The 55,815-nt window shown below is 65.7% G+C and carries 57 protein-coding genes and 3 pseudogenes (2 of these 60 running past the window's edge); 41 read left to right on the top strand and 19 right to left on the bottom strand.

Features of this window, described 5'->3' with window-relative positions; genetic code table 11:
* The 4 genes from HT579_19315 to ribD form a co-directional block, all read left to right on the top strand.
* Positions 1 to 15 carry the 3' portion of a DUF4212 domain-containing protein gene (locus tag HT579_19315; protein QKS30876.1) on the top strand. The gene continues 255 nt to the left of window position 1, outside the view, so 15 of the gene's 270 nt are visible here — the last part of the coding sequence; its start codon lies beyond the left edge, outside the window; its stop codon occupies positions 13 to 15.
* Positions 16 to 187: 172 nt separating this feature from the next.
* Entirely contained in the window at positions 188 to 1,438 is a 1,251-nt protein-coding gene (locus HT579_19310) for a serine hydroxymethyltransferase (protein QKS30875.1), read from the top strand.
* A gap of 5 nt (positions 1,439 to 1,443) precedes the next feature.
* Entirely contained in the window at positions 1,444 to 1,914 is a 471-nt protein-coding gene (nrdR, locus tag HT579_19305; protein ID QKS30874.1) for a transcriptional repressor NrdR, read from the top strand.
* Positions 1,915 to 1,949: 35 nt separating this feature from the next.
* Complete coding sequence (ribD, locus tag HT579_19300) at positions 1,950 to 3,020, top strand: bifunctional diaminohydroxyphosphoribosylaminopyrimidine deaminase/5-amino-6-(5-phosphoribosylamino)uracil reductase RibD (GenBank protein QKS30873.1); 1,071 nt, start codon at positions 1,950 to 1,952, stop codon at positions 3,018 to 3,020.
* Here the strand turns inward: ribD and moeB are convergent.
* From moeB to HT579_19280, 4 genes are all read right to left on the bottom strand, one after another.
* Entirely contained in the window at positions 2,962 to 3,771 is an 810-nt protein-coding gene (gene moeB, locus HT579_19295) for a molybdopterin-synthase adenylyltransferase MoeB (GenBank protein ID QKS30872.1), read from the bottom strand. The two genes, ribD and moeB, sit on opposite strands and share 59 nt — an antisense overlap.
* A gap of 9 nt (positions 3,772 to 3,780) precedes the next feature.
* Positions 3,781 to 4,200: a hypothetical protein gene (locus HT579_19290; GenBank protein QKS30871.1), complete on the bottom strand. Its 420-nt coding sequence runs from the start codon at positions 4,198 to 4,200 to the stop codon at positions 3,781 to 3,783.
* Positions 4,201 to 4,222: 22 nt separating this feature from the next.
* A complete protein-coding gene (locus HT579_19285) occupies positions 4,223 to 5,638 on the bottom strand; it encodes a S41 family peptidase (GenBank protein ID QKS30870.1) in 1,416 nt (471 codons plus the stop codon).
* A 147-nt stretch (positions 5,639 to 5,785) separates the two neighbouring features.
* Entirely contained in the window at positions 5,786 to 7,060 is a 1,275-nt protein-coding gene (locus HT579_19280; GenBank protein ID QKS31726.1) for a peptidoglycan DD-metalloendopeptidase family protein, read from the bottom strand.
* 383 nt (positions 7,061 to 7,443) lie between these two features.
* Here HT579_19280 and HT579_19275 point away from each other — a divergent pair, with 383 nt between their 5' ends.
* From HT579_19275 to HT579_19235, 9 genes are all read left to right on the top strand, one after another.
* The gene (locus HT579_19275) at positions 7,444 to 7,752 is read left to right on the top strand and encodes a winged helix-turn-helix transcriptional regulator (protein QKS30869.1); all 309 of its coding nucleotides are present in this window, start codon (positions 7,444 to 7,446) and stop codon (positions 7,750 to 7,752) included.
* Positions 7,753 to 7,892: 140 nt separating this feature from the next.
* Positions 7,893 to 8,255 (top strand): rhodanese-like domain-containing protein, encoded by a 363-nt coding sequence (locus tag HT579_19270; GenBank protein QKS31725.1) that lies wholly within the window; start codon positions 7,893 to 7,895, stop codon positions 8,253 to 8,255.
* Positions 8,252 to 8,527, top strand: a complete 276-nt coding sequence (gene grxC, locus HT579_19265) for a glutaredoxin 3 (GenBank protein QKS30868.1) — start codon at positions 8,252 to 8,254, stop codon at positions 8,525 to 8,527. Before HT579_19270 ends, grxC begins: the two co-directional genes overlap by 4 nt.
* A gap of 54 nt (positions 8,528 to 8,581) precedes the next feature.
* The gene (secB, locus tag HT579_19260; protein QKS30867.1) at positions 8,582 to 9,052 is read left to right on the top strand and encodes a protein-export chaperone SecB; all 471 of its coding nucleotides are present in this window, start codon (positions 8,582 to 8,584) and stop codon (positions 9,050 to 9,052) included.
* 3 nt (positions 9,053 to 9,055) lie between these two features.
* Positions 9,056 to 9,490 carry a hypothetical protein gene (locus HT579_19255; GenBank protein QKS30866.1) on the top strand — a complete coding sequence of 145 codons (435 nt, stop codon included), beginning with the start codon at positions 9,056 to 9,058 and terminating at the stop codon, positions 9,488 to 9,490.
* A 451-nt stretch (positions 9,491 to 9,941) separates the two neighbouring features.
* On the top strand, positions 9,942 to 11,063 hold the full coding sequence (locus tag HT579_19250; GenBank protein QKS30865.1) for an alkene reductase: 1,122 nt from the start codon (positions 9,942 to 9,944) through the stop codon (positions 11,061 to 11,063).
* Between the two features lie 267 nt (positions 11,064 to 11,330).
* Positions 11,331 to 13,313, top strand: coding sequence for an acyl CoA:acetate/3-ketoacid CoA transferase (locus HT579_19245; GenBank protein ID QKS31724.1), 1,983 nt, complete (start codon positions 11,331 to 11,333; stop codon positions 13,311 to 13,313).
* A gap of 37 nt (positions 13,314 to 13,350) precedes the next feature.
* Positions 13,351 to 14,079, top strand: coding sequence for a hypothetical protein (locus tag HT579_19240; GenBank protein ID QKS30864.1), 729 nt, complete (start codon positions 13,351 to 13,353; stop codon positions 14,077 to 14,079).
* A gap of 3 nt (positions 14,080 to 14,082) precedes the next feature.
* On the top strand, positions 14,083 to 14,703 hold the full coding sequence (locus HT579_19235; protein ID QKS30863.1) for a hypothetical protein: 621 nt from the start codon (positions 14,083 to 14,085) through the stop codon (positions 14,701 to 14,703).
* Here the strand turns inward: HT579_19235 and HT579_19230 are convergent.
* The 6 genes and pseudogenes from HT579_19230 to HT579_19205 all read right to left on the bottom strand — a co-directional run bounded on the left by HT579_19230 (position 14,700) and on the right by HT579_19205 (position 20,399).
* Complete coding sequence (locus HT579_19230) at positions 14,700 to 15,263, bottom strand: pyridoxal-phosphate dependent enzyme (GenBank protein ID QKS30862.1); 564 nt, start codon at positions 15,261 to 15,263, stop codon at positions 14,700 to 14,702. The two genes, HT579_19235 and HT579_19230, sit on opposite strands and share 4 nt — an antisense overlap.
* A gap of 468 nt (positions 15,264 to 15,731) precedes the next feature.
* Complete coding sequence (locus HT579_19225; GenBank protein QKS31723.1) at positions 15,732 to 16,850, bottom strand: glutamate--cysteine ligase; 1,119 nt, start codon at positions 16,848 to 16,850, stop codon at positions 15,732 to 15,734.
* A gap of 16 nt (positions 16,851 to 16,866) precedes the next feature.
* Positions 16,867 to 18,072, bottom strand: a complete 1,206-nt coding sequence (locus HT579_19220) for a cation:proton antiporter (protein QKS30861.1) — start codon at positions 18,070 to 18,072, stop codon at positions 16,867 to 16,869.
* 175 nt (positions 18,073 to 18,247) lie between these two features.
* Positions 18,248 to 19,401 (bottom strand): annotated as a pseudogene (locus HT579_19215) (IS3 family transposase).
* A gap of 67 nt (positions 19,402 to 19,468) precedes the next feature.
* Positions 19,469 to 19,759 (bottom strand): annotated as a pseudogene (locus HT579_19210) (IS1634 family transposase).
* Positions 19,760 to 20,138: 379 nt separating this feature from the next.
* Positions 20,139 to 20,399: pseudogene (locus HT579_19205) on the bottom strand (pyridoxal-phosphate dependent enzyme).
* A gap of 304 nt (positions 20,400 to 20,703) precedes the next feature.
* On the opposite strand from HT579_19205, the gene dksA reads away from it, so the two are divergent.
* The 15 genes from dksA (at position 20,704) to HT579_19130 (ending at position 37,214) form a co-directional block, all read left to right on the top strand.
* The gene (dksA, locus tag HT579_19200) at positions 20,704 to 21,129 is read left to right on the top strand and encodes an RNA polymerase-binding protein DksA (GenBank protein ID QKS30860.1); all 426 of its coding nucleotides are present in this window, start codon (positions 20,704 to 20,706) and stop codon (positions 21,127 to 21,129) included.
* A 333-nt stretch (positions 21,130 to 21,462) separates the two neighbouring features.
* Positions 21,463 to 23,412 (top strand): type IIA DNA topoisomerase subunit B, encoded by a 1,950-nt coding sequence (locus HT579_19195; protein QKS30859.1) that lies wholly within the window; start codon positions 21,463 to 21,465, stop codon positions 23,410 to 23,412.
* Positions 23,413 to 23,437: 25 nt separating this feature from the next.
* Entirely contained in the window at positions 23,438 to 25,780 is a 2,343-nt protein-coding gene (gene parC, locus HT579_19190) for a DNA topoisomerase IV subunit A (GenBank protein QKS30858.1), read from the top strand.
* 39 nt (positions 25,781 to 25,819) lie between these two features.
* Positions 25,820 to 26,299 (top strand): CreA family protein, encoded by a 480-nt coding sequence (locus HT579_19185; protein ID QKS30857.1) that lies wholly within the window; start codon positions 25,820 to 25,822, stop codon positions 26,297 to 26,299.
* A gap of 31 nt (positions 26,300 to 26,330) precedes the next feature.
* Positions 26,331 to 27,611: a class I SAM-dependent methyltransferase gene (locus HT579_19180; GenBank protein ID QKS30856.1), complete on the top strand. Its 1,281-nt coding sequence runs from the start codon at positions 26,331 to 26,333 to the stop codon at positions 27,609 to 27,611.
* Between the two features lie 96 nt (positions 27,612 to 27,707).
* Positions 27,708 to 29,018 carry a glutamate--cysteine ligase gene (gene gshA, locus HT579_19175; GenBank protein ID QKS30855.1) on the top strand — a complete coding sequence of 437 codons (1,311 nt, stop codon included), beginning with the start codon at positions 27,708 to 27,710 and terminating at the stop codon, positions 29,016 to 29,018.
* A complete protein-coding gene (gene gshB, locus HT579_19170) occupies positions 29,009 to 29,962 on the top strand; it encodes a glutathione synthase (protein QKS30854.1) in 954 nt (317 codons plus the stop codon). The genes gshA and gshB overlap by 10 nt, the downstream gene beginning before the upstream one ends.
* The gene (locus HT579_19165) at positions 29,944 to 30,984 is read left to right on the top strand and encodes an FAD:protein FMN transferase (protein QKS30853.1); all 1,041 of its coding nucleotides are present in this window, start codon (positions 29,944 to 29,946) and stop codon (positions 30,982 to 30,984) included. The genes gshB and HT579_19165 overlap by 19 nt, the downstream gene beginning before the upstream one ends.
* A 75-nt stretch (positions 30,985 to 31,059) precedes the next feature.
* Positions 31,060 to 31,473, top strand: a complete 414-nt coding sequence (locus HT579_19160; protein ID QKS30852.1) for a PTS fructose transporter subunit IIA — start codon at positions 31,060 to 31,062, stop codon at positions 31,471 to 31,473.
* The gene (locus HT579_19155; GenBank protein ID QKS30851.1) at positions 31,474 to 31,743 is read left to right on the top strand and encodes an HPr family phosphocarrier protein; all 270 of its coding nucleotides are present in this window, start codon (positions 31,474 to 31,476) and stop codon (positions 31,741 to 31,743) included. It begins immediately after the preceding gene.
* A 7-nt stretch (positions 31,744 to 31,750) separates the two neighbouring features.
* Positions 31,751 to 33,493, top strand: a complete 1,743-nt coding sequence (gene ptsP, locus HT579_19150; GenBank protein QKS30850.1) for a phosphoenolpyruvate--protein phosphotransferase — start codon at positions 31,751 to 31,753, stop codon at positions 33,491 to 33,493.
* A 7-nt stretch (positions 33,494 to 33,500) separates the two neighbouring features.
* Entirely contained in the window at positions 33,501 to 34,634 is a 1,134-nt protein-coding gene (locus HT579_19145; GenBank protein ID QKS30849.1) for a homoserine O-acetyltransferase, read from the top strand.
* Positions 34,631 to 35,257, top strand: a complete 627-nt coding sequence (gene metW / locus HT579_19140) for a methionine biosynthesis protein MetW (protein QKS30848.1) — start codon at positions 34,631 to 34,633, stop codon at positions 35,255 to 35,257. The genes HT579_19145 and metW overlap by 4 nt, the downstream gene beginning before the upstream one ends.
* Positions 35,257 to 36,516: an AmpG family muropeptide MFS transporter gene (locus HT579_19135; GenBank protein QKS31722.1), complete on the top strand. Its 1,260-nt coding sequence runs from the start codon at positions 35,257 to 35,259 to the stop codon at positions 36,514 to 36,516. Before metW ends, HT579_19135 begins: the two co-directional genes overlap by 1 nt.
* Positions 36,483 to 37,214, top strand: coding sequence for a single-stranded DNA-binding protein (locus tag HT579_19130; protein QKS30847.1), 732 nt, complete (start codon positions 36,483 to 36,485; stop codon positions 37,212 to 37,214). Before HT579_19135 ends, HT579_19130 begins: the two co-directional genes overlap by 34 nt.
* Positions 37,215 to 37,295: 81 nt before the next feature.
* Here HT579_19130 and HT579_19125 read toward each other — a convergent pair whose 3' ends face one another.
* The 4 genes from HT579_19125 to xth form a co-directional block, all read right to left on the bottom strand.
* Positions 37,296 to 37,616, bottom strand: a complete 321-nt coding sequence (locus HT579_19125; protein ID QKS30846.1) for a hypothetical protein — start codon at positions 37,614 to 37,616, stop codon at positions 37,296 to 37,298.
* Positions 37,597 to 38,007, bottom strand: coding sequence for a phage holin family protein (locus HT579_19120; protein ID QKS30845.1), 411 nt, complete (start codon positions 38,005 to 38,007; stop codon positions 37,597 to 37,599). The genes HT579_19125 and HT579_19120 overlap by 20 nt, the downstream gene beginning before the upstream one ends.
* 14 nt (positions 38,008 to 38,021) lie before the next feature.
* Positions 38,022 to 38,342, bottom strand: a complete 321-nt coding sequence (locus HT579_19115; protein ID QKS30844.1) for a DUF883 domain-containing protein — start codon at positions 38,340 to 38,342, stop codon at positions 38,022 to 38,024.
* A 95-nt stretch (positions 38,343 to 38,437) separates the two neighbouring features.
* Positions 38,438 to 39,238 (bottom strand): exodeoxyribonuclease III, encoded by an 801-nt coding sequence (gene xth, locus HT579_19110; GenBank protein QKS30843.1) that lies wholly within the window; start codon positions 39,236 to 39,238, stop codon positions 38,438 to 38,440.
* Positions 39,239 to 39,280: 42 nt separating this feature from the next.
* On the opposite strand from xth, the gene pyrE reads away from it, so the two are divergent.
* Both pyrE and HT579_19100 read left to right on the top strand, forming a co-directional pair.
* Positions 39,281 to 39,928: an orotate phosphoribosyltransferase gene (gene pyrE / locus HT579_19105; protein QKS30842.1), complete on the top strand. Its 648-nt coding sequence runs from the start codon at positions 39,281 to 39,283 to the stop codon at positions 39,926 to 39,928.
* Positions 39,918 to 40,544: a hypothetical protein gene (locus tag HT579_19100; protein ID QKS30841.1), complete on the top strand. Its 627-nt coding sequence runs from the start codon at positions 39,918 to 39,920 to the stop codon at positions 40,542 to 40,544. The genes pyrE and HT579_19100 overlap by 11 nt, the downstream gene beginning before the upstream one ends.
* 45 nt (positions 40,545 to 40,589) lie before the next feature.
* Here HT579_19100 and gatB read toward each other — a convergent pair whose 3' ends face one another.
* From gatB to gatC, 3 genes are all read right to left on the bottom strand, one after another.
* Positions 40,590 to 42,044, bottom strand: a complete 1,455-nt coding sequence (gatB, locus tag HT579_19095; protein ID QKS30840.1) for an Asp-tRNA(Asn)/Glu-tRNA(Gln) amidotransferase subunit GatB — start codon at positions 42,042 to 42,044, stop codon at positions 40,590 to 40,592.
* A 113-nt stretch (positions 42,045 to 42,157) separates the two neighbouring features.
* Complete coding sequence (gene gatA / locus HT579_19090) at positions 42,158 to 43,627, bottom strand: Asp-tRNA(Asn)/Glu-tRNA(Gln) amidotransferase subunit GatA (GenBank protein QKS30839.1); 1,470 nt, start codon at positions 43,625 to 43,627, stop codon at positions 42,158 to 42,160.
* Positions 43,624 to 43,920 carry an Asp-tRNA(Asn)/Glu-tRNA(Gln) amidotransferase subunit GatC gene (gene gatC / locus HT579_19085; protein QKS30838.1) on the bottom strand — a complete coding sequence of 99 codons (297 nt, stop codon included), beginning with the start codon at positions 43,918 to 43,920 and terminating at the stop codon, positions 43,624 to 43,626. The genes gatA and gatC overlap by 4 nt, the downstream gene beginning before the upstream one ends.
* Before the next feature lie 103 nt (positions 43,921 to 44,023).
* Between gatC and HT579_19080 the strand changes: the two genes are divergently transcribed.
* The 6 genes from HT579_19080 to HT579_19055 all read left to right on the top strand — a co-directional run bounded on the left by HT579_19080 (position 44,024) and on the right by HT579_19055 (position 50,734).
* The gene (locus tag HT579_19080) at positions 44,024 to 45,067 is read left to right on the top strand and encodes a rod shape-determining protein (protein QKS30837.1); all 1,044 of its coding nucleotides are present in this window, start codon (positions 44,024 to 44,026) and stop codon (positions 45,065 to 45,067) included.
* 48 nt (positions 45,068 to 45,115) lie between these two features.
* Positions 45,116 to 46,045: a rod shape-determining protein MreC gene (gene mreC / locus HT579_19075; GenBank protein ID QKS30836.1), complete on the top strand. Its 930-nt coding sequence runs from the start codon at positions 45,116 to 45,118 to the stop codon at positions 46,043 to 46,045.
* Positions 46,046 to 46,049: 4 nt separating this feature from the next.
* Positions 46,050 to 46,574 (top strand): rod shape-determining protein MreD, encoded by a 525-nt coding sequence (gene mreD, locus HT579_19070; protein ID QKS30835.1) that lies wholly within the window; start codon positions 46,050 to 46,052, stop codon positions 46,572 to 46,574.
* A gap of 81 nt (positions 46,575 to 46,655) precedes the next feature.
* Positions 46,656 to 48,551, top strand: coding sequence for a penicillin-binding protein 2 (gene mrdA, locus HT579_19065; GenBank protein QKS30834.1), 1,896 nt, complete (start codon positions 46,656 to 46,658; stop codon positions 48,549 to 48,551).
* 3 nt (positions 48,552 to 48,554) lie between these two features.
* Positions 48,555 to 49,661, top strand: a complete 1,107-nt coding sequence (gene rodA, locus HT579_19060; protein ID QKS30833.1) for a rod shape-determining protein RodA — start codon at positions 48,555 to 48,557, stop codon at positions 49,659 to 49,661.
* A complete protein-coding gene (locus HT579_19055; GenBank protein ID QKS30832.1) occupies positions 49,658 to 50,734 on the top strand; it encodes a septal ring lytic transglycosylase RlpA family protein in 1,077 nt (358 codons plus the stop codon). The genes rodA and HT579_19055 overlap by 4 nt, the downstream gene beginning before the upstream one ends.
* On the opposite strand, the gene HT579_19050 is transcribed toward HT579_19055, so the two are convergent.
* Complete coding sequence (locus tag HT579_19050) at positions 50,735 to 51,658, bottom strand: GAF domain-containing protein (GenBank protein ID QKS30831.1); 924 nt, start codon at positions 51,656 to 51,658, stop codon at positions 50,735 to 50,737. It lies immediately after the preceding gene.
* Positions 51,659 to 51,850: 192 nt separating this feature from the next.
* On the opposite strand from HT579_19050, the gene HT579_19045 reads away from it, so the two are divergent.
* From HT579_19045 to lipA, 4 genes are read left to right on the top strand one after another with little or no spacing between them, the layout of a single operon-like run.
* Positions 51,851 to 52,984 carry a D-alanyl-D-alanine carboxypeptidase gene (locus tag HT579_19045; GenBank protein QKS30830.1) on the top strand — a complete coding sequence of 378 codons (1,134 nt, stop codon included), beginning with the start codon at positions 51,851 to 51,853 and terminating at the stop codon, positions 52,982 to 52,984.
* Between the two features lie 48 nt (positions 52,985 to 53,032).
* The gene (locus HT579_19040) at positions 53,033 to 53,302 is read left to right on the top strand and encodes a DUF493 domain-containing protein (protein ID QKS30829.1); all 270 of its coding nucleotides are present in this window, start codon (positions 53,033 to 53,035) and stop codon (positions 53,300 to 53,302) included.
* Positions 53,303 to 53,340: 38 nt separating this feature from the next.
* On the top strand, positions 53,341 to 53,955 hold the full coding sequence (gene lipB / locus HT579_19035; protein QKS31721.1) for a lipoyl(octanoyl) transferase LipB: 615 nt from the start codon (positions 53,341 to 53,343) through the stop codon (positions 53,953 to 53,955).
* Positions 53,952 to 54,932, top strand: coding sequence for a lipoyl synthase (gene lipA, locus HT579_19030; protein ID QKS30828.1), 981 nt, complete (start codon positions 53,952 to 53,954; stop codon positions 54,930 to 54,932). The genes lipB and lipA overlap by 4 nt, the downstream gene beginning before the upstream one ends.
* A 25-nt stretch (positions 54,933 to 54,957) precedes the next feature.
* Here lipA and HT579_19025 read toward each other — a convergent pair whose 3' ends face one another.
* Positions 54,958 to 55,476 carry a hypothetical protein gene (locus HT579_19025; GenBank protein QKS30827.1) on the bottom strand — a complete coding sequence of 173 codons (519 nt, stop codon included), beginning with the start codon at positions 55,474 to 55,476 and terminating at the stop codon, positions 54,958 to 54,960.
* A 228-nt stretch (positions 55,477 to 55,704) separates the two neighbouring features.
* Between HT579_19025 and HT579_19020 the strand changes: the two genes are divergently transcribed.
* Positions 55,705 to 55,815, top strand: partial view of a septal ring lytic transglycosylase RlpA family protein gene (locus tag HT579_19020; protein ID QKS30826.1) — the 5' end (the start) only. 384 nt of this gene lie beyond the right edge of the window; the window shows 111 of its 495 coding nt (coding positions 1-111); it begins with the start codon at positions 55,705 to 55,707; the stop codon falls past the right edge of the window.

Here is a 55,815-nt window from a genome sequence, read left to right as displayed (position 1 = left end):
GACGGCGAGGAATAGAGACGGTTTCGGCGCCCTGGGTCTGCCGTCGCGTCCGCTCCCGGTACGGCTGGCGACGCCGGCCGCCAGGTTGTGCGCTTCCGGCACCGCGGCCTGGGGCGAGTCGCCGCGATTTCCGCAGCGGTGGCGCATGCTACAATCGTGCTCCGTTCAAGGTCGTGAGGCGTATACGATGTTTTCAGTCAAAGATTCCCTGGCGCAGGTGGACCCCAAGATCTGGCAGGCCATCCAGGACGAGAATCGCCGCCAGGAAGAGCATATCGAGCTGATTGCTTCGGAAAACTACGTCAGTCACGCGGTGATGGCAGCTCAAGGTTCACAGCTGACCAACAAGTATGCCGAGGGTTATCCCGGCAAGCGTTACTATGGCGGCTGCGAGCACGTCGATGTGGCGGAACAGCTGGCGATCGAACGGCTCAAGAAGCTGTTCGGCGCCGAGGCGGCAAATGTTCAGCCGAATTCCGGTTCGCAGGCCAATCAGGCCGTCCTGCTGGCCTTTGCCAAGCCGGGCGACACGATCATGGGAATGAGTCTGGCCGAAGGGGGGCACCTGACGCATGGCATGCCGCTCAACATGTCGGGCAAGTGGTTCAATGTTGTCGCCTACGGCCTCGACAAGCAGGAGGCGATCGATTACGGCAGGATGGAAGCGCTGGCGCGTGAACACAAGCCCCGCATCCTGATCGCCGGCGCGTCGGCCTACTCGCTGGGCATCGATTTCGAGCGCTTCGCCGCTGTGGCGAAGGAGATCGGCGCGATCTTCATGGTCGACATGGCGCACTACGCTGGCCTCATCGCTGCCGGCTGCTATCCCAACCCGGTGCCCTCGGCCGACGTCGTCACGTCGACGACGCACAAGACGCTGCGCGGCCCCCGCGGTGGCGTCATCCTGATGAAGGCGGAACACGAGAAGGTGATCAATTCCGCGGTCTTTCCGGGTCTGCAGGGAGGCCCCCTGATGCACGTCATCGCCGCCAAGGCGGTGGCTTTCAAGGAGGCCCTGACGCCGGCTTTCCGCGACTACCAGGAGCAGGTGCTTGCCAATGCGCGCGTCCTGTCGCGCGTGCTGGCGGAGGAGCGCGGCTTGCGCATCGTCTCGGGTCGTACCGAATCGCACGTCTTTCTCGTCGATCTGCGGGCCAAGAACATCACCGGCAAGGACGCTGAGGCTGCTCTCGGCGCGGCGCACATCACCGTCAACAAGAACGCGATTCCGAACGATCCGCAGAAGCCATTCGTCACGTCGGGAATCCGCATTGGTTCGCCGGCGATGACGACGCGCGGCTTCACCGAGATCGAGTCGGAGCAGGTGGCGCACCTGATAGCTGACGTCCTCGATGCCCCTGCCGACGAGGCGGTCAGGCAGCGGGTGCGGGCGGACGTGTCGACCCTGTGCAGGAAATTCCCGGTGTATGGCGGGTAGCCGGGATGAAGTGCCCGTTCTGCGGCGCTGCCGAGACGACTGTCGCCGACACCCGGATCAGTGACGACGGCGACATCGTCCGCCGGCGACGGCGGTGCCTGAAGTGCGACAAGCGCTTCACGACACACGAGCGGGCCGAACTGCGGATGCCGCAGGTCATCAAGAAGAACGGCTCACGGGTCGACTTCGACCGCGAGAAGCTTGCGGCGAGCCTTGGCCTGGCATTGCGCAAGCGGCCGGTGAGCAACCAGGCGGTCGAAGCGGCGATCAGCCGCATCGAGGAAAGACTGCTCGCGCTTGGGGAACGGGAAGTTGCTTCGGAGAAGCTCGGCGAGATGGTGATGCGCGAGTTGAAGAAGCTCGACAAGGTGGCTTACGTCCGCTTTGCCTCGGTCTATCGGAATTTCGAGGATGTGGACCAGTTCTCCAAGGTCATTCGTGAGGTATCGCGGTCGGCCCAGCCGCTCGGTCGCTGATGCAGCCCGCGTTCAGCGCGGCGGATCATGATTGCATGGCGCGGGCGCTGCGTCTCGCCGAGCGCGGCCTGCTGACGACCACTCCGAATCCGCGCGTCGGCTGTGTCGTCGTCCGCGACGGGCAGGTTGTCGGCGAGGGATGGCACGTGCGGGCCGGCGGCCAGCATGCCGAAGTGCATGCGTTGCGGGCAGCCGGTGACAGGGCTCGCGGTGCCACCGCCTTCGTCACGCTGGAACCCTGCAGCCACCACGGCCGTACGCCCCCTTGCGCCGAGACGCTGCTGGCAGCCGGAGTACAGAGGGTCGTTGCCGCGATCGAGGATCCGAATCCGCTGGTTGCCGGTCGCGGGCTGGCCACCCTGCGGCAGGCAGGCGTGCGTGCCGAATGCGGCTTGCTCGCCGACGAGGCGCGCGAACTCAACATCGGCTTCGTTGCCCGCATGACCCGTGCCCGCCCCTGGCTGCGACTGAAGCTGGCCGCCAGCCTGGACGGCAAGACAGCGCTGCTGAACGGTGCCAGCCAGTGGCTGACGGGCGCGGCCGCGAGGCAGGACGGCCATCGCTGGCGGGCCCGCGCGTGCGCCATCCTGACCGGTATCGGCACGGTGCGCGACGACGATCCGCAGCTCAACGTCCGCGACGTCGCGGCTCCGCCCGGCGAACTGCGGCAGCCGCTGCGGATCGTCGTCGACAGTCACCTCGAACTGTCGCCGGACGCCCGGGTTCTGCGCGGTGGCGGTACCCTGGTCGCGGCTGTCGTGGCTGACGCTGCCCGCAGCGAGGCGCTCGCGCAGCGGGGTGCCGAAGTCCTGTTGCTGCCGGGCTCGGACGGCCGGGTGGACCTGGAGGCACTGCTTGCCGAACTGGCAAGGCGCGGCGTCAACGAAGTCCATGCCGAAGCCGGTTTCGTACTCAGTGGTGCCCTGCTGCAGGCAGGGCTGGTCGATGAGCTGCTGCTTTATCTGGCACCCTGTCTCGTCGGCGATGCGGCGCGCGGAATGTTCGCTCTGCCGCAGCTCGCATCGCTGGCCGACAGGAAGCCGCTGCTCATCCGCGACCTGCGCGTGATCGGTCAGGACCTGCGGCTGCTGGCGCGCTTTGCTTGAGCGCGGACGGCGCGCAGACGGCGCACTGGGGATCCTGGCCGAAGCGCACGCTGCGCCACTCCATCGCCAGACCGTCGAGCAGCCACAGTCGTCCAAGGATGATCTCGCCGGCGCCGGCGATCAGCTTCAGCGCTTCGGCCGCCTGCATCGCGCCGATGATGCCGGTGAGCGGTGCAAAGACCCCCATGACGGCGCAGCGCACCTCATCGACTTCGCCGGTTTCCGGAAAGAGGCAGTTGTAGCACGGGCCGTCGCCACGCCGGCTGTCGAAGACGGCGAGCTGGCCTGCGAAGCGGATGGCAGCGCCCGACACCAGCGGCTTGCGATGTTTGACGCAGGCCCGATTGACGGCGTGCCGCGTCGCGAAGTTGTCGCTGCAATCGAGCACCACATCGGCGTCGGCGACCAGCGACGCCAGTTCCTCGTCCGCGACGCGGTGGGGCACCGCTTCGACCAGCACGTCGGGGTTGATGCCGCGCAGTGCCGCCTGGCCGGAGGAAACCTTGGTCTGGCCGAGGCGCTCTTCGCTGTGCAGGATCTGGCGTTGCAGGTTCGTGAGGTCGACCGTGTCGCCGTCGACCAGGGTGATCCGGCCAATGCCCGCGGACGCCAGGTAGAGCGCTGCCGGCGAGCCAAGGCCGCCGGCGCCGATGATCAGCGCTCTCGCATCGACCAGGCGTTGCTGACCGGCGATGCCTATTTCGTCGAGCAGGATGTGTCGGCTATAGCGCAGCAACTGCCGGTCGTTCATCGCGCAGAGCTACTTGTACTCCCGCCACTCCGGCGGCGTGTCGTCGTGGTCACCGTGCGGGTGCCGCTCCCAGGCATGGGTGTAGGCTTCGGACTGCGAGCGTTTGAGGGGCCGCGTCGGCGTCTGCAGATTGTGCAACTGGGTTTCCTCGACATAGTGGATCAGCGCCCGCACCATCTTGCTCAGCAGGGTGTTGTCGAGGTGGTGGCCGCGGTCTTCAAGAGAGCTTTCTAGTTCCTGCAAGGAGTGTTGTCGCAGGTCGTAGGCGACGCCCACTTCGCGGGCCTGTTCGCGCGGTTCGACCAGGAGTTGCTCGAGGCTGCTGAGGTAGGCGGCAGCTTCGGGGACTTGGCCGGGGGGAAGCCTGGCGAACACGATGGTCCGCTGCTTGCGGATCGGCGGGGGTGCTGGCGCAGCAGGTCGTTTCACCGTCGCTGTCCGCCGCCACGAGTCAGCGCGCAGTCTTCATGATCTGCATGCCCTTGAGCAGATTGAGCGCCTGATTGAGCTGATAGTCCTTCTTCGACGCCAGTTCGCGGCTCGGCAGCTCGGCAGCTTCTTCCGCTTCCTCCTTCGGCGCGCTGCTCTTCGGCTTCGCCGGCGCCGGCGCCGGCTTGGCGGGCTTGGGCGGCGATTCCTTGACGGTCGTGCCGCCATCCTTGTCGTTGTCGAGATGATGCTCGAGATTGGCCTCGCGCAAGCGCTCGGCAGAGGTGCCGTTGGCGCTTTCCTCGACGACGATGTCGGGGACGATTCCCTTGGCCTGGATCGAGCGGCCGGACGGTGTGTAGTAGCGCGCGGTCGTCAGCTTGATCGCCGTGTTGCCCGGCAACGGCAGGACGGTCTGCACGGATCCCTTGCCGAAGGTGGTGGTGCCGAGCACGACGGCACGCTTGTGGTCCTGCAGCGCGCCGGCGACAATTTCCGATGCCGATGCCGAGCCACCATTGACCAGCACCACCATCGGCACCGTGCGCGCCTCGGCCGGCAGGTTGCGGATGTAATCGTCCCTGCTGCCACGCAGGTAGTCGCTGGGCGAGGTCGAATACCGGTGCTTGGCGTCGGGCGCACGACCGTCGGTGGAGGTCACCAGCGTTTCCGGCGGCAGGAAGGCGGCGGAAACGCCAACGGCACTGTTGAGCAGGCCGCCGGGGTCGTTCCGCAGGTCGAGTACGAGCCCCTTCAGCGATCCATTCCGGAACAGCTCGTTGAGATGCTTGACCACCGCCGCACCAGTGTTCTCCTGGAAAGAGGTGATCCGCAGGTAGCCGTACCCATCCTCGACCAGTTTCGACTTGACGCTCTGCACCTTGATGACTTCGCGTGTCAGCGTGACATTGATGGGTTTCGCATCTCCCTTGCGGATGATCGACAGCCGGATCTGCGACTTCGGCTTGCCGCGCATCCGTTTGACCGCTTCCGTCAGCGTCAATCCCTTGACGAGCGTGTCGTCGATCTTGAAGATCAGGTCGCCGGTCTTGATTCCCGCCCGGTAGGCCGGCGTGTCCTCGATCGGCGACACGACCTTGACCAGGCCGTCTTCCATGCCCACCTCGATGCCGATGCCGCCAAACTCGCCCTGCGTCCCGACCTGCAGGTCCTTGAACGCGTCGGCGTCGAGGTAGCTGGAGTGCGGGTCGAGGTTCGAGAGCATGCCGCTGATGGCATGCGTGATCAGTTTCTTGTCTTCGACCGGTTCGACATAGCCACTCTTGATGGCATTGAACACTTCGGCAAAGGTGCGCAGTTCCTCGATGGGCAGGCTGGCTCGCGTTTCCTTGTCCGCGATCGCCGAAAACTGCAGGCTGATCAGTACGCCGCCCAGCAACCCTGCGCCGACCAGACCGGCCTGTCTCAACTTGCCCATTTGTCTCACTCCAGTGCGCATCATGTCGTGTGCGTCGTGAAAATCCGTATCAGAGGTCGCGAACAGGGCCGCTGGCGAACCTGCCATGTCGCGTGCTCGCCCGTGTCCGGCAGTTCGTCGTGCTTGCGGCGATTTCCGCACCAGCCCTCACTGTCTGGTGCTGACCCAGGCCATTGGATCGAGCGGTCTGCCCTGATGACGCAGCTCGAAGTATAAACCGGATTCCGGATTGCCACCGCTGTTGCCGACGGTCGCGATCACCTCTCCCGAGCGCGCCGCGTCGCCAACGTTTTTCAGCAGCGAGTCGTTGTTGGCATAGATCGAGAGGTAGCCGCTGCCGTGGTCGACGATGAGCAGGTTACCGAAACCGCGCATCCATTCGGCGAACACGACCCTGCCGGCGGCGATGCTGCGCACCTCGCTACCGTTGCCGGCGAGGATGAAGAGACCCTTCCACGTGCTTCCCTCCTGCCGTGTGGCGCCAAAACGGTTGCTGACCGCTCCCCGTGTCGGCAGGCGGAGCTGCCCCTTCAGTCGTGCCAGACTGCCCGCGCCGGGTATCGCGGCCGCTTCGTCGCCACGGCCTGCCGGCACCGGCGGCGCCGAGCCCGCTTCGCCTGCCGCCGGTTCTGTCGGCGATGCCGGGGCACGCTCCATGGGCGCGGGGTGCCTTGCCTGCTCGCGGCGCTGCGCTTCGCGGCGGGCCTCACCCGCCTGTGCAGCGATCAGTCGCGACAGCCGGTCGACGAGTTCGGCGAGGCGCTTCTCGTCGCGCTGCAGGCTGCCGATCTCACGCCGCTGTGCGGCGATCTGCTCCGACACCTTGGCCAGCGCCAGTTGTCGCTGCTGCCGCTGTTCGACCAGCCGGGCGTGCTCCTCCCGCTGTCGCGCCTCGCTGGCGGCGAGCAACTCGGCCTGTTGTCGGGTTTCGCGGGCGAGCGCCTGCTGGCGCTGCATCGTCACCTCGACGTCGCGCAGGATCTCGCGCCGCGCGCGGCCGATCGTTTCGAGATAGTGGAGGTCGCGGGCCAGCTGATTCGGATCATCACCGTTGAGGAACATGCGTACCGGATCGGGGTTGCCGCGCAGGTACTGCCGGTGCAGAAGCCTCGCCAGTTGCTCCTGCTGTGAGCCGAGGACCCGGCCGAGCTCGCTCGACTGTTTCTCGAGTTCGTCGAGCCTCCTCCGGAGCCGGTCGGTCCCGCTTGCCGTCTCGTACAGTTGCCGCTGGGTTGCCGAGATGGCGCGTTCCGCCTCCTGCAACTGATCGACGGCTTCCCTGCGGGAGCCTTCGGCGGCGGCCATCTGCTTGCGCAACGCGTCGATCTGGCCGCGCAGCGATCTCAGACTGCCTTGCTTCTCGGCAATCTCGCCAGACGATGCCGCCTCGACGCTGGCCGGGTTCTGGCGGTTGCTGGCCATGGCCAGCGGCGCCAGCGAGACGATCAGGAGGCAGAGAAGCGCACGACGGATGCGGCCGCAGGCGGCGACCGCAGTGGATGGCTGCGGGCTCCCGGTCGCCGCTGACGTGTCGCTCGCCAAGGTCTCCGGGCAATGGCTGCCGAAGGCGACGACGACACCCCTGTGCTCACGCCAGCAGGTGTCGTTGGTGCTGCGCGCGAAGCGCTCGAGGGTTTGTCCGGTACTCGCCAATGAACGACGCTGGTCCTGCAGGAACGTGGGAAGAGCGCGCCCCGGGGCTGGCGCGAGGCACCACGAGACGCCAGATGGCGGAGGGCACTCCGTAGATCAGGCTTTTCTTTTATAATGCGCGATTATATGATAAACGGCGAAGCCGGCGTGACGTGCCCATCAAGACCAGCCTGATCGACAAGCAGGAGCACATCGAGCAAGCGGCACGCGCGCTGAAAGCGATCTCGCATCCGTTGCGGCTGAAGATCCTGTGCGTGATCGGCGATCAGGAAGCGTGCGTGCAGGAGATCGTCGAGGCGGTGGGTACCTCGCAGAGCAACATCTCGCAGCATCTCGCGATCCTGCGCGAGAAGGGTGTGTTGCTTGCCCGCAAGGAGGCCAACCGCGTCTTTTATCGGGTCGGCGATGAGCGGACACTGCAGCTCATCGGCATGATGCGCGAGGTGTTCTGCGGCGGCTAGCCGCGCGGCCGGCACGCAGCGTCAAGCCACTCTGGCGAGCGTCAGCGGCGTCTCGTGGTCCCTATCGGTTTCTGGAGCCTGTGTTGGAATTCGTACAACAGAACATTCTTCTTGTCGCCGTCGCGTTGGTCAGCGGCGGCATGCTGATGGTGCTGACGTTCCGCCGTCCCGGTGGTGCGAAGGCGGTCACGGCCAATCAGGCGACGATGCTGATCAACCGTGAGAACGCACAACTGATCGACGTCCGTGATTCCAACGAGTACGTCTCCGGGCACCTGATCGACTCGCGCAACATCCCGGCGGCATCGCTGGCCGAGCGTGCCGGCGAGCTCGAGCAGTTCAAGGACCGGCCGATCATCCTCATCTGCCAGACCGGCATGCGTTCGCAGGCTGCCTGTTCAACGCTGGCCAAACTGGGCTTTGCGCGCGTGCACAACCTCGAAGGAGGCATCGCCGCGTGGAGCGAGGCGGGGCTGCCGCTGAAGAAGGGGGCGCGTCGATGACTGCTGTGGCGCCCGTGCTGATGTACTCGACCGCTGTCTGCCCCTATTGCGTGCGTGCCGAGCAACTCCTGCGCGCACGTGGCGTGGTCGAGATCGAGAAGGTGCGAATCGATCTCGACCCCGAACGTCGCAACGAAATGCAGGTGCGGACCGGTCGCCGCACCGTGCCGCAGATCTTCATTGGCGCGACACACGTTGGCGGTGCCGACGATCTGGTCGCGCTCGATCGTTCCGGCAGGCTGCTGCCGCTGCTTGCAGGCGAGACTGCCTGAGCCCCTCTCGCCAGGCTTGCCTGATTCCTTTTCCACCTTTGGCTGAAAGTTGACATGAGCGAACAAGAAAACCCCGTTTTTGCAATCGAGAAGATCTACATCAAGGATTTTTCGCTGGAGGTGCCCAATGCGCCGCAGATCTTTCTCGAGCGCGAGTCACCAAAGGTCAGCATTCAGTTGCAGAGCAATGCGCAGGGTATCGGCGACGGCATTTTCGAGGTCACGCTGACGACCACTGTGACCTCCAAGATCGAGGAGAAGACCGTTTTCCTCGTCGAGGTGGGGCAGGCGGGCATCTTTCGCGTGCAGAACGTTCCGAGCGAAAACATGGATCCCCTGTTGTCGATAGCATGTCCCAACATTCTTTTCCCATACGCGCGTGAGGCGGTGTCCGACGCGGTCACCCGCGCCGGCTTCGCGCCCGTGATGCTGCAACCGGTGAATTTTGAAGCGCTTTACATGTCTCGCCTGCAGCAGCAGCAAGCGGAAGCGGCCGGCGCCGCCGCCGGCGAGGCGACGGCCTGAGCGATGCACCGCCTGCTGGGCGCGGTGCTCGCTGCCGGGATGGCGGCGCCATCGGTGGCAATCGAATTCCGCACCGTCGATGTGCCGACGGTGCTCTACGACGCGCCGTCGCAAAAGGGTGCCAGGTTGTTCGTCATCCGGCGCGGGACGCCGGTCGAACTGGTGGTCAACCTCGAAGGATGGTCGAAGGTGCGGGACGCTGAAGGCGGCCTGGCCTGGATCGAGGCCAGGCACTTGGTCAAGCGGCGGACGGTCATCGTCACCACGCCGCGCGCCCAGGTCCGCCTGAATCCCGAGGAGTCGGCGCCGATCGCCTTCGAGGCAGCGAGAAACGTGTCGCTGGTGTATCTCGAGACAGCCCCCGGCGGCTGGGTCAAGGTGCGCCATCGCGACGGCGAAACGGGCTTCGTGCGTGTCAACCAGGTATGGGGTCTGTGATCTGACTCCATACCTGCCGCTGCGCCTGTCTGCAGCGGCGGTTGGCGTGCCAGCCGGAGGCCCCCTTCTGGCCACAAGTCCGCCCGCAGCCACGGGGCGCCGGCACAACGCGGCGCCCAGATAACGCCGGTGGTGCGCCTGCACCGCGGTCGCCGTGCCCCGCCGCAGAGGCGCGACTGATTCTCCGAGCTGGAAAGGTTGGCGACGCTGCGCCTGCGAGGCGACGCCCTGCACCAGTCCGTTGGCCGACAGCCCCGCCGCGTCATCACGTCTGGCCGGCAGAGGAGAGGCGCGGCAGCGCCATCAATCCGCAGTCTGCGGCTGCCATGCTGTGCGCCGGCAATCCACACGATATCGATTTGAGCCGTGCGCGCAGGCCGCTCCGGCAGCCAGGCATGAAACGTGCTTGCCGTGTCTGTGCGCAATCGTTGCCGAGGAGGTGCCGACGAAGATGAACAAGAGTCTGTTTTCCCGCCATACGCTTGCCGGCCTGCCGCTGGCCAATCGTATCGTCATGGCGCCGATGAACCGCAATCGCGCCAGCGACACACAACATGCGCCGACCGCGATCAGCGCGCTGTATTACGCCCAGCGGGCGTCGGCCGGGCTGATCGTTGCCGAGGGGACGCCGGTCTCTCCGCAGGCACGCGGGTGTGCCCGCACGCCGGGCATCTACACGCCGGCGCAGGTTGCCGGCTGGCGCAACGTGACGCGCGCGGTGCATCGCGCGGCGGGCCGCATCTACCTGCAGCTATGGCATGTCGGGCGCGTCGGCCACTGCAGCCTGCGGGCGGATGGTTCGCCGCCCGTCGGACCCACCACGATTGGTTTGAGCGCAGACCGGGTGCCGGTTCTTGTCGGCGGATCCGAGCCCGTTCTGGTTCCCTGTGATGCCCCCCGCGCCCTGCGCACCGGCGAAGTCCGCGCGGTGGTCGCCGATTTTGCGCGTGCCGCAGCCAACAGCCTGGCAGCCGGTTTCGACGGGGTGGAGATCCATGCCGCCAATGGCTATCTCTTCGATCAGTTCCGTTGTCCGTACCTGAACGATCGCAGCGACGAGTACGGGGGGACGACGAGCAGGCGCTGGCGGTTCCTGCTCGAAACGGTGGCCGCGGTCGCCTCGGTGGTGGGTTGCGAGCGCGTCGGTGTCCGCATCTCGCCGCTCGGGGTCGCGCATGAGATGCAGCCCGATCCGGCGCCGCTGTTCACCTATGGCCAACTGGCCTGTGAGCTCGACCGCATGCGGATCGGCTACCTGCACGTCTATGACCAGTCCGAAAGCTGGATCCATGATCCGGACAGCGAACTGTTGCAGCACCTGCGGGCGTGTTACGCCGGGAGCATCATCCTCTGTGGCGGATTCGACCGTTACCGTGCCGAAGCCGCATTGCGCTGCGACAACGCCGATCTGATAGCCTTCGGCAAGCACTTCATCGCCAACCCGGATCTCGTCGAACGCCTGCGCCTCGGAGCGCCGCTGACGGCCTTCGATTCGAGGACGGTCTACAAGGGGGGCGAACGCGGCTACATCGATTATCCGTCGCTCGCGGAGGAGGTGGTGGGCGAAACTTGACATGCACTCGCCGCTGTGGCCCTGGCTGGGCGCCGCCGATCGCCGTGGAGACGTCGTTGTCTGTTCTGGCCGCTCGCCGGTCGGTGGCGTTCACGCCGCGCGACGATTCTTTCCCGTCGGTGCTGCCGGCGGGCAGGCGCGGACGGTCTGCAGTTCCGACGATGACTCGCGCGGGTCGCCTTATACTGGCGGCTGGACCCGCTTGCCCGCGGTCGCCCGGAAGCCGATCCCTTCAGGAGACAACCCGTGCCTCTTTCCTCCCATCCTATGGCCTCTTCGCTGCGTGCTTCTGATACCGGCAAGGTAGTCTCCGCCGGCGAGGCGGTGCGCCTGATTCGTGACGGTGACACCGTGGCAACCGGTGGCTTTGTCGGCATCGGCTTTGCCGAGAACATCGCCATCGCCCTCGAGGAGCGCTTTCTTGCCAGCCAGAGCAGCGACCCCGAGGGCCTCGGCCGGCCGCGCAACCTGACCCTGGTTTATGCCGCAGGGCAGGGCGACGGCAAGGAACGGGGGCTCAACCATTTCGGCCACGACGGTATGCTCGAGCGGGTGATCGGTGGCCACTGGGGGCTGGTGCCGAAGCTGCAGGAACTGGCGGTGGCCAATCGAGTCAAGGCCTACAACCTCCCGCAGGGGGTGATCGCCCATCTCTTCCGCGACATCGCTGCCGGGAAGCCAGGGACGATCACCCGTGTCGGGCTCGGCACCTTCGTTGATCCGCGTTTCGGCGGTGGCAAGCTGAACGCGTCGACCACCGAGGAACTCGTCCGCGTGCTGCCGATCGACGGCGAGGACTACCTGTTCTACAAGGCCTTCCCCATCCACGTCGGAATCATCCGCGGCACCACTGCCGATCCGGACGGCAACGTGACGATGGAACGGGAAGCGTTGACGCTGGAAGCGCAGGCGATCGCGATGGCGGCGCGCAATTCGGGTGGCGTGGTCATCGTCCAGGTCGAGCGGATCGCCGAGCGCGGCACGCTCAACCCGCGTCAAGTGAAGATCCCCGGCGTCCTGGTCGACTGCGTGGTGGTCGCCGAGAAGCCCGAATACCATATGCAGACCTTCGGCGAACAGTACAGCCCGGCGTTCGCTGGCGAGATCCGCGTACCGATGTCGGCGATCCAGCCGATGCCGATGAGCGAACGCAAGATCATCGTCCGCCGCGCCGCGTTCGAGCTCAAGGCCAACGCGGTGGTCAACCTCGGTATCGGCATGCCCGAAGGCGTGGCCAGCGTTGCCGCGGAGGAAAAGATCGCCGACCTGATGACGATGACCGCCGAACCCGGAGTGATCGGCGGCATTCCTGCGGGCGGGCTCAACTTCGGTGCTGCGATCAATGCGCAGGCGATCATCGATCAGCCGAACCAGTTCGATTTCTACGACGGGGGCGGGCTTGACCTCGCCTTTCTGGGTCTGGCGCAGGCGGACCGGCAGGGCAATCTGAATGTCTCCAGGTTTGGCCCACGTCTGGCCGGCGCCGGTGGCTTCATCAACATCTCGCAGAACGCCAGGAAGGTGGTCTTCGTCGGCACATTCACGGCCGGGCAGCTCGAGGTGGCGGTCGAGGATGGCAGGCTGTGCATCCTGCGGGATGGGCAAGCAAGGAAGTTCGTCAACGAAGTCGAGCACCGGACCTTCAGCGGTGCCGAAGCGCAGCGGCGCGGCCTGGCCGTGCTCTACGTCACGGAACGCTGCGTCTTCCGCCTCTGTTCCGAGGGTCTCGAGCTGATCGAGATCGCGCCTGGGGTCGACCTGCAGCGCGACATTCTCGAGCGGATGGACTTCGTGCCGGTGATACACTCGGCACCGGCGCTGATGGACCCGCGCATCTTCCGCGACGAGCCGATGAAGCTGCGCTCACAGATGCTGGAGCTGCCTCTTGCCGAGCGCCTTTCCTATGATGTCGCGAAGAACATCCTCTTCATCAACTTCGAGGGACTCGACATCCGCAGCCAGGCCGACATCGAGGCGGTGCGACAAGCGGTCAGCGAGCGATTGGCGCCGGTCGGCCACAGGGTGTACGCGGTGGTCAACTATGACCGATTCTCGATCATGCCCGAACTGGTCGACGACTACATCGAGATGGTCAAGGGCCTGATGGAGACCTGCTATCACGATGTGACGCGCTTTACGTCGAACACCTTCCTGCGTGCCAGGCTGGGCGAGGCCCTGGAGAAGAGGCAGATCGCCGCGCGCAGCTTCGGCACTGCTGCCGAAGCGGAAGCGCAGCTCGGGCGCCGCTGAGCGACCGCACCACCCTGTCGTTGTCCGGAGAAGCTGCATGCCAAGACTGCTCGCGATCATCGGCCCGCTGCCATTCATCGGCTTGGCGATCGTCGCTGCCGGCCTTGCGCTGGGGGTCGCCGTCTGGCTGTTCGACACGCTGTCCGTGTGTCTGCCGGCGGTCACCAACTCCGCCTCGCGTTACGCCCTGAACGGGCTGTTGCTGGCCTTCTGCTACTTCGCCTACGGTCTGACGCTGCTCGTCGTGGCGCCACTGCTGAATTCGCTGCTCGGTGGGCGGCTGCGGCCGTATCGCGGCTCGGCCGTGTCGCTGACCGCCCTGCGCTGGTACGTGCACTGCACACTGACGCTGGTGGTCCGCTATTCCTTTCTCGAGTTCGTCACCCCATCACCCTTTGCCCAACTCTATTACCGGCTGATGGGAATGCGCATCGGGCGCAACGTGACGATCAATTCGACTGCCCTCGCCGATCCGTCGTTGATCGAGATGGGAGACGGGGTGACCGTCGGCGGCTCGGCCAGCATCATGGCGCACTATGCACAGGGCGGCTATCTGGTGATCGCGCCGGTGAGAATCGCTGCCGGTGCGACCATTGGCCTGCGGGCAATCATCATGGGCGGTGTCGAGGTCGGCGAAAGGGCCAAGGTTCTTGCCGGCTCGTTCGTCCTGCCCAACACGCGCATTCCGGCTGGCGAGACCTGGGCCGGCATTCCGGCACGGCAGGTTGAACTCGAGCGCGCCGACGCCGGCAACGGAGCCGCCTGAGCGATGCCGGAGCTGCCGGCGTGGGACGTCGTGGCCTGGCGGCTGCTGGCCGTTGCCGGCGGTCTTGTCGGCTGGTTCGTCACGCAGCGGCTGATCGGCGAGCGTCGTCTCGCCGATGGCGTGATGTACGACCAACTGCACCGCATGACCGCTCGTGGCAACGCCTGGCTGCACGAGCATCCGGGCGCTGCACGCGCGGTGCTGATCGGCAGCTCGCTGGCGATCGATGTCGTCACCCTCTTCGTTCTCGGTTACGCCCTGCTCGGACCGAGCTTCAGTCCGTTCCTCGGCCTGCTCGGCCTCTTCGCCCTGCGCCAGTTGAGCCAGGTGCTGGTCGCCCTGCCGCCACCGGCTGGCATCATCTGGCGTCATCCGGGTTTCCCCTCGCTCTTCGTGACCTATTCCGTCGGCAACGACTTCTTCTTTTCGGGGCACACCGCGCTGGCTGTCTATGGCGCCATCCAGGTGGCGACCCTCGGCATTCCCGCGCTGACCGTTGTGGCCGCTCTGCTGGCAGTCGCGCAGATGCTTCTCGTCATCCTGCTGCGGGCGCACTGGACACTGGATGTGATCGGAGGACTGTTTGCCGCGCTGTTGGTTGGTGTCCTCGCCTGGCCCGCCTAGCGGTCGTCGGTTGCGCCCGCGTCCTGCCGCGCTTCGCCGCCGGATCGGCGCAGCCGGCGGGAGCATGCGCGAATCCGAGCGAGGTGGCGATACTGGTGATCTCCGCGAGCTCGACGATTCGCCCCGCGCGCAGCGAGCGATGGAGCGACTCGGCGCCGGCGGTCTCGACGGGCGATGACCGGGATGTCGCCAAGGCGGTTGCGGCGCAGCCCTTCGATGACGCCGGCGAGCAGCCCGCCACCGCCGACCGCCACGACGACGGCGTCGGGCAGCGGCCCGCAGCGGGCGATCCCGTCGATCAGCGTCGCGTGGCCGCGCCACAGCAGCGGATCGTCAAAGGGGTGGATGAAGGCGTCACCTGCCGCCAGCAACGACAGCGCGAGGACGTTCGCTTCCTGCCAGGATGGGCCATCGACGATGACCTCGGCACCTTCCACTCGCAGCAACTGCCGCGCCCGGGCGGAAGTGCTGCGCGGTACGACGACCGTCACCGGCAGCGACAGCTTGCGGCCAGCACAGGCCACGGCGAGACCGCCATTGCCGCCCGAGGAGGATACCAAGCGACGCGCACGAGCGCGCAGGTGCCAGGGTCGGGGTAAAGGGTTGCCCCCGTGACCGGGGCGCGTCCCGCGGCCAGCAGGCATCGAGGCTACGACTGCATGGGTGTGCAGTTTTGGCCTCTCGATTGCCCGACGCGTATCCCCATGCCTGCCGCCTGTGCCCGTGCTCGCACTGCCGTCCATCGCCGTCGCCGGCCCGAACGTAGCGTGCGCCATCGCACCTGCAAACCAAGCCCTCCACCTGGCTCGAAGTCTCCTGCGATGGCCACCAGGGCGCTTCCGGCCCAGCCCATGTCGAACGCGACTTCCACCGGTATCTCGATCCGACGATCGAGACGCTGGCGGCGCATCTTCCTGAGCATCGTCGAACGAGTCTTGCGCCGCGCCTGCCCGGCTGTGGGCCCTGATTCGCGCAGTGGGGCGGTGGCCCTCATCCGCCGGGGCGGTCCGCCCCGGCGGATGACCGCATCACGAGAGACGTCCAGCCCAACGTTCGCAGCCCTGGCGAACGACTTCTTCGAGCGAACCTTCACGGGCGTGGGCCGTGCGGACTTCGCTGGCGCCATTGCGACCCTGCAAGACTTCGGTGCGCAGCAGATTGAGCGCTTCGGTCGAGCCGAGATCGTAGGCATGGACTTCGACGACCGCCATGGTGCGCAGGATGTCGTCGCGGATCACTCTCTGTTCGGCGCCGCCGGGAACGACCAGTCGGCCGTCGTAGCCGAAGCGGCAGGCCTGGAAGCGATTGAAGGTGTAGACCAGGTAATCGTCTTCGCTCGGATCGACCGGCTGTTCTTCCAGCAGGTAGCGCGCCAGGGCCTGGGCATAGGCGGCGATCTGCGCCGCGCGCTCGACGGTGAGCGGCGTGTCCATGACGCGCAGTTCGATGGTGCCGAACTCCGGTTTTGGCCGGATGTCCCAGTAGAAGTCCTTCATGCTCTTGACGACGCCGGTGGCGATCATCTTGCGGTAATACGCGGCAAAATCATCCCAGCACAGCACGAACGGGGCGCGTCCGCTGAGCGGGAAGGCGAAGACCGAATTGAGCCGGGCCGACTGGAAGCCGGTATCGATCCCCTGGATGTAGGGTGAAGCCGCCGACAAAGCGATCAGGTGCGGAATGTAGCGGCTGAAGGCGTGCAGCAACCAGAGTGCCTTGTCCGGACAGGCGCAGCCAATATGGACGTGCTGGCCGAAAATGGTGAATTGCTTGGCCAGATAACCATAGAGTTGCGACAGGTGATGGAAGCGCGGCGCATCGAAAATGGCCTGCCGGCCCCAGTGCTGGAAGGGATGCGTGCCGCCGCCGGAAAGCAGGATGCCGAGCCGGTCGGCCTGATGGACCAGGGGGGCGCGGATGCTGCGCAACTGGCCGAGCGCGTCGGCGTAGTCGACACAGATGCCGGTCGACAATTCGATCATCGAATCGGTGATTTCCGGTTTGACGTCGCCGGGATGTTCACGCCCGCTCATTTCGCGCAGCAGGTCGGGCGCGGCACCGAGCAGATCGTAGTCCTGGCCGCTGACGATCTGCAGTTCGAGTTCGATGCCCAGCGTCAAGGCAGCGGACTGCGAGAAGCTGCCCAGTTCGTGTTCGGTCTCTTCACTCACGGCGCTCTCCGCTGAATTTCAGGCACAAGGCGACGATGACCGGCCCGGCCAGTTCCATGATCGCGGCGGCGCTCATCGCCACCGGGATCAGGGTGCCTTGCAACTCCGGGTAAAGTTGGCCGATATCGGCCACGGCCACCATCACCGGCCCGGCGGTCGGCGACAAGGCGAGGCCGAGCAAAAGGCCCTGACGCCAGCTGATGCCGGCCGGCCGCGCCAGCAGCAGCACGCCGCAGAGTTTGGCCATACTGCGCGCCCCGATCAGGACGAGCGCCAGGATGCCCCCGGTTAGCAGATGTTCGATCCGGATCTGCATGCCGACGACCAGAAACAGCATGACGACCAGCACCCCGCCGACCAATCCGAAATGCCGGGGAAAGACCCAGGCCCGCGGCTCGCCGTTGCGCAGGACCAGACCGGCGAACAGCATGCACAGCGTGACCGGCAGCCGCAGGGCCTCGATCAGGCCGATCGTCATCAGCACCAGGCCGAGCAGCACGATGGAGGCGTATTCGTCGCGCATGTTGATCAGCCAGCGATCGACGCGGCTGATCGCCGCGGCCAGCAACTTGCCGACGACCAATCCGGCGCCGAGCAGGTAAAGCGGATGCGCGATGGCCAGCACCCAGTCGCCGCGATAGTGCTGGTGCAAGCCGCCGGTCACCAGATGGACCGTCACCACTGCGTAAATGGTGTTCAAGGCCGTCAGCACCAGCAGGCGGGTACTGACCTGCCCCTGCGCCTTGCTCTCGGCAACCACCCGCATGATCACCGCCGGCGATGAGGCCATGCCAATCGCTCCCATCAGCACCGCCGGCACCATGGGCATGCCGAGATAGCGGCTGACGGCGAAGACCGCGCCACAGGCGGCCAGCGATTCGCAGAAGCTGGTCAGCAACAGCCAGCGATTGTGCCGCAACCAGCCGAGATCGACGCGGCTGCCCAGTTCGAGCAGGAGGATGGCCAGGGCGACGTTCAATCCCCAGCGCAGCCATTCGCTGTGCTCGGCGACCAGCGGATCGCCGGCCAGCGCGGCGACCAGCATGCCGACCACGGGATAGGCCGTGATCCGCGGCAGGCCGAGATGATGGCGGACCCATTCGCCAGCCAGGGCCGCTCCGACGACGGCCAGCGCGACCCACAGCAGCGGGCTGAAATCAGGTGGCCAGTCGGGCAGGAAAAAAACCGCGTGTTCCATCTCAGTGGAGTTGCCCCTATCGGGTGGACAGGTTAGCGCTTGGTTTTCAAGCGGGTTGAGCCTCCTCGGGCGTAGGGTTATCCACGGCGCCGCCGCTGGCCCCTCTCAGGCCAGAGGCGAGCGGCGCGGTGGATAACCCGGGTTCGGGGCTGGCTGACTGCACAGAGTGGTGGTGTTTCTTTTCGTAGTTCATGGGTGACAGATAGCCGAGCGCGGAATGGCGCCGGCGCGGGTTGTACCAGCCTTCGATCCAGGTGAACACGGCCAGGCGAGCCTCGGTTTTGGTGCGGAAGGTGTTGCGGTCCAGCAGTTCGCATTCCAGACTGGCAAAGAAACTCTCCGCCATGGCGTTGTCGTAGGCATCGCCTACGGTGCCCATGGACGGCTGGATGCCCATTTCCCGGGAGCGCTTGCCGAAGGCCAGGGCGGAATACTGGCTGCCTTGGTCGCTGTGGTGGATCACCCCGTGGGGTTTGCGCGTGGCCACGGCCATGTTGAGCGCCGAAAGCACGAGTTCCGTGCGCATATGCTCGCCGATGGACCAACCGACGACCCGCCGGCTGAACACGTCCAGCACCATGGCCAAATAGATGAAGCCCTGCCAGGTCGGCACGTAGGTCATGTCGGCCACCCAAAGGCGATTGGGTGCGTCCGCCACGAACTGGCGCTTTACCAGATCGGGCGCCGGATCACGGTCCGGATCACGCCGGGTGGTGACCACGTAGCCACGGCGGCGGCTCACGCCCTGCAAGCCCGCCAGGCGCATCAGGCGGGCGACGCGCTTCTGGCTGACGGTCTCGCCTTGCTCCAGCAGTTCGGCCCGAACCCGGGGGCGGCCGTAGCTCCCGCCGGATTCCTTGTGGATCAGCCGGATACGCTCGGTCAGCACGGCATTCGCCACGGCGCGCGGGCTGGGCGCCCGCTGTCGCCAAGCATAGAAGCCGCTGACCGAGACACGCAGCACGCGGCACAGGGTACGCACGGGGAAGTCGGCCTGGCGCGCCATCACGAGTTCGAAGAGTTCGAGGTGGAACCTTCGCTCCTTCTGGCGAACCAGGCCGTAGCCTTTGCCAAGATGTCGCGCTCCATCTTCAGCTGCCGGTTCTCCCGGCGCAGCTTGGCCAGTTCAGCCCGCTCGGTACTGCTCAAGCCCTCCTTGCCAGGCAAGGGCTTGCCGGCGTCGCGGGCTGCTTGCGCCAGCCAATTGACAATGGTCTGGCTGGTCGGCCCGAACTCCCGAGACAACTCTTGCGGGCTTCGGCCAGCCTGCGCCAGTTCGATGATCTGTTGGCGAAACTCCGCCGGGTACGGTGGTCTGCTTTGCGGCATCTTGGACTCCTTGTTGCGTAAGCATCAGGTGTCCACCGAAAAGGGTCAACTCCAACTCCAAGATGAGGCTGGCCTTGGCTTTCAGGCGCAGGCGCAGCACGCGATGGAGGAGCAGAGCCAGGAAGCAGATCAGGGCATGCGCGCGGATACGATCCGGCAGGCGGTGGAAGACCGGTGCGATCTCGATCTCGGACTTCAGGACACGCAATCCCCGTTCGATGTCGGCCAGCGCCTTGTAGCGGGCCACGATCTCAGGTGGCGGAGGGTTCGGAACACTGGAGACGAGGATCAGTTTGCCATCCATGAGCCGGGCGCGTTGGAGCGCCCTTTCGTCGATCTCGTAGGCGAACACCTCGGAAATCTTTCGCCGCGCGCCAACACGTTGTTGCTATTGTCCCGGCAACTCGATTCATGCATTTGGCACACGAAAGGAGCCGATCTCGGGATTCCTCGGCCTGCTCAGCCTCTTCGTCCTGCGTCAGCTGAGCCAGGCGCTGGTCGCCCTGCCGCCACCGGCTGGCATCATCTGGCGTCATCCGGGTTTCCCCTCGCTCTTCGTGACCTATGCCGTCGGCAACGACTTCTTCTTTTCGGGGTATACCGCGCTGGCTGTCTCTGGGGCCATCCAGGTGGCGATCCTCGGCATTCCCGCGCTGACCGTTGTGGCGGCTCTGCTGGCAGTCGCGCAGATGCTTCTCGTCATCCTGCTGCGGGCGCACTGGACACTGGATGTGCTGGGAGGACTCCGCGAGCACGACCGTCACCGGCAGCGACAGCTTGCGGCCAGCACAGGCGACGGCGAGACCGGCATTGCCGCCCGAGGAGGATACCAAGCGACGCGCACCAGCGCGCAGGTGCTCCTCGCAAGCGGCGCCGATGCCGCGAATCTTGAACGACCCGGGCGGCTGCAGTGCGTCCAGCTTGAGCCACACGGAGTGGCCGGTCGGCAGCCCGAGGCTGCGCGACTCGATCAGTGGCGTTTCAATGTGCAGGGGCATCGTCTTCTCTTGCCGGGTTCGTCGGGCAGCCGCCGGTCTGCGGTGGTTTCCACGCGCCACCTGGCCGCTGCGGGCGGTCGCCCTCCGGGCGAGGGACGGACCTGGCGACGCTCTGCCAATTATCGCCGAGGAACGCCTCCCCTGATCGGTCCGGCATTGCTGTCGCAACGACGCGGGTGCGGCAGGAACCGTCGGCGAGGGAGAACGGCGCGGTGCCGGTGCGCGGGTGCGCGACCCCGGCTTGCAAGAGCCGTCGGTTTCTGATATCTAGTCGTCTTTTTTCAAACGGGCGGGGTCTTCGAACATGGCTGAAGAATTGCTGCAGAAGCATTTCACTCCGTACGTCCAGGGAGCTGGCGAGGAGTACATGAACAGCGACCAACTGGCTCATTTCCGTGGCATCCTGGAGGCTGTCAAGCTGCAGTTGATGGAGGACATCGAGCGGACGGTACATACCATGCAGGACGAGGCAACGGTGTTTGCCGATCCGAACGACCGTGCCAGCCAGGAAACGGACATTGCGATCGAGTTGCGCAACCGCGACCGTGAGCGCAAGCTGATCAAGAAGATCGAGGACACCATCGAGCGTATCGCCAGTGGGGACTACGGCTATTGCGCTGCCTGTGGCGTCGAGATCGGTATCAAGCGGCTGGAGGCACGACCGACGGCAACCCTCTGCATCGACTGCAAGACGCTCGAGGAAGTACGCGAAAAACAGATCGCCAAGTAGCCTCCACCAGCCTGGAAGCGCGAACCGGCGGCATGGCTTCGCCGCATTGCCCGCCACGGGGTTCTGCGGACGGTTCCACCGTGAGGAGCGCAGCACCGGGTTGGTGGCCACCGGCAGGTTCAGCGGCGAGGCCCGCGCGTCTGCGCCCGTAACTGCACCCGCGGCGGTTGGCCCGTGCGCGGCTCGCCGGGCGACAACCTTCCATGACTGCGGGCACCGCCGGCATGGCATGGCGCCGGCAGCCGCTTGCGCCGACCTTCGCCCGCCCCAGCGCCGGCACCAATGCAACATGTTGCTGGCGCGACGACCAGCACCTCCGGACACTTCAGCACCATGACCTACAACGCCGAATCGATTGCCGTCCTCAAGGGACTCGAGCCCGTGCGCCATCGGCCAGGGATGTATACGCGCACCGATTGCCCGCTGCACATCATTCAGGAGGTGATCGACAACGCCGCCGACGAGGCGCTCGGTGGACATTGCCGGCGAATCAGCGTCACCATGCACCGTGATCACTCGGTGAGCGTGCAGGATGACGGGCGCGGCATTCCGGTCGAGATGCACCCGCTCGAGAAGGTGCCGACACTGGAAGTCGTGTTTACCCGGCTGCACGCTGGCGGCAAGTTCAACAAGGACGACGGGGCTTCGGCCTATCGTTTTTCCGGCGGCCTGCACGGGGTTGGCGTGTCGGTGACCAACGCGCTGTCGAGACGCCTCGAGGTCGAGGTCGTACGCGACGGGGCACGCCATCAGATGGCCTTTGCCGGCGGGGCAGTGATCGAGCCGCTGCGTCGGCTTGCCGACGCACCGAAGAAGGCGAAGGGAACGTGCGTGCGGGCGTGGCCGGACCCCGCCTTCTTCGATTCACAGATCATTCCCCAGCCGCAGCTCGAACGTCTGCTGCGCAGCAAGGCGCTGTTGCTGCCGGGGCTGCAGGTCGTGCTGACGGTCGAGGATGGCGCGACGAGCGAGTGGTGTTTCGTCAACGGCATGGTGCAGTACCTCGCCGAGCAGCTCGACGGCGAGCCCGTGGCGCCGGTGTTCAGCAGCGAGAAGTATGCCGCCCGCGGTGACGAGAACTTCCCGGTCGGCGCGGGTGCCGCCTGGGCGATCTGCTGGACGGCCGAGGGCGGCCTGGTGCGCGAATCGTACGTCAACCTGATTCCGACTCCTGCCGGCGGTACGCATGAAGCCGGACTGCGGCAGGCGACGCTCGATGCCATCCGCAGCTTCGCCGAACACCATGCGCTGCTGCCCAAAGGCGTCAAGCTCGCCGCCGAGGACGTCTTCTCGCGCGCCAGTTTCGTGCTCGCGGTACGCATGCTCGACCCCTCGTTCCAGGGGCAGACGAAGGAGCGGCTGAACTCGCGCGATGCGGTGGCGTTGGTGGCGCGCATGGTGCGCGACAGCCTCGAGCTGTGGCTCAACGAACATCCCGAGGCGGCGAAGCGGATCACCGAGCTGGCCATCCGGGCGGCGCAGGCGCGCACGCGTGCCGGCCAGAAGGTCGAGAAGCGCAAGCAGTCGGGGGTGGCGATCCTGCCGGGCAAGCTGTCGGATTGCCAGAGCGAGGACGTCAGCCGCAACGAGATCTTTCTCGTCGAGGGGGATTCGGCCGGCGGTTCGGCCAAGTCGGGGCGTGACAAGGAGGTGCAGGCGATCCTGCCACTGCGTGGCAAGGTACTGAATACCTGGGAGGTCGAGGCCGGCAGCCTGTTCGCCAACCGGGAGGTGCACGACATCGCCGTGGCGCTGGGTATCGATCCGCATCCGGCGAGCGCGCCCGACTCAGTGCTGCTCAACCTGCGCTACGGCAAGGTGGTGATCATGACTGATGCCGACGTCGATGGCTCGCACATCCGCGTGCTGCTGTGCACCCTGTTCTATCGCCATTTTCCGCGGCTGATCGCACGCGGGCACCTGTACTTCGCGCAGCCGCCGCTGTACCGTCTCGACGTACCGGCGCAGGGCAAGACGCGGCCACCGCGCAAGATCTATGCGCTTGACAACGCGGAACTCGAGGCGTCACTGGATCGGCTGCGCCTCGAGGGCGTCAAGCGGGAGGCGGTTGCCATCTCGCGCTTCAAGGGTCTCGGCGAGATGAACCCCGAGCAGCTCTGGGAGACGACGATGTCGCCCGATACGCGTCGCCTGATGCGCATCGGCATGCCGGGTGGCGAGGTGGCGCGGCCGGTGATGAACATGCTGATGGCGAAGGGCGAGTCGGCTGGCCGGCGCGCATGGATGGAAGAAAACGGTGCCCTGATCGGCGCCGAGCTGTGATCGGACGAGCGAGAGTGAGCCGCAAGTGAGCAAAGATTCGACCCCAGACCTGTTCGCCGATCTGCCGCCATCACCGCCGACGGTGCCGCCGCAAGCGCCAGTGCCGCCCGCAGCGGACGATGACAGCATCCTGCTGCACGAGTCGGCAGCCCGCGACTACCTGGAATACGCGGTGGCGGTCGTCAAGGGGCGTGCCTTGCCGGATGTCAAGGACGGTCTGAAACCCGTGCAGCGGCGCGTCCTCTTCGCCATGCGCGAACTCGGACTGTCGGCGACGGCGAAACCGGTCAAGTCGGCGCGGGTCGTTGGCGACGTCATCGGCAAGTACCACCCGCACGGCGACACCTCGGCCTACGATGCGATGGTGCGCGTCGCCCAGCCCTTCATGCTGCGCTACCCGCTGGTCGACGGGCAGGGCAACTTCGGTTCGCGCGACGGCGACAACGCGGCGGCGATGCGCTACACCGAGGCACGCCTGACGCCGATTGCCGACCTGCTGCTGGCCGAACTCGGCGAGGGGACGGTCGATTTCCAGCCCAACTACGACGGTTCCTTCGACGAACCGGCCTGCCTGCCGGCCCGCCTGCCGTTCGTCCTGCTCAATGGTTCATCGGGCATCGCCGTCGGCATGGCGACCGAGATGCCGCCGCACAATCTGCGCGAGGTCGCTGCAGCGGCGATACAGTTGCTCGAGCAACCGCAGATCGGCCTTGAGCAACTGTTGCAGCACATACCCGGGCCGGATTATCCGGGCGGCGGGCAGATCATTTCCTCGCCGGCCGACATTGCCGCCGCCTATGGCACCGGCCGCGGCACGCTGCGCGTGCGGGCGCGCTACGAGTTCGAGGAGATGGCACGTGGGGCCTGGCAACTGGTCTTCCGCGAGTTGCCACCCGGCGTCTCGTCGGCGAAGGTGCTGGCGGAGATCGGTGCGCTGCTCAACCCGCAGGTCAAGCCGGGCAGGAAGAGCATCGACCAGTCGGCGGCACAGCTCAAGACGCTGATGGCGTCACAGCTCGACCGTGCGCGCGACGAGTCGGGCAAGGACGACGACGTGCGGCTGGTCTTCGAGCCGAGCAGTTCGCGCATCGACCGCAACGAGTTCGTGGCGCTGCTGCTGGCGCACACCAGCCTCGAAACCTCGGCACCGATCAACCTCGTCGCCGTCGGCATCGACGGCCGCCCGTGCCAGAAGTCGTTGCCCGAACTGCTCGGTGAGTGGTGCACCTTCCGCATCCGGACGGTGCACCGGCGGACCGGCCACCGCCTGCAGAAGGCCGATGATCGCATTCACATTCTCGAAGGCCGGCACATCGTCTTTCTCAACATCGACGAAGTGATCCGCATCATTCGCGAATCCGACGATCCCAAGGCGGCCCTGATTGCCCGCTTTGCGCTCTCCGATCGGCAGGCGGAAGACATTCTCGAGATCCGTCTGCGGCAACTGGCCAGGCTCGAGGGGATCCGCATCGAACAGGAACTCGAGCGGCTGCGCAGCGAGCGTGCGGGCCTGCTGAAACTGCTGGGCAGCGATGCGCTGTTGCGGCGACAGGTGATGCGCGAGATCAAGGCCGACGCCGAGAAGTACGGCGACGCGCGGCGGACGGTCATCGAAGCGGCGGCGACGGCTTCGCGCTCCGAGGTGGCTGCCGTCAGCGATGAAGCGGTGACCGTGATCATTTCCGAGAAGGGCTGGGCGCGTGTCCGACAGGGACACGGGCTCGATCTTTCCGGCGTTGCCTTCAAGGACGGCGATCGGGCGGGGTCGGCTCTGGAATGCCGGTCGGTCGACTCGCTGGTGATCATTTCGACCGAGGGGCGGGCGTTTACCGTGGCGGTCGCCAGCCTGCCCGACGGTCGCGGCATGGGCGCGCCGCTCTCTTCCTTCGTCGACCTCGGCAGCGGCCGGATTGCACATGTCCTCAGCGGTCAGCCGGACGACGCGATCCTGGTCGCCAAGACGTCGGGCTATGGTTTCATCTGTACCTACGGCGATCTGCTGTCGCGGCAAAAGGCCGGCAAGGCAGTGGTCACCGTCGAGGACGGCGCCAGCATTCTGCCGCTGCTCCGCCTCGCCGGCACGGACCATCTCGGTGCGCTCTCCAGCGACGGTCGCCTGCTGGTCTTTCCGCTCGAGCAGATGAAGCGCCTCGCGAGCGGCAAGGGGGTGCAGATCATCGGCCTGCATGCGGGAGAATCGTTGCGCGCGGTGATTGCGACCAGCGGGCCGCGGCTGGCGATCCGGGGAACCGTACGCAATCGGCCGAAGACGCTCGTGTCGGAGGAACGACACCTTGGTCAACGCGCCCGCCGTGGTTCGTCGGTCGGGCAGATCAGCAACATCACGCTCGACCACTGGCCCGGTTGAACTGCGGCCAGCGGCGGCCTTGCCTGAAGGAGAGGGAGCATGCGCAGCAGGACCAACGGATTTCGCTTCATTGCCGCCGGCGCGGTGTGCGCCGTCGTGTCCGGCGCCGTACAGGCGGAGCAGGTGGGGTGCGTGACGACCGAGTGGAAGCTGGTCGGAGCCAACCACCGCGTCTGCGTCGAGAGTTTTCCCGACCCGAAAGTGCCGGGTGTGACCTGTCACGTCAGTCAGGCGAGAACCGGCGGCGTCAGTGGTTCGCTCGGCCTGGCCGAAGATCCCTCGCAGTTCGCGCTTGCCTGCCGGCAAACCGGTCCGATCAGTCTGCCGGAGAAGCTGCCGAATGAGGCTACGGTCTTCTCGGGCGATACATCGGTCCTGTTCAAGGAAACACGCGTCGTCCGGATGTGGGACGAGGCGAACCGGACGCTGGTCTATCTGGCGATCAGTCGCAAGCTGATCGACGGCGCACCGGCGAACAGCATTTCAACGGTGCCGGTAATGCCTTGGGGCGGGCGCTGATGGTGCGCATGTGGCCTGCCGGGGGCCGGCGATGGCTGGGACCAGCGCTGGCGAGCGCGCCGACGACGCGGCGACGGGGAGCTTGACCGTGGCCGCGCAGCCGGAACTGGACGTCAGCCGCCTTGGCCAGGTATTCACCCCGCCGGCGATCGTCGACGTGATGCTCTCGCTGGTGCGCAATCGTGGCCGCGTGCTCGAGCCCGCCTGCGGCGACGGTGCCTTTCTGCAGCATTTCCCCTTCGCCGTCGGGGTCGAGATCGATCCGCGGCATGCGCCGCCGGGCGCGCGCGTCATGGACTTCTTTGCCCTGCCCGATGCTGAGTCGTTCGCCACGGTTATCGGCAACCCGCCCTATGTACGTTACCAGGACATCGCCGTCGCAACCCGTCGCCTCGTCCGGCGCAGCGTGCTCGACGGACGTGCCAATCTTTACCTGTTCTTCATCGAGAAGTGCCTGCGGCATCTCGCGCCCGGCGGTGAACTCGTCTTCATCACGCCGCGCGACTTCCTCAAGGCAACGTCGGCGGTGCCGCTCAACCGCCTGCTGTACGCGACGGGGACGATCACCGATTTCGTCGAGCTCGGCGATTCCAGGCTGTTCGACGATGCGACCCCGAATTGCGCCATCTGGCGTTTCGAGCGCGGCAATTTCTCGCGCCGGACGCGCTACGCGGCACAGGGCGTTGCCGATGGGCTGGCAGGGCTGGTGCGGCTGCAGTGGGACGAGCGCCATTTCGTCGAGAGCGGTGGGCACCTGCTGTTCACACGCGGCGATTACGAATTGCGTCTGGCCGACATCGCCTTCGTCAAGGTCGGCGCCGTCTCGGGAGCGGATGACCTCTACGCCAGCGAACTCTATGGCAACCGCGACTTCGTCTGCTCGTCGACGGTGCGCACCGGCACGACGCGGCGCATGCTCTGGTGTGAAGCCGGCGAACCGCCGCCGGCAGTCCTGCTGCCGCACAAGGAGCGCCTGATCACGCGCCGCATCCGACCCTTCGACGAATCGAACTGGTGGCATTGGGGCCGCGGCTACCACCAGTCGGCGCTGCCACGGGTCTATGTCAACAGCAAGACGCGCAGTTCGCGACCCTTCTTCTGCCATCCCTGTACGCATTATGATGGCTCGGTGCTGGCGATCTTTCCGCACGATCCGTTGCTTGCCGTGCAGAAGCTGGCGGATGCGCTGAACAGCGTCGACTGGACCGACCTCGGCTTCGTTTGCGACGGCCGCTTCCTGTTCGCTCAGCGCAGCCTCGAGCAGACTCCGCTTCCCGGGCCACTGCGAGCCCTGTTGCCACCCCCGGTGTAGAATGAACGATTGCAGCGCGGCCCCTGGCAGCCGCGCGTTGCGCCTCCGGGCGCCGACGAAAGCGGATGGGCGCATCCGCGAGGAGAAGTTCAGCCCATGGTTCCACGTCTGAAAACTGCACTTGACGGCCCGCTGCTGGAGATCGAAAGGCGTTTCCTTGACCTCATGCCCGAGATCGAGCGCTGGTTCCGCGGTCAGTGGCAGGAGCACACGCCGCCGTTCTATGGCTCGGTCGATCTGCGCAATGCAGGTTTCAAGCTGGCGCCGGTGGACATGAACCTGTTTCCCGGCGGCTTCAACAACCTCGACGCCACCTTCCTGCCGCTCTGCGTCCAGGCCGCGATGACGGCGGTGGACCGCATCTGCCCGGACGCGAAGCGCTTGCTGCTGATCCCCGAAAACCATACGCGCAACCTCTTCTATCTGCAGAACGTTGCCCAGATCGCGACGTTTCTCCGCCTGACCGGGCTTGAGGTTCGTCTCGGATCGCTGCTGCCCGGAATCGACCGGCCGACGCAGGTGTCGCTCGGCGATGGCACGACGTTGCTCCTGGAACCGCTGCAGCGCAGTGGGTCGCGGCTCGGACTGAGCGGCTTCGAGCCCTGTGCCATTCTGCTCAACAACGATCTTTCGGCGGGTATCCCCGAGGTGCTGCGCGATATCGAGGGGCAGTTCGTCCTGCCGCCGCTGCATGCCGGGTGGGCGTTGCGCCGAAAATCGAACCATTTTGCCGCTTACGACGAGGTGGCGGGCGATTTCGCGCGGCTGACCGGCATCGACCCATGGCGGATCAACCCCTACTTTTCGGTCTGCAGCAGTGTCAACTTTCATGAGCGGCAAGGGGAGGAGTGCCTCGCTGCCAATGTCGACGCGGTGCTCGAGCTGATTCGCGAGAAGTACCGGCAGTACGGGATCGAGGAAACCCCGTACGTGGTGGTCAAGGCAGACGCTGGAACCTATGGCATGGGCGTCATGACGGTCAAGGATGCGTCGCAGGTGACCGGCCTCAGCCGCCGGCAGCGCAACAAGATGTCGGTGATCAAGGAGGGCCTGGCGGTTTCCCAGGTCATCATCCAGGAAGGCGTGCATAGCTTCGAACGGGTCGGCAGCGGCAGCGACGAGGGGGTCGCCGAGCCGGTCGTCTACATGATCGACCGCTTCGTCGTCGGTGGCTTCTACCGCGTTCATAGCGGCCGTGGTCCGGACGAGAACCTGAACGCGCCGGGGATGCATTTTCAGCCACTCGCTTTTGCCACCAGTTGCTCGCTGCCCGACCATTGCCAGAACCCGGACGCGGCGCCGAACCGTTTCTACGTTTATGGGGTCGTCGCCCGACTGGCGCAGCTCGCTGCATCGGTCGAGCTGGAACGTACTGCCCCCGTCAAGGAGCCGCTGCCGTGCGCATAGCATTCATCGTCGACCGCCTGCAGTCGCTGAAAGCCTACAAGGACACGAGCATCGCCATCATGCGCGCGGCGCAGGCGGCCGGACATGCCGTTTGGACGATCCAGCAGGAGGCGATCCACTGGTCCCCGCTGCATGGCGTGTGTGCCGAAGCGGTGCACCTCGAGATGCTGGCCGACGATGTCGAGTGGTTCGTCGAGGTCGATCGGCACGTCGTCGCCCTGCGCGATTTTCGCGCCGTGCTGATGCGCAAGGATCCGCCCTTCGATATCGAGTATGTGACCGCCACCTGGTTGCTCGAGCGCGCGGAAGCCGAGGGCGCGCGGGTCTTCAACCGGCCCCGTGCCCTGCGGGATCATCCGGAAAAGCTGTCGATCACCGAGTTCGCCCGGTTCGCGGTGCCGACGACGGTCGCCCGTGACGCCGGCATCATCCACTCCTTCATCGAAGCCGAGCGCGACGTGATCCTCAAGCCACTCGGCGGCATGGGTGGCAGCGAGGTCTTTCACGTGCGCCACGACGATCCGAACCGCAACGTGATCGTCGAGACGCTGACGCACAACGGTGCGCGCACGATCATGGCGCAGCGCTACATTCCCGAGATTGCCGACGGCGACAAGCGCGTCCTGCTCGTCGCTGGCGAAGTGGTTCCGTACTGCCTGGCACGAATTCCGAAGGCCGGCGAGACGCGTGGCAACCTCGCTGCCGGCGGCAAGGGTGTGGCGCAGCCGCTGAGTTCGCGTGACCTCGAGATCGCGACGACGCTGGCGCCGGTCCTCGCAGCCCGTGGCCTGCTGCTGGTTGGTCTTGATGTCATTGGCGACTGGTTGACCGAGATCAACGTCACCAGTCCGACGTGCATGGTGGAAATTGCGGAACAGACAGGTTTCGACGCCGCAGCCCTGTTCGTTGCCGCGCTGGAGCGTCGGTGCGTGGCCGCAGACTGAGCTTCGCCGGTCTGCTGCTCTGGATCCTCGTGGCCGGCTGCAGCCGGGCGCCGCTGCACCAGCAGGAGGCATTCGTTTTCGGCACCCGCGTCGAAGTGCTGATCGCCGGTCTGCCCGACGCACAGGCACGGCCGGCGGCGGCGGCGGTGCTGCGCGAGTTCGATCGCCTGCACCGCACCTACCACGCCTGGAAGCCATCCGAACTGAGCACGCTCAACGCCGCCCTCGCGGCCGGCAGACCGCAGGTGGTGAGCGAGGAGATGGCGGAACTGCTGGCCGATGCGCAACGCCTGGCGCGGCTCAGCGACGGACTGTTCGATCCCGGCATCGGTCGCCTGATCGGTCTCTGGGGGTTCCAGTCGGACGACTTGCCGGGCAGCCTGCCGGACGAGACCGCGGTGGCGGCCTGGCGCAGCGCGCGGCCGGGCATTGCCGACCTGCTCCTCAGCGGGCTGCAGGTGAGCAGCCGGCAGCGCGAACTGGCGCTCGATTTCGGCGGCTATCTCAAGGGAGTCGCGCTCGATCGTGCGACGAGCATCCTGCGGGCACGCGGAGTCAGCAATGCGCTGCTCAACATCGGCGGCAACGTGATGGTTCTCGGTAGCCGCAACGGCCAGCGTTGGCGTGTGGGAGTCCAGCACCCGCGGCAGCCCGGACCGATGGCGACGATCGAGCTTGACGATGGCGAGGCGGTCGGTACCTCGGGTGATTATCAGCGCTACTTCGAGGTCGCGGGCAGGCGCTACGCGCATCTCCTCGATCCGCGCAGTGGCCGGCCGGCATCCGGCACACAGGCCCTGACGGTGCTGGTGACGGCACGTCCGGCCGCCGGAACTCTCTCGGACGCTGCGACGAAGCCCTTGTTCATCGCCGGTAGTGACTGGCCGCAGCTCGCCCGGCGCTTGCAGGTGGCGCATGTCCTGCGGGTGGACGGCGACGGACGCTGGCAGATCAGCCAGGCGATGCAGGGCCGCCTGCAGTTCGTTGGCGCCTCACCGCCGGTGCTCGAGGTCGTGCCCTGAGGCACGGCGCGGTGATCGCCGCCGAGAGGGCGGCGGAATGGCTTAGAATGGCGGCCTGTCGCGAAGGATGCTGCAATGATCGGTGTATTTCTGGTGACGCACGGGACCCTCGGCGAGAGTCTCATTCAGAACGTCTGTCACGTACTCAACAAGCGACCGCCGCTGATCGCGCAGCTCGGTGTCGCAGCCCAGGATGACCCGCTCGACATCCTGCCGTTGGCGCGGCTGTTGCTGAAGGAGGTGGACGGCGGCGAGGGCGTCCTGGTGATGACCGATGTCTTCGGCGCCACGCCGGGCAACCTGACGCTCAAGTTGCTTGACCCGGGTCGTGTCGAAGGTGTCTCCGGGGTCAGCCTGCCGATGTTGCTGCGTGCACTGACGTATCGCGAGCGAGGAATGGAAACCATGTTGCAGAAGGCGATCAGCGGTGCTCGTGACGGCGTGGTCAGGTTGCCGCCGGCGCTCGGCACTGGAACCACGGAGGGTTGAATGGTACGTGCCGAGGCCGAAATCCTCAACAAGCTGGGGTTGCACGCCCGCGCTTCAGCGAAGCTGACGCAGCTTGCGGGCGGTTTTGCCAGCGACGTCTGGATGGAGAAGGGGAGTCGCCGGATCAACGCCAAGAGCATCATGGGCGTGATGATGCTGGCGGCCGGAAAGGGGGCGACGGTGATCGTCGAAACCGACGGTGCTGATGAGCAGGCGGCGAATCAGGCAATCCTTGAACTGATCGCCAGCCGCTTCGGAGAGGCGGAGTGAACCCGGCATGAGTTTTACCCTGCATGGCCTGCCGGTATCAGCCGGCATCGCGATTGGCCAGGCGCACCTGATGTCGCACGCGACGCTCGAGGTCTCCCATCTGGTGATCTCGCCGCGAATGGTGGACAAGGAGGTTGCCCGCTTTGAAGCGGCACTGGCGCGTGTGCGCGAGGAATTCACGGCCCTCAAGGGCCGCATGCAGCACAGCTCGGCCGAGTTTGGCGCCTTCATCGATCTGCACTCGATGATCCTGTCCGACCCCGAACTTGCCGAGGTGCCGAAGGACCTGATCCGCGAGCGGCGCTGCAATGCCGAGTGGGCGCTGGTCCAGCAGATGGAAGTACTGGTCGATCAGTTCGAGAAGTTTGACGATCAGTACCTGCGCGAGCGCAGCTACGACGTTCGCCAGGTCGTCGAAAGGGTGATCAAGGAACTCGTCGGCCAGCCGGGTCGCATCGCACTGAAGTCGAGCAAGGGGCTGAAGGAGGAGAATCTGATCGTCGTTGCGCACGATCTCTCGCCGGCCGACGTCATCGCCTACAAGGAGCACCACTTTGCCGCCTTCGTCACCGACGTCGGTGGCTCCACCTCGCACACCGCGATTCTGGCACGCAGCCTGCGCATGCCTGCCGTGCTGGGTCTGCACAACGCCAGGCAGCTGATCCGCGACAAGGAGGTGCTGATCGTAGACGGCACGCGTGGCGTGCTGATCGTCAATCCCGACGCGCGCATACTCGACGAGTACCGGCTGCGGAAGACGCAGATCGAGCTCGAGCGCTCGAAGCTCCGGCGCCTGAAGACGGCGCGCTCGGTGACGCTCGACGGTGTCGACATCGACCTGCATGCGAACATCGAACTGCCCGGGGATGTGGCGAACGCGCTCGACGGCGGTGCCGAGGGCATCGGCCTGTTCCGTACCGAGTTCCTCTTCCTCGATCGCGGCGACATGCCGACCGAAGACGAGCAGTTCGAGGCATACAGCACGGTCGTCAAGGGGATGGGCGGACGACCGGTGACGATTCGCACCTTCGATCTCGGCTACGACAAGGACCTGCATCCGGAGAAGGTCTTTGGCGAGCGCCTGCAGAGCAACCCGGCGCTTGGTCTGCGCGCCATCCGCCTGTCGCTGGCCGAGCCGAAGATGTTTCAGACGCAGTTGCGCGCCATCCTGCGCGCTTCGAAGTACGGCAAGATCAAGCTGTTGATCCCCATGCTCTCGCAGGCGCACGAGATCGACCAGACGCTGGCGGCGATCGAGCGGGCGAAGTCGAGCCTGCGCGCTGAGAGGGCCGCTTTCGACGAAGCAATCCAGGTTGGCGCGATGATCGAGATTCCGGCAGCCGCTCTGGCCGTTGGTCTGTTCCTGCGCCGCATGCACTTCCTGTCGATCGGTACCAACGACCTGATCCAGTACACGCTGGCCATCGATCGCAGTGACGAACAGGTCGCGGCGCTGTACGATCCGCTGCATCCGGCGGTGCTGATGCTGCTGGCGCACACCATCGCCAGTGCGGAGAAGGTCAATATCCCGGTCTCGATCTGTGGCGAGCTGGCTGGCGACCCGGCGCTGACGCGCCTGCTGCTGGGCATGGGGCTGCGGCAATTCTCGATGCATCCGGCGCAGATTCTCGCGGTCAAGCAGACGATCATGCAGAGCAATTGCGCCGAGTTGGCACCGATCGTTCGCCGCCTGCTGCGCCATGAGGAGCCGGCGAAGATCCGGGAACAGCTTGCCAAGCTCAACGGGTAGCGATGTGATGGTGAGATCATCAGAGAATTCCGTCGGAGTCGTCGCCGCGCAACGAGTGCGGTTCGCTGCGCCCTTGCTGCTCAAGAGCGGTGCCGAGCTGCCCGGTTTCGAACTCGTGTTCGAGACCTATGGCACGCTCAATGCCGAGCGTTCGAACGCGGTCCTGGTCTGCCATGCGCTTTCCGGCAGCCACCATATCGCCGGTCACTACGCTGACGATTCGGAGAACGTCGGCTGGTGGGACAATCTGGTCGGTCCGGGGAAGCCGCTCGACACGCGGAAGTTCTTCGTCGTCGGCGTCAACAACCTCGGCGGCTGCTATGGCTCCACCGGACCGCTGTCCGTCAATCCCGAAACCGGCAGGCGCTACGGCGCCGATTTTCCGATGGTGACGGTCGAGGATTGGGTGGCGGCACAGGCACGCCTGGCAGACCACCTCGGTATTGCCACCTGGGCGGCAGTCGTCGGCGGGAGCCTCGGCGGCATGCAGGCACTGGCGTGGTCGCTACAGTTTCCGGAGCGCATCCGGCATGCGCTGGTGATCGCCTCGGCGCCCAAGCTGTCGGCACAGAACATCGCTTTCAACGAGGTGGCGCGGCAGGCGATCGTGTCCGACCCCGACTTTCACGGTGGCCACTATGCCGAAAATGGCGTCATCCCGACCCGCGGGCTGCGGCTGGCGCGAATGGTCGGCCACATCACCTATCTTTCCGATAGCCAGATGGGCGAGAAATTCGGTCGCCAGTTGCGGCATGGAGAGCACAAGTTCAGCTACGACGTCGATTTCGAGGTCGAGTCGTACCTGCGTCATCAGGGCGACAAGTTCGCGCGTTTCTTCGATGCCAACACCTATCTGATGATGACCAAGGCGCTGGACTATTTCGACCCTGCCTATGAGTACGACGGTAACCTCGCCGCCGCCCTCGCCCGTGCGAAGGCGAGCTTTTTCGTCGCCAGTTTTTCGACCGACTGGCGCTTCGCGCCGGCGCGGTCTCGGGAGATCGTCTTCGCCCTTCTGCACAATCGACTGCACGTGGCTTACGCCGAGATCGAATGTGATGCCGGACACGACTCGTTCCTGCTTGACGATCCCCATTATCATGCCCTGTTGCGCGCCTATCTGGAGAACATCGCCGTATGACCGAACACGAGCGAAGGGTCAAGGCGGAACAGCGGGAGCGTTTCGACTTTGCCGTCATTGCCGGCTGGATTCCGCCTGGCGAGCGCGTTCTTGATCTCGGTTGTGGTGACGGCAGGCTGCTGCGCTACCTCAGCGAGACACGCGACGTCAGCGGTTACGGAGTCGAGATCGACGGCGACAGCGTTCTCGGTTGCATCCGCAACGGCGTCGACGTCATCCAGATGGACATCGAGTGCGGGCTTTCCGGCTTCGAGGACAAGTCTTTCGATCACGTGATCATCTCGCAGGCGCTGCAGACGATGCATGCCACGGAAGGCATCCTCAACGAAATGCTGCGTGTCGCCGACGAAGCGGTGGTCAGCTTTCCCAACTTTGCCTACCGCGCCAATCGCGCCGCGATCGCTGCCGGGCGCATGCCGGTTTCCGAGGATCTGCCCTACGACTGGTTCGATACGCCGAACGTGCGTTTCTTCACCATCGCCGACTTCGAGGATCTCTGTGCAAGGCTCGGCATCGACATTCGCGAGCGCCTGACCTTCGATGAAGCAGGCCGCGAGGTCAGCGAAGACCCCAACCTCAACGGCAGCCTGGCCTTCTATCGTCTCGGGCGCGGCAGCAGATGATGCCTGATTGGCTGCGCCTGCTACTGACCAGGCGGATGCTGATCTGTGTTCTGACCGGCTTCAGCTCCGGCATGCCGCTCTACCTCTTGCTCAACCTGCTGCCGGCATGGCTGCGCAGCGAGAGTGTCGATCTGAAGACCATCGGCCTGTTTGCGTTGATCCAGTTCCCCTATACGTGGAAGTTTCTCTGGGCGCCGCTGCTCGACCGCTATCGTCTGCCACTCGGTCGGCGGCGTGGCTGGATGTTGCTGTCGCAGATCGGTCTCCTGTTGTCGATCGGCCTTCTCGGCGGCTTTTCCCCCGCGGCCAATCTGACGTCCGTCGTCTGGCTGTCGGTGGCGCTGGCCTTCCTGTCGGCAACGCAGGACATCGCGCTCGATGCCTTTCGGCGCGAGATCCTGAGTGACCAGGAACTCGGGCTCGGCAACTCGGTTCATGTCAATGCCTACCGCGTCGCCGGGCTGGTGCCGGGTTCCCTGTCACTCATTCTTGCCGATCTGCTGCCCTGGGCACAGGTGTTCTGGATCACTGCCGCCTTCATGCTGCCGGGCATGGTGATGGCGCTGCTGGTTGCCGAGCCGGGCGTCTCCGGCGCGCCGAAGACGCTGCGCCAGGCGGTGGTCGAACCCTTCCACGAGTTCGTCGGCCGCCAGGGCTGGTCGGGTGCGCTGCTGGTGCTCGGCTTCATCTTCCTGTACAAGCTCGGCGATTCGCTGGCGACGGCGCTGTCAACACCCTTCTACCTCGATCTGGGGTACAGCAAGACCGATATCGGCGTCATCGCCAAGCATGCCGGACTCTGGCCAGCGGTCTTTGGCGGCCTGCTCGGTGGCATCTGGATGGTGCGACTGGGAATCAACCGCGCACTCTGGCTCTTTGGCGTGGTCCAGATGGTCACCATTCTGGGCTTCGCCTGGCTCGCCTGGCGTGGGGTCCAGACGAGCATCGACGGCGTCGACCGGGCAGCGCTGGCGAGCGTCATTGCCGCCGAGTATCTCGGGGTCGGGCTCGGGACCGCAGCCTTCACCGCCTTCATCGCGCGCGCCACGAATCCGGCCTTCACCGCTACGCAGTTCGCCCTGTTCACCAGCCTGGCCGCCGTCCCGCGTACCTTCATCAATGCCGGTGCCGGCGCGCTGGTCGAGGCGGTCGGCTGGTTCAGCTTCTTCATCCTCTGCTTCCTGCTGGCCGCGCCAGGAATGGCACTGCTGCTGAAGGTCGCGCCGTGGAACGTGACGCCACCGTCGCCGCGGCCCTGATCGCTGCCGCCCGCGAATTGTCCGTCCGGCTGTCGCGGCTCAGCTTCGGGCCGCCCATCAGCCACGTTTACGATCCGCTGAGGTATGCCTGGTCTGGCCACGAGTGCTATCTTCGCCGCTATGCGGCCAGTGCCCGCAAGATCCTGTTTCTCGGCATGAATCCGGGTCCTTTCGGGATGGTGCAGACTGGCGTTCCGTTTGGCGAGGTGACCGCCGTGCGGGACTGGCTCGGTATCCAGGTGGAAGTCGCGAAGCCCTTGCTGGAGAATCCGTGGCGGCCAGTCGAAGGCTTTGCCTGCACACGCTCAGAGGTCAGCGGGCGACGGTTGTGGGGGTTGTTCCGCGAGCGCTTCGGCAGTGCCGATGCGTTCTTCGCCGAGCACTTCGTTGCCAATTACTGCCCGCTCGCCTTTTTCGATCACGGCCGCAACCTGACGCCCGACAAGCTGCCGGCAGCCGAGGCCGAGCCACTGCACGCCGCCTGTGACGTGCACCTCAGGCTAGTGGTCTCGGTCCTGCAGCCTGCCTGGGTGATCGGCATCGGTGCATTCGCCGCGGAGCGGGCGGCCGTGGCCTTGGCCGGGACGTCAGTGCGAATCGCTCGCGTGCTGCATCCGAGCCCGGCAAGTCCGGCGGCGAATCGTGGCTGGGCGGCGGCAGCGACCCGGCAGATGCTGGCCTTGGGAGCGTGGAGCTGAGGCTGCCGATGCACCCCAGCACCTGCTGTTGTCCGGGCGATGTGGCAGCGGCGCGTTCAACCTGCCTGTCGGCGGGACCGGTCAGGCGCGGTCGACGAGCCCCAGCTGTGACAGCTCCCGGCGCAGCATGCGCCAAGTGCGCCAGGCAACGATGCCACGCCTGGCCCAGCGCCAGACGCGGCTCGGTCGCAGGATGACGAGCACGGCGACGCTCGTCGCGACCAGCTCCGGATGCCGCTTGAGGTAGTCGCCGCAGTCGCGTGCGCCAGCGACGACGCGGTCGGCGGTTCCCATTGCCTCGCCCAGCGGCTGCAACTGCTGCGCGAGCAACTGGCGCTGGCTGCTGATGCGCTCGAGCAACCGGCCGCGCTCGACAGCGAGGTCAATCAGCTTTTGGTTCACTGCGCGCAGCACCCTGCAACAAACGGATGTCCTGCTCGAGTTCGGCGATGCTCGTGGTGAACAGGTGCCGGCGACCGCGCGAGGCGCGCCGCAGTGCCAGCAGGGCGACGCCACCGCCAAGCAGGAAGGCGGTTCCGAGAACGCTCAGCAGCACCACCCGTTGCTCCCAGAAGAGAACGGTCACCAAGCCAATCAGCAGGATCGTGCCGACGATCAGGCAGAAGCTCGCCATCTGCGCCAGCAGCAGCAGGCGGATGGCGCGCAGCTTCTCCTCGCCGAACTCGTTGCCGAGCAGTTCGAGACGTGTGCGGCCGGTTGCCAGCAGTGTCGCGGCGCCGTTCTTCGTCGCCGCCAGGATGCCGCCGCTGACACCGCTGGAGCGGTCGCTCATCGCGTCCGCGCTGATCAGCGACGGCCGATGATCACGCCAAGCAGCAGGCCGACGGCTGCAGCCAGGCCGACTGCGCGCCACGGGTTTTCATGCACGTAATCGTCAGTGGCGCGTGCCGCGGCCTTGGTGCGGTCGACCAGCGCCGCTTCGGCGTCAGCGAGCCGGATGCGGGCGTCGCGCAGTCGCTCGCCGAAGCGCTCGCGCAGATCGCCCATCTTGTCGCCCGCAACGCCGGCGGTGGCGCGCAGGATCTCCTCTGCGTCGGCGACCACGACCTTCATGTCGGAGACGAGTTTCTGTTTGTTGGCGGTGGAAAGATCAGTGACTTCAGACATTGTGGGCCTCACAGTGGAAGGTGATGACGGAAAGGGCACGGCTGCTACGGGGGCTCTCTACGAGTCCTTCACATTATAGAAAACGCCGGCGAAGATCAATGTCTGTCGCTGGCTGCCAGAGCGTAGTCGTAATCGATGGTCAATGGGGCGTGGTCGCTGAAGCGCTCCCGCTTGTAGATGGCGGCGCGTCGGGCCGTGCCGGCGATGTCTGTCGTTGCCAGTTGGTAATCCAGCCGCCAGCCGACATTCTTCGCCCACGCCTGTCCGCGATTGGACCACCAGGTGTATGAGTCGCCAGTGGCCTCTGGGTGCAGCCGTCGGTAGACGTCGCACCAGCCGTCCTCATTCAGAAGGCGGCTGACCCAGGCTCGCTCCTCGGGCAGAAAGCCTGAATTGCCGCGGTTGCTGCGCCAGTTCCTGAGATCGATCTCCTGGTGCGCTATGTTCCAGTCGCCGCAGACGATGATCTCGCGGCCACTGGCGGCGAGGCGTTTCAGATGCGGGCCGATCAGCGCCATGAAGCGGTACTTGGCTTGCTGCCGTTCAGCCGAGCTGGACCCCGATGGCTGGTAGAGCGATACCACCGACAGCCGGCCGAAATCGGCACGCAGGTAGCGGCCTTCAGCGTCGAACTCGGCACTGCCAAGGTGATCGATCACCCGGTCGGGTCTTGTCCGGCACCACAGGCCGACGCCGCTGTAGCCCTTTCTTTGGGCATGGCGGTAGTAGGCATGCAGTCCCGCTGGTGCCCGCATCTGCTCGTCGAGGTTGGCTGCGTCGGCGCGCAGTTCCTGGACGCAAACGACGTCGGCGTCCTGCACGGCGAGCCAGGGCAATAACCCCCGGCGACAGGCCGATCGAATGCCATTGAGGTTCAGCGTAATGATGCGTAACATACCTGTCCGGCGCCGCGACCGGCTTTCATTGAAGATAAGTACATGGATTTCCGACAGCAGTTCATCGAATTCGCGGTGGCGCAGGAGGTGCTCCGCTTCGGCGAGTTCACAACCAAGGGTGGCCGACTGTCGCCGTATTTCTTCAACGCCGGCCTGTTCAACGATGGCGCCGCCCTCGACCGGCTGGCCGAATTCTACGCCAACGCGATCACCGCCAGCGGGATCGTTGTCGACGGCCTGTTCGGTCCGGCTTACAAGGGTATTCCGCTGGTGGCCGTGGTTGCGGTCGCACTCGCGCGGCGAGGACTCAATCTGCCGTTTTCCTTCAATCGCAAGGAGGCCAAGGACCACGGTGAGGGCGGCAGCATCGTCGGGGCATCACTCGCCGGTCGCGTCCTGATCATCGATGATGTGATCACCGCTGGCACCTCGATCCGCGAGTCGGTCGGGCTGATCCGCGCCGCGGGTGCTTCGCCCTGCGGTGTCGTCATCGCCCTGGACCGCATGGAACGGGGCCAGGGAGAGTTGTCGGCGGTGCAGGAGGTCGAGCGGGATTACGGAATGCCCGTGGTCTGCGTCGCGACGCTGGACGATCTGATGGGCTTTCTCCACAACAGTCCGCAACTGCGGCAGAACGAAGCGGCGGTAGCTGCCTATCGGCGGCAGTATGGTATTGCACGTGCCGCCTAGCAGAAGCCTCTTGCTGCTGGCGTTACTGGCCGGCGCGCCGCCGGCGCTTGCCGGAGTGACGATCTTCTGTTGTCACGACGAAGCGGGCAAGCAGGTCTGTGGTGACATCCTGCCGGCTGTTTGCGTCGGGCGTGCGTATCGCGAGATCGGCGTCTCGGGCAGGCCGGTGCGTACCGTCGAGGCGCCACTGACCGCTGAGCAGCGCGCCCAGCGGGCGGCCGAAGAGCAGCGCCGCCGCGAACAGGAGCGGTTGCTCAGCGAGCAGAGACGCAAGGACCAGGCCTTGCTGAACACATACGGCAGCGAGAAGGACATCGAGGTGATGCGGACGCGCGCCGAAAGGGACGTCGCCGCGGCCATCAAGGCGGCCGAGGAGCGCATTGCCGAGGTACGTCGTCTGCGCAAGCGTTTCGAGGATGAGGCCGAGTTCTACAGGAACCGGCAGTTGCCGGTCGACGTGGCCAAGGGCTTGCGTGATGCCGACCAGGAGATCAGGGCGCAGGAGTCGGTGATCGAATCGAAGAAGAAGGACCGCGAAGCGATACGCCTGAAGTACGACGAGGATCTGCGCCGCTTCCTCGAACTCTCGAAGCGGCCGCCGGCGGGACGGCCCTGACGGCCTCCGGCAGGCTTCCCCGAAAGCCAGCCGCCGACCGCCCTTTCAGCCGAGCTTCTGGCGCAACAATTCACTGACCCGTTGCGGGTTGGCCTGGCCGCGCGTCGCCTTCATCACCTGGCCGACCAAGGCGTTGAAAGCCTTTTCCTTGCCCGACCTGAACTCGGCAACCATGCCCGGGTTGGCGGCCAGCAAGTCGTCGATCAGCGCCGTCAGGGCGCTGCTGTCACTGATCTGCTGGAGCCCCTGGCGGGCGATGATCTCGTCGGCAGAAGCGGCGTGCCCACCGCCGCAGAGCTCGTCGAAGACCCTGCGGGCCATGTTGGTCGAGATCGTCCCGTCGGCAATGCGGGCAACCAGTCCACCAAGCTGCGTCGCCGAGATCGGTGACTCGTTGATCTCCCGGCCTTCGCGGTTCAGTCGTGCCGCCAGGTCGACCATGACCCAGTTGGCGCATGTCTTGGCGTTGTCGATTCCCGCAGCGGCGACCGTCGCTTCGTAGTAGTTGGCCAAGTCGAGCGAAGCGGTCAGGATCCGGGCGTCGTAAGCGGACAGCCCGCCATCATTCATCAGTCGCTCGCGCCTGGCAGCCGGCAGTTCGGGCAACCCGGCGCGCACCTGCTCGACCCAATGCCGCTCGATGACCAGTGGCAGCAGGTCCGGGTCGGGAAAGTAACGGTAGTCGTGCGCGTCTTCCTTCGAGCGCATCGCCCGCGTCTCGCCGCTGGCGGGGTCGAACAGCACCGTCGCCTGCTCGATGCGGCCGCCGTCCTCGATGGTGGCGATCTGCCAGCGCACCTCGTAGTCGATCGCCTGCTGCAGGAAACGGAAGGAATTGAGGTTCTTGATCTCGCGCCGGGTGCCCAGACGGACTTCGCCGGCTGGTCTGACCGACACGTTGGCATCGCAGCGGAACGAGCCTTCCTGCATGTTGCCATCGCAGATACCGATCCAGCGGACCAGGGCGTGCAGTGTCCGGGCATAGGCAACCGCTTCCGCGGCGGACCGCATGTCAGGTTCGGTGACGATCTCGAGCAGCGGCGTTCCGGCGCGGTTGAGGTCGATTCCCGATCTGCCCTGGGCGGCCGGACCGAGTCCTTCGTGCAGCGACTTGCCGGCATCCTCCTCGAGGTGCGCGCGGGTCAGGGCGATCGTCTTCTCGTCCTCGCCGACCTGGATGGACAGGCTGCCGCCACGTACCACCGGCAACTCGTACTGGCTGATCTGGTAGCCCTTGGGCAGGTCCGGATAGAAGTAGTTCTTGCGCGCGAAGACCGATCTGGCAGCGACCTCGCCGCCCACCGCGAGACCGAAGCGGATCGCGCATTCGACCGCTCCCCTGTTCAGTACGGGCAGGACGCCGGGAAGCGCAATGTCCACGGCATTGGCCTGCAGGTTGGGTGCGGCACCAAAGGCGGTCGAACTGCCGGAAAAGATCTTCGCCCTGGTCGACAGCTGCACATGCGTTTCGATGCCGATGACGACTTCCCACTGTTTCATCTCTGCTTGCTCACTCCTCAAGGGCCGGGCCCGTGGCCAGGCCGACGCCTGTCGCCACCCCGTGGAACGGCGTCGCCGAGCCGGCAGACTTCCAGATCGGCAGTCCCGGCAGCTCAGGCATGGTCGGCCGGGCGCTGCCGGTGCCAGTCGGTGACCTGTTGGTAGCGGTGGGCGACATTGAGCAGCCGAGCCTCGCTGAAGTAGTTGCCGATCAATTGCACTCCCGCCGGCAGGCCACCGGCGAAGCCGCAGGGGATCGAGATCGCAGGCAGGCCCGCCAGGTTGACGGCGATGGTGTAGATGTCGGAGAGGTACATCTGTACCGGATCGGCAGCCTTCTCGCCGAGTCTGAAGGCGGTGCTCGGGCTGGTCGGGCCGAGGACCACGTCACATTGCCGGAAGGCCTCGGCAAAGTCATTGGCGATCAGCCGGCGGATGCGCTGTGCCTGCAGGTAGTAGGCGTCGTAATAGCCGTGCGACAGGACATAGGTGCCGATCAGGATGCGGCGCTTGACCTCGGCGCCAAAGCCCTGCGCGCGACTCTTGCAATACATGTCGGTCAGGTCGGCGTAGGCGGGCGCGCGGTAGCCGTAGCGGACGCCGTCGAAGCGTGCCAGATTCGAACTTGCCTCTGCCGGTGCGATCACGTAGTACGCGGGTACCGAGAGATCCATTCGCGGCAGACTGACCGGCACCGTTTCGGCGCCGAGTTGGCGGTACTCGGCGATGGCGGCTTCGACCAGCTGCATGACTTCGGCGCTGCAGCCTTCGCCGAAGAACTGCTGCGGCAGGCCGATGCGCAGTCCGGCCAGCGGTCTACCGCCGGCTGCTGCCGTTAGTTCGCGGGCGAAATCCTCACAGGGGCGGTCGAGGCTCGTCGAATCGCGTTCGTCGAAGCCGGCCATGCAGTTGAGCAGCAACGCGCAGTCGGCCGCCGAGCGGGCGAGCGGACCCGCCTGGTCGAGCGACGAGGCGAAGGCGATCATGCCGTAGCGCGAGATGACGCCGTAGGTCGGCTTCATGCCGGAGAGGTTGCACAGGGCTGCGGGCTGGCGAATGGAGCCGCCGGTGTCGGTACCGGTCGCCGCCGGCGCGAGGCGCGCCGCAACGGCCGCCGCCGAGCCGCCGGACGAGCCGCCGGGAACGCGATCGAGCGCCCAGGGATTGGCAGTCGGACCATGGACGGAGGTCTCGGTCGACGATCCCATGGCGAACTCGTCCATGTTGGTCTTGCCGAGCAGTATCGCACCGGCCTGCTGGAAGCGACTGATCACCGTCGCATCGTAGGGACTGACGAAGTTGCTCAGCATCTTCGAGCCGCAGGTCGTCAACCAGTCGCTGGCGCAGAAGATGTCCTTGTGGGCGATCGGAATGCCGGTCAGCGCCTGTGCGTCGCCCCGGGCCAGCCGGTCGTCGGCAGCCCGCGCCTGCGCCAGGCTGCGGTCGGGGTGGACGGTGATGAAGGCGTTCAGTTGCGGGTTGATGCGGGCGATCCGATCGAGGTAGATTCCCGTCAGTTCGACGCTGGAGATGCGTCGGCTGGCGAGGGCCTGCGCGATGTCGGCGAGACTCGACTCAATCATTCGATCACCCTTGGCACGAGGTAGAGGCCCGCCTCGGCTTCCGGTGCGATCGCCTGGAAGGCGGCACGCCAGGCCAGTTGGTCGGCTTCGGTGACGCAGTCGGGGCGCAGGCGCTGCGCCAGATCCTGTGCATGCGCCATCGGTTCGACGCCCTGCGTATCGACCGCCTGCATCGTCTCGATCAGGCCGAAGATCCCGTTGAGCTGGCCAAGGGTGCGGTGGGCGTCGACCTCGTCGATCTCGATGCGGGCGAGATGGGCGATGCGATGGACCTGTTCGAGGGTGAGCGACATGGTTACGAAATCACTAAGGTGGTAAACGAGGCAGCCATATAAGGTATCATAAAAGTTTTTCCCACCGCAGCCCCTGACGGGGGCCATCACGGATTTCGCAAGCATGTTCAGTTTTCTGCGCAGTTACTTCTCGAATGATCTGGCGATCGACCTCGGCACCGCCAATACGCTGATCTACGTGCGCTCGAAAGGGATCGTTCTCGATGAACCGTCGGTCGTCGCCATCCGGACCGAGGGTGGACCCAGTTCCAAGAAGACCATTCAGGCGGTCGGCAAGGCGGCGAAGGAGATGCTCGGCAAGGCGCCTGGGGCGCTGACCGTCATCCGGCCGATGAAGGACGGCGTCATCGCCGACTTCACCGTCACCGAGCAGATGCTCAAGCAGTTCATCAAGAAGGTGCACGATTCGCGCCTGCTGTCGCCATCACCACGGATCATCATCTGCGTGCCGTCGGGCTCGACGCAGGTCGAACGGCGGGCGATCCGCGAGTCGGCGATTGGTGCCGGTGCCAGCCAGGTCTTCCTGATCGAGGAGCCGATGGCGGCTGCGATCGGTGCCGGACTGCCGGTCTCCGAGCCGACCGGGTCGATGGTCGTGGACATCGGTGGCGGGACGACCGAAGTCGGGGTCATTTCGCTCGGCGGCATGGTCTATGCGGGTTCGGTGCGGGTCGGTGGAGACAAGCTCGACGAGGCGATCATGAACTACATCAGTCGCAACTACGGCATGCTGATCGGCGAGAACACCGCCGAGAACATCAAGAAGCGGATCGGCTCGGCGTTTCCTGGTGCCGAGGTGCGCGAGATGGAAGTGTCGGGAATCAACAAGGCCGAGGGCATTCCGCGCAAGTTCACCATTTCCTCGAACGAGATCCTCGAGGCACTGACCGAGCCGCTGAACAGCGTCGTCTCGGCGGTCAAGTCGGCGCTCGAGAAGACGCCCCCCGAACTCGGTGCCGACATTGCCGAGAAGGGCATGGTCCTGACCGGCGGTGGTGCGCTGCTGCGCGACATCGACCGGCTGCTGATGGAAGAGACCGGTCTGCCGGTGATCGTCGCCGAGGAACCCCTGACCTGTGTCGCCCGCGGCTGCGGTCTGGCGCTCGAGAAGATGGACAACCTCGGCAGCATCTTCGCTTCCGATTGACCGGTGGCGGCGGCATTGCCGTGCGCTGCCAGTTGCCAGGCCTGAGCGATGGACCATCAGCCGCCACCGTTCTTCAAGCGCGGGCCGGCACCCTTGGCGTTGCTTTCGTTCTACGTCGCGATCGCCGTCGCGCTGCTGGTCATCGACGCGCGCCTGCAGGCGCTGGAGGTCGTGCGCCAGGCGTTGTCGCTGTTCACCCATCCGCTGCAGCAACTGGCGCATCTGCCGGCGCATTCGGTCGCCAGCGCTAGCGACTATTTCGTCAGCCTTGCCCACCTGCGCGAGGAGAATGCGCGACTGCAACAGGCGCGCATCGAGAAGGCGACGACCTTGCTGCGCACGCAGCAACTGGAAGTCGAAAACGAACGCCTGCGCAAACTGCTTGGCGTCAAGGAGCGGCAGCAGGCCAGTGGCCAAGTGGCACAGATCCTCTATGCGGCGCGTGATCCCTACACACGACGGATCGTCATCGACAAGGGGCAACAGGACCAGATTGCCGCAGGGCTGCCGGTGATCGATGATGCCGGCGTCGTTGGCCAGGTGACACGCGTCTTCCCCTTCGTCGCCGAAGTGACGCTGATCACCGACAAGGAACAGGCGGTGCCGGTGCAGATCGTCCGCACCGGCCAGCGTTCGGTCGTCTTCGGACTCGGCAACGGGCAACTCGAACTGCGCTTCCTGCCAGCCAACGCCGACGTGCAGAACGGTGACGTGCTGGTGACCTCGGGGCTCGACGGGATCTTCCTGCCGGGTTTCCCGGTTGCCCGGGTGGTGCATGTGGAACGGGACACCTCGTACTCCTTTGCCCGCATCTTCTGCATGCCGCTGGCGGGCGTCGAGAACTTCAGCGAGGTGATCGTCCTCGAGCAGCGGCCACCGGTTGCCCTGCCTGCCGAGCTGACGGCGGCGGCCGGTGGCCGTGAGGCGAAGGCGGCCAAGTCGACGCAGGCGCGCAAGAAGCGCCTCAGGAGAGAGTAGCAGCGTGCAGACCAGCTATCGTTCATCGGCTCGCATCCTGCTGCCGGTTCGCCCGTGGTTCATCGCCTGCAGCCTGGCAGTGGCGCTGCTGCTGAACCTGCTGCCGACGGCCGCCTCGCCGGTCCTGCCTGACTGGCTGGCGCTCGTGCTGGTTTTCTGGAGCGTCCGTGAGCCGCGGCGCGTCGGCATGGGGCTCGCCTTTCTCGGCGGCATCGCGATGGACGTCGCCGATGCCGGCCTGCTCGGGCAGCACGCACTGGCCTATGTCCTGGCGGTCTATGGCGGTGGCGCGCTGTCGCGGCGGATCCTCTGGTTTCCCCTCGCGGAGCAGGCGCTGCACGTACTGCCGCTGTTGTTGCTGGTGCCGTTGGTGCAGGTGATCGTGCGGGTCATCGCGGGCGCCGATTTCCCCGGTTTCGGCTACTTTCTGGGGCCACTGCTGGCCACGCTGCTGTGGCCTGTCCTGACCTTTGCTCTCCTGTTGCCGCAACATCAGCCGGTCGACCATGATGCCAATCGCCCGCTCTGAGCGCCCGCCGACGGTCCTGCAGCAGCCTTCCAGGGAGCCGTTGGCGTTGCCGGCGCCGCTGCATCGCTGAAGGAGTTCGCCTTGCTCGCCCGTCAGTCGCAACTCGCTGCTCCGGATCGCGAACTCGCGCGTTTCCGTTTTCGCGTCGGCCTGGCCGCCGTTGCCGTCGTCGCCGCCTTCGTGCTCCTCGTTTCCCGTCTCTTCCACCTGCAGGTCATGCAGCACGATTACTACTCGACCCGTGCCGAGGACAACCGCATCTCGCTGGTGCCGATCGTTCCCAACCGGGGGGTCATCGTCGATCGCCAGGGGACGGTTCTGGCGCGCAACTACTCGGCCTTCACCCTGGAGATCACGCCATCGCGGGTCGACGACCTCGAGGGCACCATCGACGGCCTGAGCAAGCTGATCGAAGTCCTGCCCAAGGACCGCAAGCGTTTCCGCCGCCTGCTCGAAGAGAGCAAGACCTTCGAGAGCCTGCCGATACGCTCGCGGCTGAGTGAGGAAGAGGTGGCACGCTTTGCCGCCAATCGCTACCTCTTTCCCGGCGTCGAGGTCAAGGCGCGTCTCTTTCGCCACTATCCCGAGGGCTCGGTCGGTGCCCACGCCATCGGCTACATCAGCCGCATCAACAAGCGCGACCTCGAGATCATCGAGGAGAACGAACAGACGAACAACTACAAGGGTACCGACCACATCGGCAAGTCCGGGGTGGAGCAGAAGTACGAGTTTCAGCTGCATGGCGAAACCGGCTACGAACAGGTGGAGATCGACGCCGGCGGTCGCGCCGTGCGCAGCCTGTCGCGCAGCGCCCCGGTGCAGGGCAACAACCTCACCCTGACGCTCGATATCAAGTTGCAGGAAATGGCGGAAAAGGCCTTTGGCGACCGCCGCGGGGCACTGGTGGCGATCGAGCCCGCGACCGGCGGCATCCTGGCCCTGGTGTCCGTGCCAACCTTCGATCCCAACCTGTTCATCGACGGCATCCGCAGCGACGACTGGGATCAGCTCAACAATTCACCCGACAAGCCGTTGCTCAACCGTGCACTGAATGGTGCCTATCCGCCGGGTTCGACCTTCAAGCCGTTCATGGCACTGGCGGCGTTGGAGACGGGCAAGCGGACACCCGGACAGGCCATTTCCGATCCGGGCGTCTTCAACTTTGGCGGGCACCAGTTCCGTGACGACAAGAAAGGTGGCCATGGCATCGTCGACATGCACAAGTCGATCGTCGTCTCCTGCGATACCTACTACTACGTCCTCGCCAACGACATGGGGATCGATGGCATTGCACGTTTCATGGGTCAGCTCGGCTTCGGCCAGCGGACCGGTGTCGACATCGAGGGCGAGTCACCGGGCATCCTGCCGTCACCGGAGTGGAAGAAGCGCCGTTTCCGGCGCCCCGAGCAGCAGAAGTGGTTTGCCGGTGAAACGATCTCGATCGGCATCGGCCAGGGTTACAATGCCTATACGCCGATCCAGCTGGCGCAGGCCACCGCGACCATAGCCAACAACGGCGTCATGTACCGCCCGCATCTGGTCAAGTACATCACCGACAGCCGTACCGGCGAGAAGACGATGATCGAGCCCGAGCCGCTGCGCGTCCTGCCGTGGAAGCGCCAGAACGTCGAGGTCATCAAGCGGGCGCTGGTCGGGGTCAACATCGCCGGCACCAGCGCGCGTGCCTTCGCCGGCGCCGGCTACACCTCGGCGGGCAAGACCGGGACGGCGCAGGTCTTCAGCCTCAAGGGTGCAGACTACAAGGCGTCGCGGGTGAAGAAGGAACTGCGCGACCATGCCCTGTTCATCGCCTATGCGCCGGCCGAGCAACCGAAGATCGCCGTCGCCGTGCTGGTCGAGAACGGTGGCTTCGGCGCCCAGTCGGCGGCGCCGATCGCGCGCATGGTTTTCGATTACTATCTCCTTGGCAAGCTGCCCAAGGGGGCGGCGAGGGAGGACGATGTCGAGGAAGACTAGCTGATGTCGCAACAGTTGCTGCAGCGGTTCTGGGCGCGTCTCGTCGGGCATGTCGACGGCGTCCTGTTGCTGCTGACGCTGGCGCTGATGGCAACTGGTCTGGCGACGGTCTACAGTGCCACGGCCGACAGCAGCAGCCGCCTGCTGGCCCAGGCGCTGAACATGGCGGTTGGCCTCAGCGTGATGTGGACGGTCGCGCAATTGCCACCACAGAAGCTGATGCGCTTCGGCGTTCCGCTCTATCTGGCCGGTGTCGTCCTGCTGATCCTGGTCTTTCTCGTTGGCATCAAGGTCAACGGCGCAAGGCGCTGGCTGTCCCTTGGTTTCACCCGTATCCAGCCGTCCGAAGTGCTGAAGATCGGCGTGCCGCTGATGCTCGCGTGGTATTTTCACAAGCACGAGGCGGCCTTGAAGGCACGTCACTACGCCGTCGCCTGCCTGTTGCTGCTGGTGCCCTTCGCGCTGATCGCCAGGCAGCCGGATCTGGGAACCGCAATCCTCGTCGGCGCGGCCGGTTTCTACGTCATCTTCCTCGCCGGCCTGCCGTGGAAGGTGATCGTCGGCCTGCTGGCGGCGGGCGCGGCTGCCGCTCCCTTCGCCTGGACGATGCTGCACGACTACCAACGCAAGCGCATCCTGACCCTCATCGATCCGACCAGCGACCCGCTCGGCGCCGGCTATCACATCATCCAGGCGACCATTGCCATCGGTTCCGGTGGCAGTTTCGGCAAGGGCTGGCTGGAGGGGACGCAGACCCACCTCGAGTTCATCCCAGAGCGCCATACCGACTTCATCTTCGCCGTCTATGCGGAGGAGAGGGGCCTGCTCGGCAATGCCGTCCTGTTGCTGCTCTACCTGTTGCTGATCGGGCGTGGGCTGATGATCGCCGCCAATGCGTCGACGCTCTTCGCGCGCGTCCTCGCGGGCTCGATCACCCTCAGCCTGTTCACCTACGTCTTCGTCAACGTCGGCATGGTCAGCGGCATCCTGCCGGTTGTCGGCGTGCCGCTGCCGTACATGAGCTACGGCGGGACGGCGCTGGTGACGCTGTCGGTCGGGGTCGGTATCCTGATGAGCATCCAGACGCATCGGATGCTGGTGCGGCAATGAAGCGTGGCACGTCTTCCTCGCTGTTGGCACCGGCAGGCGCTGCCTGCTGGCTGGCGCTGTTGCTGGCCGCCTGTGGCGGACAGCCAGCGCGTCCGCCGGAGCAGGCCGCGCGCAGTCCGGAGCAGGCCAGGGTGCCGGCGAAGCCGCCACGCAAGTCGAACGTCGTGCAGAAACGTGGCGGCGCCTACTACAAGGACGACGGCCCGGGTGACGACATTCCCGACAATCTTGACGACATACCCGATGCGCAACCGCGCCTGGAACCACTGCACCGCTTTGCCAACCGGCCGTACGTCGTCCTCGGCAAGGCCTACGAGCCACATGCCAGCCTGCGGCCGCACCAGGAGCGCGGCATCGCCAGCTGGTATGGCAAGAAGTTTCATGGCCTCAAGACATCGATCGGCGAGCCGTACGACATGTTTGCGATGACCGCCGCGCATCCGACGCTGGCGATTCCGTCGTACGTCAGGGTGACGCGGGTCGGCAACGGCAAGTCGGTGGTCGTGCGCGTGACCGACCGCGGACCGTTCCACGCCGACCGGGTGATCGACCTTTCCTACGCCGCTGCACACCGCCTCGGTTATGTCGATGATGGCAGTACTCTGGTGCAGGTCGAGGCGATCCTGCCGGAGGGAGCGACGACGATGAGCTATGCGCAGGTGATGGCGGCGCCGGCGCCGGCCGCGGCAAGCGGTGGCGCCGCCGAGCGCGACGAGATCGAGCTGCTCGCCGTTCGCCTTGGCCTTGATACAGGAGGGCGGGCACCGGCGGCGGCGCGCGACATGCAGCGGCCAGCCGCGCCGCCGGCGGCCGCGTTGGCGCCGGTTGGCGCCAGCGCTGGCAGTGGCATCTTCCTCCAGCTCGGCGCCTTCGCCAGCGCCGACAATGCCGACAGCCTGCGCCTGCATCTGCAGCGCGAACTCGACTGGCTGAACGAAGGCGTTCAGGTCAGCTCCGCCGGAGGTCTGCACCGTGTTCATCTCGGTCCCTACCTCAACCGGGCGGATGCCGACAAGGTCGCCGAACGCATTCGTCTTGCCCTCGGCTACAGACCCACTTTCGTCGTTCGCTGATCAGGCGTCGTCGGGTCCGGGACCGAGCGGCCGAAACATCCCCTGCACGACCTCCCGGCCTTGGCCGAGCTGGACGAGTCGGCTGCTGATCTCCACCGGGATCAGCGTGCCGTCGTCGGCGACCACCGCACTGCGCAGCACCTCCGCCTCGCCGCCGCTGCCGATCTGGCGGCAGAGATCGCGCAGTTCGACCGCATCGTAGCGCCGGCAGAGTTCGCCGTGCAGGGCACCGAGGACATCCTGCCAGCGCCGTCCGAAAAGCCTCTCCGCCTGGGGGTTGGCGTCGATGATCTCGCCGGTCCGCGCGTCGGCGATGAGGATCGCATCGCGCGCGCCGTTGAAGAGGGCCTGTCGTAGGTTGAGGGCGTCACGCAGCTCTTCCTCCCGGGACAGCAACTCGTGCTGCAGCAAGGCAAGGCTGACGAGGCTGGCGACGGCATGTACGAACAGCCGCTGCACCGAAGTCCAGGCGGAGTGCTGGCCGACCCGTTCGATCGAGAGGACGCCCTGCAACTCACCATCGGCGTGGATCGGCGAGTTGATCAGGGCGCTGATGCCGTGCATCAGCAGATGATCGCGCAGGAATTCCTGCGTTGACGGATGCTTCAGCGCGTCATCGGCGATGATCGGCTCACCCAGGCGGAGCGCCCTGAAGTACTCGGGGTAGCGCCTGGCATGCAGCTTGAAGCCGCTGCTGTGACGGTCATGCGACAGCTCATAGAGGTCGATGCACTCGAGCTCCTGGCGCTGGTCACACAGGCCCCACAGGCTGACCCGCTCGATGTTCAGTGTCTGCGCGGTGGTCGCGGTGAGCTGGCGCAGCGCCTCGTCGAGGCGGTTGCCGTGGAACCCGCGTCTTGCCAGTTGGGCGAAGGCGCCCTGCAGGTCAAGGGAACTGGAGAGCGGTCGAAAGGGGGGCTGCATGAAGGTCGAGTCGGTGTCGATCCGGGTCTGGCGGGGGGCAGGAAGAGTGCCGCCATCGTACGCCCCGGGCCAGCGCGCGGGCTGTGGAGTAAGTCACGGCAGCCCGCATCGAGGCGGCAGCCATGCTCACAAAAGGCGTACAGACGGTTGCGAAGGGGTTGCTATAATCGCGGCTTTTTCCCGGGCCATGCCATGTCCAAGCTCCGCTCGCTCCTTCTGCTGATCCTCTGTCTGTCGCTGCCGGCCGTCGCCCAGGAACTGCCGACGCCGCCGTCGCTGGCAGCGAAATCATGGCTGCTGGTCGATGTCGCATCCGGTCAGACCCTCGCCGCGCAGGCGCCCGAACAGCGCCTGGAGCCTGCTTCGCTGACCAAGCTGATGACCGCCTACCTCAGCTTCGCCGCCATCAGGCAAGGGACGCTGAAGGTCGATCAGACCGTGCCGGTATCGCAGAAGGCGTGGAAGACCGGTGGCTCGAAGATGTTCATCCAGGTGGGCACGCAGGTAAAGGTCGACGATCTGCTCAAGGGCATGATCGTCCAGTCGGGCAACGACGCCTGCGTGGCACTGGCGGAGGCGATTGCCGGTGACGAGGAGAACTTCGCGCAGATGATGAATCGCGAGGCGCAACGGCTCGGCATGAAGGACTCGAGTTTCCGCAACGCCAGCGGCCTGCCCGATCCGCAACACTACACGACGGCGCGCGATCTGGCGCTCCTGGCGGCGGCGCTGATTCGCGACTTTCCAGAGGATTACGCGAAGTACTATTCGCTGAAGGAGTTCCGCTACAACAACATCACGCAGCCGAATCGCAACCGGCTGCTGCATATCGATCCGACCGTCGACGGCCTGAAGACTGGCCATACCGAGGCGGCTGGCTACTGCCTGGTGTCATCGGCCAAGCGTGGTCCGCGGCGGCTGCTGTCGGTGGTGCTCGGCGCGGCATCCGACAGCAAGCGCATGCAGGAGTCGCTGAAGCTGCTCAACTACGGCTTCCAGTTCTACGATGCGGTGCAGCTTTATGCCAGGAACGAGGCGGTGGCGACGTTGAAGGTCTGGAAGGGCGAGCAGCCCTCGGTCAGGGTCGGCTTCACCACCGACCTGGTGCTGACCGTCCCGAAGGGCTTCGGTCCAAGGATTCGCAGCGAACTCGTCTCGCCACAGAGGTTGGTCGCACCGATCGCGGCCGGACAGGTACTCGGCACGCTCAAGGTGAGCCTCGACGACAAGCCCTACGGCGAGTACCCCGTGCTGGCGCTCGCGGCGGTCCCGGCGGCCGGCATCATCGGGCGCATGATCGACACGGTCCGCCTCTGGTTCAACTGATGGGCGTCGATCGCCGTGTCTCGTGCTGCAGGTGGAACGTCGGCGCCGATGGTTGATGAACGCCAGAGCCTGCTCGAGTTTCCCTGTGCCTTTCCGCTCAAGGTCATGGGCCGGGCCGAGGACGGTTTCGCCCAGGCGGTGCTCGAGGTGGTGCTGCGGCATGCACCGGATTTCGACGCGGCGACGATGGAGATGCGCGCCTCGAGCGCCGGCAGGTACCTCGGCCTGACTTGCACGATCAACGCGACCAGTCGCGAACAGCTCGACCTGCTGTACCGGGAACTGGGCGCGCATCCGCTGGTCAGATTGTTGCTGTGAGCGACGGTGGCCAGCGGCAACTGGTGCAGGCCGGGCAGTTGCCGCTGTGGCTTCGTGAAGTCGGGCGCTGCGGCTACGAGGAGACCTGGCAGGCGATGGCGGCGTTCACCGCCGTGCGCGATGCGGCCACCAGCGACGAACTCTGGTGTTGCGAGCACCCGCCGGTGTTCACGCTCGGTCAGGCAGGCAAGCCGGAGCACCTTCTGACCGACCTCGGCATCCCGCTGCTGCAGACCGATCGCGGTGGGCAGATCACCTATCACGGCCCCGGTCAGGTGGTGATCTACCTGCTCATCGATCTCGCCAGGCGCCGGCTGAAGGTACGTGAACTGGTGACGATGATCGAACAGGCGGTGATCGACCTGCTGGCGGAACATGGCGTCGCCGCTGCGCGTCACCCGGGCGCGCCTGGCGTCTATGTCGCTGCGGCCAAGGTCGCCGCACTCGGTCTGCGCGTGCGCCGGAACTGCTGCTACCATGGCGTCAGCCTCAATGTCGACATGGATCTGTCGCCCTTTGCGGCGATCAACCCCTGCGGCTTCGCTGGCCTGCCAGTGACGCAGACCAGCGATCTCGGCGTCGCGCTGACGCCGGCGCAAGCGGCAACGGCACTTGCCGGCCACCTCGCGAGACAACTGGAGCGCAAGCAATGAACATCCGCAACGATGGCCAGCCAGGCGGTGGCTCGACGAGGGTCGCCGGTGTCAAGGAAAAGGGCGAACTGAAGACGGCGCGCATTCCGATCAAGATCATCCCGCAGGCATCACAGCGCAAGCCGGAATGGATTCGCGTCAAGGCCGGCAACGAGAGTGGCCGCTTCGGCGAGATCAAGAAGCTGCTGCGCGAGCAGAAGTTGCACACGGTCTGCGAGGAAGCCGCCTGCCCGAACATCGGCGAGTGTTTTGGTCGCGGCACCGCGACCTTCATGATCCTCGGCGACATCTGCACGCGCCGCTGCCCATTCTGCGACGTCGGTCACGGCAAGCCGCTGCCACCCGCTGCCGACGAGCCGGACAGCCTCGCCGACAGCGTCGCGCGGCTGCAACTGCGCTACGTGGTGATTACCAGCGTTGACCGCGACGACCTGCGTGACGGGGGAGCACAGCACTTCGCCGAGGTGATCGCCGCCGTGCGCCAGCGCTCTCCGGGAACCATCATCGAAACGCTGGTGCCCGATTTCCGCGGACGCATGGAGATTGCCCTCGATGTCCTTGGCCAGTCACTGCCCGACGTTCTCAACCACAACCTGGAAACCGTGCCGCGGCTCTATCGGCAGGCCAGGCCGGGCGCCGATTATGCACACTCGCTGGCCTTCCTGAAGGCCTTCAAGGCGCGCCATCCGCAGGTGCCGACGAAGTCGGGGCTGATGGTCGGCCTCGGCGAGACCGACGACGAGATCATCGAGGTGCTGCGCGACCTGCGCGCTCACGATGTCGAGATGCTGACCATCGGTCAGTACCTGGCGCCATCGCTGCACCACCTGCCGGTGCAGCGCTATGTTCACCCCGAGGTGTTCCGGAGTTACGAGCAGGCGGCACTGGCGATGGGCTTCAGCGGCGCTGCCTGCGGGCCGATGGTGCGCTCCAGTTACTGGGCGGACGTGCAGGCACACAGCGCCGGGGTCGCCTGACGGCCGCCTGGCGGGTCATGCGATGTCAGTTGTAGCGCACGAAGCGTGCCGGGTAGAGGGCGGTCCCCCAGGCCAGGAACAGGTACTTGGCCGTCTTGCCGATGGCGACGGCGAGCAGGATGCCGGGCGTCGACAACTCGGCGAGGGCGCAGAAAAGCAGCGCCGGCGTCTGCGGCAGCGGCCCAGCGGCAATGACCATCAGCGCCAGCAGTCCCCAGCGCTGCAGCCATTCGCTGGCCGTCTGCCAAGCGGCGCTCTGTACCAGTTCCGGGTAACGCGAGAGGATGAGTTCCGAGCCGAGAAAGCCGAAGATTTCGACCAGCACCGCCGCACCGCAGCCACTGGCGACACCGCAGCTGAAGCCGAGAGTCCGCCAGCGCCGGGGTGACAGCAGGACGGCCGGGATCAGCACGGCGACGAAGGGAAAGGCGAAGGTCACCGTCGCGCCGAAGGCGATCGCCGTCACCACCGCCGTATAGTATCGATGGCCGACGCTGCACATCAGCAACCGGCGCAACCAGTCCGGCAGGACGTGCGTCTTCACGCGCAGCGCGCCCGCTGCCGCTGCCGGCGCCTTGTGCCGGCGGCCGCTGGCAGGCTATGCTTGCCTGCATGGCGCCTGACGGCGCGCGAACTGTCCTGAGAACCCATTCTTGTCAATCATGCACACCTGTTCAGCCATGACGGGAATTGTAGGCCGAACGCGGCCTCTTGCGGCTTTTCCCGTGCACCGCAAGAGAGCAGGTCTGGCGATGGGAGTGACCCGGGGCAGGTGGCCGTGAGGCTGCCGTTCGCCGTCCTGGCCCTGCTGCTTTCGGTGGTCGCGCGGGCGGAGGACTTCCCTTCGCTCGGGGCGCACGGCCGTTTCGTCGAGTCGCGACCG

Source organism: Candidatus Accumulibacter similis (assembly GCA_013347225.1).
Taxonomy (GTDB): Bacteria; Pseudomonadota; Gammaproteobacteria; order Burkholderiales; family Rhodocyclaceae; genus Accumulibacter; species Accumulibacter similis.
The sequence above is the reverse complement of the archived record's forward strand: the minus strand, read 5'-3'. Positions and strand labels throughout refer to the sequence as shown.

Excerpts from the sequence above, each read along its gene's own strand:
- HT579_19310 (QKS30875.1), top strand. The coding sequence starts at position 188 with ATGTTTTCAGTCAAAGATTCCCTGGCGCAGGTGGACCCCAAGATCTGG.
- nrdR (QKS30874.1), top strand. The coding sequence starts at position 1,444 with ATGAAGTGCCCGTTCTGCGGCGCTGCCGAGACGACTGTCGCCGACACC.
- ribD (QKS30873.1), top strand. The coding sequence starts at position 1,950 with ATGGCGCGGGCGCTGCGTCTCGCCGAGCGCGGCCTGCTGACGACCACT.
- moeB (QKS30872.1), bottom strand. The coding sequence starts at position 3,771 with ATGAACGACCGGCAGTTGCTGCGCTATAGCCGACACATCCTGCTCGAC.
- HT579_19285 (QKS30870.1), bottom strand. The coding sequence starts at position 5,638 with ATGGGCAAGTTGAGACAGGCCGGTCTGGTCGGCGCAGGGTTGCTGGGC.
- HT579_19280 (QKS31726.1), bottom strand. The coding sequence starts at position 7,060 with ATGGCCAGCAACCGCCAGAACCCGGCCAGCGTCGAGGCGGCATCGTCT.
- HT579_19270 (QKS31725.1), top strand. The coding sequence starts at position 7,893 with ATGCTGATGGTGCTGACGTTCCGCCGTCCCGGTGGTGCGAAGGCGGTC.
- grxC (QKS30868.1), top strand. The coding sequence starts at position 8,252 with ATGACTGCTGTGGCGCCCGTGCTGATGTACTCGACCGCTGTCTGCCCC.
- secB (QKS30867.1), top strand. The coding sequence starts at position 8,582 with ATGAGCGAACAAGAAAACCCCGTTTTTGCAATCGAGAAGATCTACATC.
- HT579_19255 (QKS30866.1), top strand. The coding sequence starts at position 9,056 with ATGCACCGCCTGCTGGGCGCGGTGCTCGCTGCCGGGATGGCGGCGCCA.
- HT579_19250 (QKS30865.1), top strand. The coding sequence starts at position 9,942 with ATGAACAAGAGTCTGTTTTCCCGCCATACGCTTGCCGGCCTGCCGCTG.
- HT579_19245 (QKS31724.1), top strand. The coding sequence starts at position 11,331 with ATGGCCTCTTCGCTGCGTGCTTCTGATACCGGCAAGGTAGTCTCCGCC.
- HT579_19240 (QKS30864.1), top strand. The coding sequence starts at position 13,351 with ATGCCAAGACTGCTCGCGATCATCGGCCCGCTGCCATTCATCGGCTTG.
- HT579_19235 (QKS30863.1), top strand. The coding sequence starts at position 14,083 with ATGCCGGAGCTGCCGGCGTGGGACGTCGTGGCCTGGCGGCTGCTGGCC.
- HT579_19220 (QKS30861.1), bottom strand. The coding sequence starts at position 18,072 with ATGGAACACGCGGTTTTTTTCCTGCCCGACTGGCCACCTGATTTCAGC.
- dksA (QKS30860.1), top strand. The coding sequence starts at position 20,704 with ATGGCTGAAGAATTGCTGCAGAAGCATTTCACTCCGTACGTCCAGGGA.
- HT579_19195 (QKS30859.1), top strand. The coding sequence starts at position 21,463 with ATGACCTACAACGCCGAATCGATTGCCGTCCTCAAGGGACTCGAGCCC.
- HT579_19185 (QKS30857.1), top strand. The coding sequence starts at position 25,820 with ATGCGCAGCAGGACCAACGGATTTCGCTTCATTGCCGCCGGCGCGGTG.
- HT579_19180 (QKS30856.1), top strand. The coding sequence starts at position 26,331 with ATGGCTGGGACCAGCGCTGGCGAGCGCGCCGACGACGCGGCGACGGGG.
- gshA (QKS30855.1), top strand. The coding sequence starts at position 27,708 with ATGGTTCCACGTCTGAAAACTGCACTTGACGGCCCGCTGCTGGAGATC.
- HT579_19160 (QKS30852.1), top strand. The coding sequence starts at position 31,060 with ATGATCGGTGTATTTCTGGTGACGCACGGGACCCTCGGCGAGAGTCTC.
- HT579_19155 (QKS30851.1), top strand. The coding sequence starts at position 31,474 with ATGGTACGTGCCGAGGCCGAAATCCTCAACAAGCTGGGGTTGCACGCC.
- ptsP (QKS30850.1), top strand. The coding sequence starts at position 31,751 with ATGAGTTTTACCCTGCATGGCCTGCCGGTATCAGCCGGCATCGCGATT.
- HT579_19145 (QKS30849.1), top strand. The coding sequence starts at position 33,501 with ATGGTGAGATCATCAGAGAATTCCGTCGGAGTCGTCGCCGCGCAACGA.
- metW (QKS30848.1), top strand. The coding sequence starts at position 34,631 with ATGACCGAACACGAGCGAAGGGTCAAGGCGGAACAGCGGGAGCGTTTC.
- HT579_19135 (QKS31722.1), top strand. The coding sequence starts at position 35,257 with ATGCCTGATTGGCTGCGCCTGCTACTGACCAGGCGGATGCTGATCTGT.
- HT579_19120 (QKS30845.1), bottom strand. The coding sequence starts at position 38,007 with ATGAGCGACCGCTCCAGCGGTGTCAGCGGCGGCATCCTGGCGGCGACG.
- HT579_19115 (QKS30844.1), bottom strand. The coding sequence starts at position 38,342 with ATGTCTGAAGTCACTGATCTTTCCACCGCCAACAAACAGAAACTCGTC.
- xth (QKS30843.1), bottom strand. The coding sequence starts at position 39,238 with ATGTTACGCATCATTACGCTGAACCTCAATGGCATTCGATCGGCCTGT.
- pyrE (QKS30842.1), top strand. The coding sequence starts at position 39,281 with ATGGATTTCCGACAGCAGTTCATCGAATTCGCGGTGGCGCAGGAGGTG.
- gatB (QKS30840.1), bottom strand. The coding sequence starts at position 42,044 with ATGAAACAGTGGGAAGTCGTCATCGGCATCGAAACGCATGTGCAGCTG.
- gatA (QKS30839.1), bottom strand. The coding sequence starts at position 43,627 with ATGATTGAGTCGAGTCTCGCCGACATCGCGCAGGCCCTCGCCAGCCGA.
- gatC (QKS30838.1), bottom strand. The coding sequence starts at position 43,920 with ATGTCGCTCACCCTCGAACAGGTCCATCGCATCGCCCATCTCGCCCGC.
- HT579_19080 (QKS30837.1), top strand. The coding sequence starts at position 44,024 with ATGTTCAGTTTTCTGCGCAGTTACTTCTCGAATGATCTGGCGATCGAC.
- mreC (QKS30836.1), top strand. The coding sequence starts at position 45,116 with ATGGACCATCAGCCGCCACCGTTCTTCAAGCGCGGGCCGGCACCCTTG.
- rodA (QKS30833.1), top strand. The coding sequence starts at position 48,555 with ATGTCGCAACAGTTGCTGCAGCGGTTCTGGGCGCGTCTCGTCGGGCAT.
- HT579_19055 (QKS30832.1), top strand. The coding sequence starts at position 49,658 with ATGAAGCGTGGCACGTCTTCCTCGCTGTTGGCACCGGCAGGCGCTGCC.
- HT579_19050 (QKS30831.1), bottom strand. The coding sequence starts at position 51,658 with ATGCAGCCCCCCTTTCGACCGCTCTCCAGTTCCCTTGACCTGCAGGGC.
- HT579_19045 (QKS30830.1), top strand. The coding sequence starts at position 51,851 with ATGTCCAAGCTCCGCTCGCTCCTTCTGCTGATCCTCTGTCTGTCGCTG.
- HT579_19040 (QKS30829.1), top strand. The coding sequence starts at position 53,033 with ATGGTTGATGAACGCCAGAGCCTGCTCGAGTTTCCCTGTGCCTTTCCG.
- lipA (QKS30828.1), top strand. The coding sequence starts at position 53,952 with ATGAACATCCGCAACGATGGCCAGCCAGGCGGTGGCTCGACGAGGGTC.